General features: G+C 41.7%; 32 protein-coding genes, 1 rRNA gene and 1 pseudogene (1 of these 34 only partly in view). 8 read left to right on the forward strand and 26 right to left on the reverse strand.

The window, feature by feature from the left end:
- From C4S38_RS12180 to C4S38_RS12245, 14 genes are all read right to left on the reverse strand, one after another.
- Positions 1-370, reverse strand: the 5' portion of a protein-coding gene (locus C4S38_RS12180) for a cell division protein (protein ID WP_103983963.1). 131 nt of this gene lie to the left of the window's left edge; the window shows 370 of its 501 coding nt (coding positions 1-370); it begins with the start codon at positions 368-370; its stop codon lies beyond the left edge, outside the window.
- 58 nt (positions 371-428) lie between these two features.
- Positions 429-1,184, reverse strand: a complete 756-nt coding sequence (gene tpiA / locus C4S38_RS12185) for a triose-phosphate isomerase (protein WP_103983939.1) — start codon at positions 1,182-1,184, stop codon at positions 429-431.
- Positions 1,185-1,216: 32 nt separating this feature from the next.
- Complete coding sequence (locus C4S38_RS12190) at positions 1,217-2,509, reverse strand: BT_3928 family protein (RefSeq protein ID WP_103983940.1); 1,293 nt, start codon at positions 2,507-2,509, stop codon at positions 1,217-1,219.
- Positions 2,510-2,511: 2 nt separating this feature from the next.
- Complete coding sequence (locus tag C4S38_RS12195) at positions 2,512-3,057, reverse strand: DUF1599 domain-containing protein (protein WP_099464579.1); 546 nt, start codon at positions 3,055-3,057, stop codon at positions 2,512-2,514.
- Positions 3,058-3,149: 92 nt separating this feature from the next.
- A complete protein-coding gene (locus C4S38_RS12200; RefSeq protein ID WP_103983941.1) occupies positions 3,150-4,385 on the reverse strand; it encodes a peptidoglycan DD-metalloendopeptidase family protein in 1,236 nt (411 codons plus the stop codon).
- Between the two features lie 206 nt (positions 4,386-4,591).
- Entirely contained in the window at positions 4,592-6,688 is a 2,097-nt protein-coding gene (recG, locus tag C4S38_RS12205) for an ATP-dependent DNA helicase RecG (protein ID WP_103983942.1), read from the reverse strand.
- Positions 6,689-6,694: 6 nt separating this feature from the next.
- On the reverse strand, positions 6,695-7,402 hold the full coding sequence (locus C4S38_RS12210) for a 2-C-methyl-D-erythritol 4-phosphate cytidylyltransferase (RefSeq protein WP_103983943.1): 708 nt from the start codon (positions 7,400-7,402) through the stop codon (positions 6,695-6,697).
- On the reverse strand, positions 7,399-7,599 hold the full coding sequence (xseB, locus tag C4S38_RS12215; RefSeq protein ID WP_099464583.1) for an exodeoxyribonuclease VII small subunit: 201 nt from the start codon (positions 7,597-7,599) through the stop codon (positions 7,399-7,401). Before xseB ends, C4S38_RS12210 begins: the two co-directional genes overlap by 4 nt.
- A gap of 1 nt (position 7,600) precedes the next feature.
- Positions 7,601-8,941 carry an exodeoxyribonuclease VII large subunit gene (xseA, locus tag C4S38_RS12220; protein ID WP_103983944.1) on the reverse strand — a complete coding sequence of 447 codons (1,341 nt, stop codon included), beginning with the start codon at positions 8,939-8,941 and terminating at the stop codon, positions 7,601-7,603.
- Positions 8,922-10,295: a S8 family peptidase gene (locus tag C4S38_RS12225; protein ID WP_103983945.1), complete on the reverse strand. Its 1,374-nt coding sequence runs from the start codon at positions 10,293-10,295 to the stop codon at positions 8,922-8,924. Before C4S38_RS12225 ends, xseA begins: the two co-directional genes overlap by 20 nt.
- Positions 10,296-10,449: 154 nt before the next feature.
- The gene (locus C4S38_RS12230; RefSeq protein ID WP_099464586.1) at positions 10,450-10,917 is read right to left on the reverse strand and encodes an Lrp/AsnC family transcriptional regulator; all 468 of its coding nucleotides are present in this window, start codon (positions 10,915-10,917) and stop codon (positions 10,450-10,452) included.
- Positions 10,918-11,083: 166 nt separating this feature from the next.
- Positions 11,084-11,797, reverse strand: a complete 714-nt coding sequence (locus C4S38_RS12235) for an FKBP-type peptidyl-prolyl cis-trans isomerase (protein ID WP_103983964.1) — start codon at positions 11,795-11,797, stop codon at positions 11,084-11,086.
- Between the two features lie 17 nt (positions 11,798-11,814).
- Positions 11,815-12,402 carry an FKBP-type peptidyl-prolyl cis-trans isomerase gene (locus C4S38_RS12240; protein ID WP_099464587.1) on the reverse strand — a complete coding sequence of 196 codons (588 nt, stop codon included), beginning with the start codon at positions 12,400-12,402 and terminating at the stop codon, positions 11,815-11,817.
- A 528-nt stretch (positions 12,403-12,930) separates the two neighbouring features.
- Entirely contained in the window at positions 12,931-15,636 is a 2,706-nt protein-coding gene (locus C4S38_RS12245) for a S9 family peptidase (RefSeq protein WP_103983946.1), read from the reverse strand.
- A 259-nt stretch (positions 15,637-15,895) separates the two neighbouring features.
- Here C4S38_RS12245 and C4S38_RS12250 point away from each other — a divergent pair, with 259 nt between their 5' ends.
- Entirely contained in the window at positions 15,896-17,371 is a 1,476-nt protein-coding gene (locus tag C4S38_RS12250) for a glycoside hydrolase family 125 protein (RefSeq protein ID WP_103983947.1), read from the forward strand.
- Between the two features lie 49 nt (positions 17,372-17,420).
- On the opposite strand, the gene C4S38_RS12255 is transcribed toward C4S38_RS12250, so the two are convergent.
- On the reverse strand, positions 17,421-18,116 hold the full coding sequence (locus C4S38_RS12255; RefSeq protein ID WP_099464594.1) for an SIR2 family NAD-dependent protein deacylase: 696 nt from the start codon (positions 18,114-18,116) through the stop codon (positions 17,421-17,423).
- A 98-nt stretch (positions 18,117-18,214) separates the two neighbouring features.
- On the opposite strand from C4S38_RS12255, the gene C4S38_RS12260 reads away from it, so the two are divergent.
- The 3 genes from C4S38_RS12260 to C4S38_RS12270 all read left to right on the forward strand — a co-directional run bounded on the left by C4S38_RS12260 (position 18,215) and on the right by C4S38_RS12270 (position 24,148).
- A complete protein-coding gene (locus C4S38_RS12260; RefSeq protein WP_103983948.1) occupies positions 18,215-21,454 on the forward strand; it encodes a GH92 family glycosyl hydrolase in 3,240 nt (1,079 codons plus the stop codon).
- A gap of 80 nt (positions 21,455-21,534) precedes the next feature.
- The gene (gene nhaC, locus C4S38_RS12265; RefSeq protein ID WP_103983949.1) at positions 21,535-23,007 is read left to right on the forward strand and encodes a Na+/H+ antiporter NhaC; all 1,473 of its coding nucleotides are present in this window, start codon (positions 21,535-21,537) and stop codon (positions 23,005-23,007) included.
- Positions 22,976-24,148 carry a dicarboxylate/amino acid:cation symporter gene (locus tag C4S38_RS12270; protein WP_103983950.1) on the forward strand — a complete coding sequence of 391 codons (1,173 nt, stop codon included), beginning with the start codon at positions 22,976-22,978 and terminating at the stop codon, positions 24,146-24,148. The genes nhaC and C4S38_RS12270 overlap by 32 nt, the downstream gene beginning before the upstream one ends.
- Here the strand turns inward: C4S38_RS12270 and C4S38_RS12275 are convergent.
- The 9 genes and pseudogenes from C4S38_RS12275 to C4S38_RS12310 all read right to left on the reverse strand — a co-directional run bounded on the left by C4S38_RS12275 (position 24,142) and on the right by C4S38_RS12310 (position 39,932).
- Positions 24,142-24,681: a 3'-5' exonuclease gene (locus C4S38_RS12275; RefSeq protein WP_103983951.1), complete on the reverse strand. Its 540-nt coding sequence runs from the start codon at positions 24,679-24,681 to the stop codon at positions 24,142-24,144. The genes C4S38_RS12270 and C4S38_RS12275 overlap by 7 nt on opposite strands.
- Positions 24,682-24,880: 199 nt before the next feature.
- A complete protein-coding gene (locus C4S38_RS12280; protein WP_103983952.1) occupies positions 24,881-27,400 on the reverse strand; it encodes a glutaminase domain-containing protein in 2,520 nt (839 codons plus the stop codon).
- 111 nt (positions 27,401-27,511) lie between these two features.
- On the reverse strand, positions 27,512-27,706 hold the full coding sequence (locus C4S38_RS12285) for a hypothetical protein (RefSeq protein ID WP_103983953.1): 195 nt from the start codon (positions 27,704-27,706) through the stop codon (positions 27,512-27,514).
- 237 nt (positions 27,707-27,943) lie between these two features.
- A complete protein-coding gene (locus C4S38_RS12290; RefSeq protein ID WP_394340853.1) occupies positions 27,944-29,500 on the reverse strand; it encodes a zinc-dependent metalloprotease in 1,557 nt (518 codons plus the stop codon).
- 78 nt (positions 29,501-29,578) lie between these two features.
- Positions 29,579-30,405: pseudogene (locus C4S38_RS15955) on the reverse strand (DUF5117 domain-containing protein); the annotation flags it as partial.
- Between the two features lie 81 nt (positions 30,406-30,486).
- Positions 30,487-32,448, reverse strand: a complete 1,962-nt coding sequence (locus C4S38_RS12295) for an alpha/beta hydrolase family protein (RefSeq protein WP_103983965.1) — start codon at positions 32,446-32,448, stop codon at positions 30,487-30,489.
- Positions 32,449-32,468: 20 nt separating this feature from the next.
- Positions 32,469-33,962 (reverse strand): RagB/SusD family nutrient uptake outer membrane protein, encoded by a 1,494-nt coding sequence (locus C4S38_RS12300; RefSeq protein ID WP_160034729.1) that lies wholly within the window; start codon positions 33,960-33,962, stop codon positions 32,469-32,471.
- Between the two features lie 30 nt (positions 33,963-33,992).
- On the reverse strand, positions 33,993-37,127 hold the full coding sequence (locus C4S38_RS12305) for a SusC/RagA family TonB-linked outer membrane protein (protein ID WP_234999370.1): 3,135 nt from the start codon (positions 37,125-37,127) through the stop codon (positions 33,993-33,995).
- Positions 37,128-37,673: 546 nt separating this feature from the next.
- Positions 37,674-39,932: a GH92 family glycosyl hydrolase gene (locus tag C4S38_RS12310; RefSeq protein ID WP_200817973.1), complete on the reverse strand. Its 2,259-nt coding sequence runs from the start codon at positions 39,930-39,932 to the stop codon at positions 37,674-37,676.
- A gap of 132 nt (positions 39,933-40,064) precedes the next feature.
- On the opposite strand from C4S38_RS12310, the gene C4S38_RS12315 reads away from it, so the two are divergent.
- The 4 genes from C4S38_RS12315 to C4S38_RS12330 all read left to right on the forward strand — a co-directional run bounded on the left by C4S38_RS12315 (position 40,065) and on the right by C4S38_RS12330 (position 41,612).
- Entirely contained in the window at positions 40,065-40,259 is a 195-nt protein-coding gene (locus C4S38_RS12315; RefSeq protein ID WP_103983956.1) for a sigma factor, read from the forward strand.
- Between the two features lie 98 nt (positions 40,260-40,357).
- A complete protein-coding gene (locus C4S38_RS12320; protein WP_146059483.1) occupies positions 40,358-40,705 on the forward strand; it encodes a hypothetical protein in 348 nt (115 codons plus the stop codon).
- A 5-nt stretch (positions 40,706-40,710) separates the two neighbouring features.
- Complete coding sequence (locus tag C4S38_RS12325) at positions 40,711-40,989, forward strand: LysO family transporter (RefSeq protein WP_099464608.1); 279 nt, start codon at positions 40,711-40,713, stop codon at positions 40,987-40,989.
- Positions 40,986-41,612, forward strand: coding sequence for a lysine exporter LysO family protein (locus C4S38_RS12330; RefSeq protein WP_103983958.1), 627 nt, complete (start codon positions 40,986-40,988; stop codon positions 41,610-41,612). Before C4S38_RS12325 ends, C4S38_RS12330 begins: the two co-directional genes overlap by 4 nt.
- A 62-nt stretch (positions 41,613-41,674) precedes the next feature.
- Here the strand turns inward: C4S38_RS12330 and C4S38_RS12335 are convergent, their stop codons facing one another.
- Both C4S38_RS12335 and rrf read right to left on the reverse strand, forming a co-directional pair.
- On the reverse strand, positions 41,675-44,914 hold the full coding sequence (locus C4S38_RS12335; protein ID WP_103983959.1) for a S41 family peptidase: 3,240 nt from the start codon (positions 44,912-44,914) through the stop codon (positions 41,675-41,677).
- A 109-nt stretch (positions 44,915-45,023) separates the two neighbouring features.
- Positions 45,024-45,113, reverse strand: a 5S ribosomal RNA gene (rrf, locus tag C4S38_RS12340); the annotation flags it as partial.

The raw sequence follows: 45,113 nt of genomic DNA on the forward strand, positions 1-45,113 counted from the left end.
TCCAGAAAGGAGCATTATAAGTAACATAAGTAGGTACATCCGGAAACATTTCCTTAATTTCTTTCTCTTTACGGAATGCTTCATCTTTAGACTTTCTCTGGTTGTTACCGGAAAATACTTGTGTACGGAAACCTTGTATCTTCAGATAAGTTTCATTGTCTGTCTTCTCCACATTTGCTCCATGCATACGTGCACCAATCATGTTACGGATAGCGGAGGACTGATTTACTATTACCTGCCCTTTCCCATATCCGGATAATTGCAAATCATCGAATATAGTTGTAACAGGCCCGTCTAATGTCTGAGCAGAGATGCTTACTACACAAAACAGAAAAAATAAAAACGATATAATACAAGGAAATTTCTTCATCTGGACAAATGATATAGGGGCAACCTTCACCAGGCTGCCCTTATTTTATTTTGCTTAATTAAAATGCTTCGATAATAGGCATGAATTTATCAACAGCCAAAGAAGCGCCACCAATCAAACCGCCATCTACATTCGGTTTAGAGAACAATTCTTTTGCATTGCCTGCATTGCAACTACCACCATAAAGGATAGTGCAGTTGTCTGCAACTTCTTTACCATATTTAGCAGCCAACGTTGCACGGATATGAGCATGAATTTCTTCTGCCTGGTCAGACGTTGCAGTCTTACCTGTGCCAATAGCCCAAACCGGTTCGTAAGCCAAAACAATCTTGCCGAAGTCTTCAGCAGACAGATCAAACAAAGAACCTTTAATCTGAGCGTCTACCACTTCAAAATGTTTACCAGCTTCTCTTTCTTCCAATACTTCACCGATACAAAAAATAGGAGTCAAGCCATTAGCCAAAGCCAGATTTACTTTTGTCTTCAGGATTTCCGGAGTTTCGTGATAATAAGCACGTCTTTCAGAGTGGCCTAAAATAACATATTTTGCACCTGTAGAAGCCACCATAGCAGCAGAAACTTCGCCGGTATAAGCACCCGCAGCTTGGTCTGCGCAGTTTTCAGCAGCAACACCAATCTTATTTGTATCAATAACAGCTGCAACACTTGCCAAGTGAGTAAACGGAGTTCCGATAATTACATCGCAATTCGGAGTTTTGCCCTTCAATGCTTCGTTCAAACCTTTAGCCAATGCCAAACCTTCAGGAAGAGTAGTATTCATCTTCCAGTTTCCTGCAACAATATTCTTTCTCATAATTCTTATTATTTAATATATAATACAATAACTTATTTCTTTTCTGCCTCGTTTTTACCAGTTTTTTTCTTTCGGCGATTTCTCCCGAAATCATACATCCAAACGAGCAACAAAGGTACGGTAAAAGTTAATAGGTTGGTTAATAACAGACCATCTTCTTTAGCCACAGGCTCTTTTCCCAGCAGATAACCATCTATTACTTTTTTCAGATCTTCTTCTTGCGGAATATCGTTATAATGCCATTTTGCCAATACTGTACCTCCCTTTAGAAGCACTAAACCAGGATTAGAACGGATAATTGTTTTCAGCAATACTTCATCTGCCATGAGGAAGGGATATTCAGCTCCAGTATTATCACTCCATTCAGCTATAGCTGCCGGTGCAGAACCTGTCACACAGTAAAACGGAATATTGTTTTCCAAAGCATAATCGTAAAGATTATTTATTTCATCAATCCGTTCATCGCTCGCATGTTCCAGTTTAGGAGCTACCAACAGCAGCACTCCATCCTGATTATCCAATATTAGGTCTGTAACATCTTCGTCTTTGTCATTATAAATATTGAACGCTGCAACCGGAGGTATATATCCTTGCTTTATCAATTCTGTTTTTGAATCGACAAAAGTCCAGGTACTGTCATCTGCAGGAACATCATTTAATGAAAATTCCTGTTTTACACCATCTTTCTCATAAATGAATGAATAGCGATATTCGTCCTCCGGCGCACCTTCCGGTATAGACATCAAAGCCGGAATATTCGCTCCTACCTTATATGGACGAAAGTCCAAGATCGGAAGATGATTATAGTTATAATAGGCAAAACATACATTAAAAGCATAAGCAAACAAAGCTATAAACCAATATACTTTGTATGTATAACATTGCAATAATTTCTGATTATAAATAAATACAATTATCGCAGCAGCCAGAAGAAGAATATTTTTATAAAATGTCTGCCAGTTAGTTATAACCAACGCATCACCAAAACATCCGCAATCGGAAACCGGATCATAAAGTGCCAAATACAACGTCAACGGCGTCATAAACAGCATAAATACAAGCGTAAGGAAAGATGCATATCTGCGATATACCCCCAACAAAACACATACTCCCAAAGTAAACTCTGCAGCAGACAGATTAAAGGAGATTAATACGGAAAAAGATTGTAACTTGTCAAGCCCGAAAGAAGCAAGATATTCACCAATCTTGATAGCTCCTCCCATCGGGTCTACTGCCTTTACTGTTCCGGAAAAAATAAATACAAGTCCTATCAGTAAACGACAGCTCTCTGCAATGATTTTCAGTACTGTCTCTTTTCCTTTCATTGTTATTCCTCGCCGAATTCCAATTTAATCAAGCCAAACAAAGCATAATTCACCATATCCATATAATTGGCATCTACACCTTCAGACACTAATGTCTTGCCATCATGACTCTCTATCTGCTTTGTTCTGTAAATCTTCATAAGAATCAAATCTGTATAGGAACTGATACGCATACTACGCCATGCTTCATCATAATCATGATTTTTGGCATACATTAATTCTTTGGTTGCTGTGATGTATTTATCATATAACGCCAATGCCTCATCATTAGTTATATCCGTCGTATCAGAAAACCCCAGCCCCAACTGGATTAATCCAATTACACCGTAATTGACGATAGCTATAAACTCAGGACGAATACCTTCGTCAATCATGCTCACCCCTTTGGTTTCAAGACTTCGAATACGGTTTGCTTTAATAAATATCTGATCGGTAACCGACTGAGGGCGCATAATACGCCATGACGGACCATAGTCTTTCAACTTTTTCTCAAATAATTCCCGACATAGGAATATAACTTTATCGAACTGTTCCTTCGTTTCTGGCATAACCTATATAAATTATACGACAAAGATAGGGATAAAAAAGGCACGGGAATCAACTCGTGCCTTTTTTCATTATAAACCTGTTTAAATTTCTATTATGAACAACGGATAGAACGTCCCAGTCTCAAAACAGTAGTTTTAGAAATGCCATTCAACTGGCATAATTTGGAAACCGTTGTTCCGTATTTAGTTGCAATTGCACCCAATGTATCTCCCGATTTAATACGATGATAAACCGGAGTCTGCCCCGGTTTACTATTTGAAGTATTATCCTGAAGTGAGGCTACAGCAGCTGTAGTTGCCTCGACCTTTGTCTTTGATGCCTTTTGCACAGACGAGGCTCCCTGTTTGGAGCGAGTCTTTGACACACTTCTCTGGCCGTTTGCACTACAACGAATTGACTGACCTAAACGAAGTATCGATGTGCTTTTCAACCCATTCAAACGGCAAAGTTCATTAACTGTTGTTCCGTATAAACGGGCTATTTTACCCAATGTATCACCCGATTTCACGCGGTGATAGACCAATTGATTATCGGATGAAGTATAAATATTACTCTTACGTCCGTTTATTTTCACATTATGAAATACATAAGTATCCTGGTGAGGAACTCCATTTTCGAAATCTATAATTTCTGAAGGATTTATTGCCTGTCCCAGGAAACGGGTTTCAAAGTGAAGATGAGAGCCTGTAGAACGTCCGGTATTACCTCCTAAAGCAATCGGATCTCCCGCACGTACTATATTGTTTATTTTAACTAATATCTTAGAAAGATGACCATAAATTGTCTCCAAACCATTCGGATGACGAATTACCACGTAATTGCCATATCCACGGCGTTCAAAATTACAAATACGGATTTTACCATCAAAAGCTGCGCGAATCGTATCTCCAATCTGCACCTTCAAATCAATTCCTTTATGCATACGCCGACGACGCGGGCCATATTTAGAGGTGATACGAGTCATCGAATCAATCGGCATTGTAAAAGAAGCACAATTTATCGCACATGAATCAGGAAATTCCACTTTGCCTTCACGAAAAGGGTTTACCCAACGGGTATCCCAGTTAGAGCCATATAATTCGTCTGCAGGAAATAACAATTCTTCCTCTTCTAATTCGGCTTGCTCTTCTAATTCGGCCAATGCTTTAAGAGTAATATCTTTTTTAAAGCCGACACGGTCTGCCATTAGTTCGGAAACACGTTCATCCATTAATTTAGTATGTGAAGTTATCTTCGGGGATGTTCCTTTTTTATCTCTATTCTGGGCACTCCCTGCCGACACAAATACAACGGAACAACATATTATAAGTAATGCTTTTATACTCATTTTATTAATTTATTCTTCTTAGATCATGAAAAACAAAGACTTTCAGCCCATCAGCCCAAAAGTCAGTTTGCCAAAGTTCGTGAAATTAAGTAAACCCTCAAAAAGAATTATAGAAAAATTTCCACAATGAGAATAAACAAAAATAAATCAAACACAAAAACCATTTGATATACAAGTGATTATATCACAATATGTTTTACAACATATTAACTTATCATTCCCCAGTTCACCTTTCTGGAAAATAACGTTTTTAACCGTTCGTTCAATATCCTATGAGTATCGGACAGCAACTCCGGGTCTTCGTTCAAAATATCTTGTGCCACTTCACGTGCAAACTGAAGAATTTGACCATCGGCAGCCAAATCGGCAATTTTAAGATAAATGCCTTCTCCGCTCTGGCGGGTTCCTTCCAAATCACCATGTCCGCGAAGTCGCAAATCGGCTTCGGCTATTTCAAATCCATTATTACTATTTACCATAATCTCCAGACGTTTGCGGGTCTCATTACTCAACTTATAAGAAGAGACTAAAATACAATACGACTGGTCTGCTCCACGTCCTACCCGTCCACGCAACTGATGCAGTTGGGACAGGCCAAAGCGTTCAGCGCTTTCTATTACCATAACCGAAGCATTCGGTACATTTACTCCTACTTCAATAACTGTTGTTGCCATCAGGATATGGGCTTCGCCGGATATAAATTTCTGCATTTCACGTTCTTTATCCGCAGCCTTCATACGTCCGTGCACCATACAAACTTTATACTCGGGAAACATCTCCTTAAACAGTTTAAAACCGTCTTCCAGATTTTTATAATCCAGCTTTTCATTTCCTTCGATTAACGGATATACTACATAAACCTGGCGTCCCAAATTGATTTCTTTCCGTAAGAAGTCATACAATTGAGCCTTCTTATTATCGTAACGGTGAACTGTCTGTATCGGTTTTCGTCCCGGAGGCAGTTCATCTATTACCGACACATCCAAATCGCCATACAACGTCATGGCCAACGTACGCGGAATAGGCGTAGCTGTCATAACCAAGACATGCGGCACTATTGCATTCTTTGTCCATAAACGTGAACGCTGTTCCACTCCGAAACGATGTTGTTCATCTATAATAGCCAGTCCTAAAGAAGAAAAAACAACAGTTTCTTCTATCAACGCATGAGTACCAACAACTATCTGGATTTCACCATTAGCAATGGCAGGCAATATCTTATTTCTTTCTCTTTTCGGAGTAGAACCGGTTAGCAAAGCAACCTTAATATCCATATCTTTCAGAAACCCCATCACCGTTGCATAATGCTGTGTCGCAAGAATTTCGGTAGGAGCCATCATACATGCCTGGCAATGATTGTCTACAGCCAGCAACATAGCAAGCAAACCAACCAATGTTTTTCCACTACCCACATCACCTTGGAGCAAACGATTCATCTGCCGTCCGCTCCCCATATCCGAACGGATTTCACGCACCACACGTTTCTGAGCCCCTGTCAACTCAAAAGGGAGATACTCTTTGTAAAAGGTATTGAAGAAGTGCCCTACCGTAGGAAAAATAATTCCTTTAAGTTTAAGTTTTCTCACGTTTGCCGTACGAAGGATATTCAATTGAATAAAAAACAGTTCGTCGAACTTCAAACGTAACTGTGCATTTTTGAGTTTCTCCGCCGATTCGGGAAAGTGAATATTACGCATTGCTTCGGTAAGTGAAACCATACGGATACGCTGTAACACATCGGGCGAAAGCGTTTCCGGAACTTCCCAATTCAGCCAGCTTAATAAAGTATACTGCAAGTTTTGTATCGACCGAGAATTCAGAAAAGATTTCTTCATCTTTTCCGTTGTATTATAAAAAGGCGTCAAACCGCCTGAAACCTGATCTGCCTGATCTACCGGGTCAATATCGGGATGCGGGATGCTATAAATATGCCCAAATTCGGCAGGCCTGCCAAACACGATATAATCCAATCCCGGCTTGATTTTATCGGTCACATAATTCAACCCTTTAAACCAGACAAGATCAATCGTACCTGTACCATCCGTAAACTTACCCACCAAACGTTTACTTCGTCCCTCTCCAAAAGTATCAAAATAAAGGATGCGCCCTTTTAGTTGAATGTAAGGCATATTCCCATTGATCTCGGCTATTTTGTAAAAGCGGCTGCGGTCTATGTATTTGTAAGGAAAATAAAACAACAAGTCTTCATAAGAAGAAATATCAGCTTCCTTCTGCAAAATTTCCGCCTTTTTAGGTCCTACACCCTGCAGATACGTTATAGACCGTTTATCAAGATCAAGCATTTCACTTTATAAATTACACCTGTCTGCAAAAATAGCATTTGCAACCAACAGATCAAAAGGTGTCGTTATCTTTATATTCTCACGGTTACCTTCCACTGTATGCACAACTTCCCCTATCGCTTCAACAACCGAAGCATCATCTGTAAACAAAGGTGAATACGGCTGTTTATAAGCCTTCAATAATAAACAGGAAGAAAATACCTGAGGCGTTTGTACGGTAATATATCGACTACGGTCTACCGGATGGCTGCCTTCGCCATCCAATTCACGTAAAGATTCAATCATCGGCATTACCGGGATAGCATTACCGCATTGTTGCGCTTTTTCAAAGCAAGCCGTTATCACTTCTTTGGAAACAAACGGACGTACTCCATCGTGCACACCAACGAAAACATTTTCGTTCCTCCCGAAAGAAACTCCAAACCGTTCCGAAAGAAATTCCAAACCGTTCCGAACGGAATGAAAACGAGTCTCTCCTCCGTTAACAACCTCATGGGGCACACCACATCCTATTTCTTTACACAACATCTTCCAATAAGACTGATGTTCTTCCGGTAAAACCAATATAAGGCGGGCAGCCTCATCCCATCGGTGAAAAGTCTCCAACGTATGCATCAATACAGGTTTTCCGTTCATTGGTATGAATTGTTTGGGTAAATCGCCTCCCATACGAAGCCCTTTACCTCCGGCAACTATCAATACAGACTTCTTCATACATCCAATTCTTCCAGTATTTTTTTCACTTCCCCGTCTGCTTTATATAATTTTTCCTTACAAAGTTTGATCAGGCGGGTTGCCTCTTTCACCTTCTCCGAAAGAATGTCAACATCCAAATCGCCATTTTCAATATCAGCTACAATCTCACGAAGTTTCTCTACTGCTTCGTTATATGTTTCTTTCTTCTCTGCCATATCATTTTATTTTATTTACCGTACTATATACACTACCATCGGCAAACCGGGTTATCAATTCATCACCAGGTTGCAAGTCTGCAGCGTGCTTTATAATTTTTCCGTTCTTCAAAGATAAGCTATATCCACGTTTCAAAATATATTCCGGCGAAGCCATTTTTATAAATTGTTCTGTAAGCTGTATAAAACGTTCGCCTTCTTTCAATTTAAAAACCGCCAAGTTTCCCAATCGTAGCCGGGCAGCATTCAGCAAAGAATTGCGTAGCTTTAAAAGAGAAGATGCTGCAGTTGGCAATTTGCTTCCTAATGCCTGCAATGTAGCCCGGTTTCGTTCGATCTTATTTACCACTATTGCCGGCAACCGGTTTCCTACCAATTGGAGATAGTTCTTTCGTTTTTGAAGAACATCAACAGCCGATGCACAAATATCTTGCTGCAAAGCATTTAATTCGTCTGCAGCTGCGTCCATTCGTCCAATAAGAAACTCAGCCACAGCCGTAGGTGTTTTCATTCGGGTATGAGCTACCATATCAACAATCGTATCATCCCGCTCATGGCCAATTCCTGTAATAACAGGCAACGGGAACTGGGCACAATTAGCAGCCAGCAAATAAGAATCGAAACTATTCAAATCCGATGTTGCACCACCACCCCGGATGATAACCACGACATCAAAACTATCTGCATAATGATAAATCTTATCCAATGCTGAAATGACGGAAGCCTCCGTTTTTTCACCTTGCATCAAAGCCGGAAAAAGTTTTACATAAAAAGGATAGCCTGCTTTGTTCAAAGATAACTGATTCAGAAAATCTTCATATCCGGCGGCCGTAGCAGAGGTAACCACCGCAATTCGTTGTGGCAATGCAGGAAAAGGAAGTTCTTTATTTAATGTCAATACTCCTTCTTCCTGTAACTGACGAATTATCTCCATCCGCTTACGCACCATATCACCCAAAGTGTAAGCGGGATCAATATCTATAACAGTCAGGCTAAAACCATACAATTCATGAAACTCAACAATAACTTTTACCAGTACCTTTATTCCGGAAGCAAACAACTGCCCGGTTTCCATTTCAAAATAAGGTTTCACCATACGGAACGTTTTCGCCCATATCGTTCCTCTGGCACGAGCTACAATTTGTCCTGTTATTGTATTTTTTTCGATAAATTCCAAATAACAATGTCCGGAAGACATATTTGTACGCACATCACTCATTTCGGCACGTACCCAATAAGTATCGGAAAAAGATTCATAGACCGTTTTCTTTACCCGGGTTGTTAATTCCAAGAGTGAAAACGCTTCTTTTTCAATCTCTATGCTATTCTGTTCTTGCGACATATTTACTCTTGTTTTTATACGCTTTGAACACATCCGGAATACCATATCCCAACTCCGCATCCGGCTGGTTGTATTGGCTGGATGATCGTTGCAATAACTCTATCATTTCCTTATTGCTCAATTCCGGGAATGCCTGCCATAAACAAACTCCCAAACCGGCAAGGATAGGAGTTGAAAAAGATGTCCCGTTTGCGTAATGTATATTACCCGAAGAATCTATTACACAACAACCACTACCCAAAGCAACAACATCGGGTTTTACCCTGTAATCCGCCGTAAGCCCAACGGAACTAAACACACTCTTTTTCTTCTTCTCTGTTATTGCTCCTACGGTTACGACATCAGAAGCATCCGAAGGGAAAGTTATTTTCTCCCAATAACCATTTCCTTCGTTGCCGGCGCTGCAAAACACCAAAATTCCTTTTTCAGAAGCCTTATGCGCAGCACGGCTGATAAGTGCAGTCTTTCCATCCAAAGCCGACTGACTGTAAATCAACTCACCCGCATCATACGTAAAATACCCTAAAGAAGAAGTAATGACATCAACCCCAACGCTATCGGCAAACTCAACAGAAGCAGCCCAATAATCTTCTTCTATCGGATATTCAGACCGGCTATCTTCACTTTTTATCAGCCAATAAGATGCTTCGGGAGCTGTCCCCACCATTAAACCCGGGACATTTGAAGCCAAACAAGACAATACCTTAGTCCCATGGTCGTCATCATCAAAAACACTTTCTCCGGGAAAAACAAAATTCTGTGTACCCAGTAGCTTCAATGAGCTAAATATACTTATACGGTCTACATTCATGAATCCGGCATCAATCACGGCAATTTGCATACCTTCACCCTTATACCCGGCATTATGTAATTTTACACCGTTCAACATTTTAATCTGATCTTCTGCATAACCATAAAACGTTTCTAAAGGTTCGTCGGAGGGTACAAATAAAGACGTATCATCACGGGCTACGACCTTTGTTTCCCAATCTCCTTTCCAGACCCATTTCACAGAATCCACAAAAGAAAGCCGTTTTAACTGTTCGGAGGCCAGGCTATCAGCACATGCCACAACTACTGTCGAGAACCATTTGCTCTGTACGATTGGTTTTCCTCCACAATCAGCCAATGAATCCAAATAGGCACGGGCAATAGGCAAATCAGAAACTGAGATTTGTTTTCCTTGTTTTGCCCGGCGTTCTATTGCACGTTCGGAGAGATAGGCATCCGGTTTATCAACCGTATAACCGGAATTCCCTTTATCTTTCAGATAGACACGAAAACAGTAACTTTCACCGGCGCAAAGCCATAAAGACAGGCAACTAAACAATAATACTGCTATATATTTACTCATATGATATTTATCTACACAATACACACGGGTTACAAAGGTACGAATAATGCATAAAATATACTATAACACACAAACATACTAAAACAAACAACCCTTCATAGTTCTTGTCAGACAAGCCATGAAGGGTTTATTTATTTCAGTATATATCTATTATTTACTCGCTGATATTGCAGATCGGTATTTCCCGTTTTACACTCTGACGCAAGGATATTAATGTTTCAGTTGCCGTAACTCCCGGGATTTCCTGAATTTTAGAATTCAAAAGCTCCATCAAATGCTCGTTGTCACGCGCATACAATTTAATAAGCATTGTATACGGCCCCGTAGTAAAATGACATTCCACTACTTCCGGAATTTTCTCAAACTCCGGAACCACATCTTTATACATGGATCCGCGTTCCAGCTTAACACCAATATAAGTACAGGTATTATAACCCAAAATTTTCGGATTGATATGATATCCCGACCCAACGATCACATTCATATCAATCATGCGCTGTACCCGTTGATGAATGGCTGCACGTGAGACACCACATTCTTCGGCAACATCCTTAAAAGGAATCCTGGCATTTTTTGAAATAATGTTCAATATCTGCCGATCCAGTTTGTCAATCTTCTCCATTTTTCAATTTGCTTTATAATGCACTATAGTTTAATGTATCAAAAGTATATAATTAATTTGAATCAAATGTCATTCTGAAAGAAAAAAGTGCTAAATAAATAATAAAGGCGGGCAAATAATGCTTTTTAGCATATTTTGCCCGCCCGTTAACTAAACAAAGGAAATATTATTTCTTGTCGTCGTCTTTTACAATTTCCAGCAATTCCACTTCAAACTTCAATGTACTGTTCGGTTTGATATCCTGGCCTGCGCCGCGTTCGCCATAAGCTAATTCTGCAGGAATCCAGAAAATGTATTTAGAACCTACAGGCATCAACTTAAGACCTTCTGTCCAACCTTTGATAACATTACCTACACCAATTGTCAATGGTTCGCCGCGATCAAGTGAGCTGTCAAATTTAGTACCATCCAACAAAGTACCGGTATAATGAACTTTTACTTTATCATCATCAGTAGGTTTTGCACCTGTACCTTCTTTTTCCACTTTATATTGAAGACCGCTCGGAGTTGTAATAACACCGTCTTTTGTCTTATTTTCAGCAAGGAATTTATCACCTTCTTCTTTTGTTTTACTTGCTTCACGAGCTTGAGCTTCTACAAAATAAGTCTGCAAATAATTCTGTGCTTCTTGCATAGACATCTTTGTAGAATCACCTTTAATAGCCTGAACAAAACCTGCAATCAATGCATCGATGTTAGCTTCGCCACCAGGCAAAGTTTTCAGGTTTTCCTTATAGTTCAAACCGGTGCTTACACCGATTGCATAACTTGCACTGTCAGCGGCAGTTTTTAAATTTGCCGTAGGATGCGAATTGCAAGAAGAGACAGAGATACCTAATGCCACGATAGCTGTAGTAGCTAATACACCAAACTTTTTCATTTTCTTTTTGTATTTAATCATTTTACTATATCCAATAATTCAACATCAAACACGAGCGTACTGTTCGGTTCGATTGCTTCTCCGGCACCATGTTCGCCATAAGCCAAGTCGGAAGGGATAAACAATCTCCATTTAGAACCGACTTCCATTAACTGTAATGCCTCAACCCATCCCGGAATAACTTGCGATACACCAAACACTGCGGGTTCGCCTCTTTGCACTGAACTATCAAAAACAGTCCCATTTATCAAAGTTCCGTGATAATGACATTTTACTTTATCTGATGCTGTAGGCTTTGCACCGGTTCCTTTCTTCAGTACCTCATATTGCAGTCCGCTAGGCAATACATTTACGCCTGCTTTATGCTTATTGATATTCAAAAATTCTTCTCCTGCTTTTTTATTAATCTCCAACTTTTCCTGTTGAAGTTTTACAAAATAATCATTGATTATCTGTTTTGCCTCATCATAGCTTATAACAGGTTTGGTTTCAGACAATACGTCTTTCAATCCTTGCATGAAATCTTCAACCTGAAGATTATTGATTCCAGAGTTCTGGAAATTATTGCCGATACTTAAACCAAGGGCATAACTTACTTTATCCATTTTTTTCTTGTTCAACTAATTATGAGGTACAAAAGTAATGCTTTTAACCGGACAATCACCAAAAGGAAATACTTTTTTATTACTTTTGCATCAATTATGAATGAACGGCAAACCGAATTAACAAGATTTTCATGGCTCTTTGATCAATTTAAGGAGCCTTTTATTTTGTTTGCCAATTCATGCGCCCGTGATATGGCCGCTACAGAAGGAACAGTATTGATCCCGATCTTTTCTAAAAATCATCGGGATGATTTTACAAAATGATCCCGATGATATAAAAATATCACTATTCACTCCTCAAAGCAATCTTGTTTGGTACGGATAAAGCCTCACCCAAATCACCATATAACGTTTCGTAAGGAAAGAAATGAAGCATAAAAAGGATGTATCTCTAACAAGCTGAACATAAGCAGTTAAAATCCTGTCCAGGTTTCATACTATCAAACAAAGAAGGTTCATCCAACAACATATCATACATCTGTCGGATGAACCTGAAATCTTACACTCCAAAAGGGCAACCCCTAAAAGCTAATATCCTAATTCAAAAGGCTGCTCCGTTGCCTGTACACCTTCCGACATCCATTTAGGCATCGGGCTCTTCTTCAAATAATGATCGAAGAACTGGAACATGCGCTTCTGAAAGTCTACACGATCTGCCATTGGTTCCGGCCAATGAGGACTTCCCGGATAGTTAAGCAACCAAGCCGGTTTATGTAAACGTTTCAAAGCAATAAAATATTCTATTCCCTGATACCAGGGCACATGTCCATCTGCATCATTATGCATGATAAGGATTGGCGTTTGCACCTTATTCATATGGAAAAGGGGTGAATTTTCAAGATATCGCAATGGTGCACTCCAGGGAGTTCCACCAATACGGCTCTGCGTATGCTCATACTGGAATGAACGGTTCAAACCTGATCCCCAACGAATACCGCCATACGCGCTAAACATATTTACGACAGGTGCTCCAGACTCGATAGCTGCAAACAGATTGGTGCGTGTTGCCAGATAAGCCACCTGATAACCGCCCCAGCTATGGCCTTGTGCAGCAATCGCTTTTTCATCAATATAGCCTTTAGAAATCATCATGGTTACACCCGGCATAACACAATTATAACAACTCTGTCCGGGGTAGCCGTCTACATAACGTACATCCGGATTAAAAATAATATATTCATGACTGTTGTATAAATGATAATCCACAGTAGAGCGTCCGGGTTCAGGCATGTGGTAGCTATAATATGTGTCGGCGTTCCGTTCGTAGAAATTGACAATCATCGGATATTTCTTCTTCGGATCAAAATTGGCCGGCTTATACACCACGCCCTCCAACGGACGACCATCCAAAGAAATCCAGGAAACCATTTCTGTTGTTCCCCAAAGGAAGTCTTCCTGCTGCCAGTTACCATGAGTCAACTGAATGGATTGTTTAAAATTCAGATCAGAAAGACGAATATCCGGATATTGTTCAAACGTCTCAGATGTATAAATAACGGCATCCGTATTCTTGGCCTTTAAAGGAACACTCAGCATGAAGTTGCCTGCAAGCAATGTTTTAGGAGCTCCCGGAGAAGACAACTTTGCCTGATAATAACCATACCCTTTCGTTGTCCGGTTGAAGCCTATTAATAGCTGAGGTTCGTTCAGGTTAATAGCACGTGTTTCCTTATCCAGGCGTATCCAATTATAAGATATATCTTTCTTTCTTCCGTCCACTGTAAGGTTCACTGGCGCAGCCTCTCCTATCGGATCAAAACGCCAAAGATCATAACGGTCATATACCAGTAAATATTTGTCATCCGTTGTCCATCCCGCCGAGCCATAAGAACTGGGATAATCAGGAACGTCATTTTCTTCGTCCCAGGCAGGAAAAGTTTGCGGAGTAGAAAGACGATACTTCGTGCCGCTTGCCAAAGCAACAGTATACCAACTGCTATCCGTTTCAGCATACCAATAAGCATATTTGCCTGCCGGAGAAATATCCAAATCACCGTAATCGGCCGTTAGCAACGGTTTTCTCTCTCCATTATCCAACGACACGGTATAATAATCACTGCGAGTACGTCCTTCCCACATAGAAGAAAGAGAATAAGGACGCGAAGTAGAGAGCAAAGCAACAGATGAATTACCTTCATCACCTAACTTAATATCAGGTAATTCCTTATCGGCCAGTTGAAACAGAGAGCCATCACTTAAATTATAGACTGCACGATAACTTCGTTTCAGTTCCTTTTCCTTATTATAATTTTGTACAGTATACTGAACTGGTTCATTCCAGCTCCATACCTGTACTTCCGGACGATTGGCGGCCAGAATAGTCGTATCTTTTTGCTTCGGCTCAGGTGAAGTACCAAAGAAAAGACGGGCTGCATTCTTTGAGAACTGCAACTCTCCATTTTCATTCACTACCCAACCGGTTGGGAAAGCTTTATTGCCCCGTCCGGCCAGTAATTTAGCCGGCACATTATTCTCGGACAACCATAAATCGAGTGCTTTATATACCGAATCTTTATCAGCACAATAAAGAAAAGCTATACGGTTACCTTGTTCATCGAAAGTTGTCTGTTTAAACACACCTTTTCCCTCCTTGATCAAGACAGGTGTTCCCTTATCCGGATTCAATGTAAATAAACCAGGCTGCAACTCTTTATCTTCAATAGAAATGTAGAAGAGCATAGCACTTTTTTTCGCAAACTTATATTCTGTTACAGACGGAAATTGAAATGTTTTGCTTCCATCCAGGGAACGGATATACAATGTAGAATCTTTCCGGCCACGTTGATAAGCTATCCAATCGGCAGATTCCGCTAATTTGTAGTTTTTCAGAGAGTCAATCGTCTCCTGTTTCCCGGATAAATGATAAATAATCAATTTATCCATAGGCATATCATCTTCCTTCGTCTTTTTCAACTTTAAAGAGTCTGTTTCCTTCACCGTTGGTTTACTTACAGCAAGTAAGTAACGGGAAGAAGAAGAAAAAACAGCTTTATCAGCCGGGCAAAAAGAAGCTACCTCTTTTCCTTTTACATCATATAACTTAACGGTAGCATCCCCAACCCAAGGCTCCATTTGACAAGTTACCCATTTTCCATCATTGGAAATACTTTTAGAAGAAATACGGTTCCATTCAACCAGATTTTCGAAAGTCATGGCTTTGCCTGCCTCTTGTGCAACAGCAGGATAAGTAATACCCAAACAGGCAAGCCACAGCAGTTTTTTCAGATATTTCATATACGCGGCATTTATATTATTAATGTAAATGCAATATTACGCGTTTTTCTCTTATTTAGCTAATTCTTCCCCTAGCATTTGATTTGTTTCATTACTCTACAAAACTGAAGCAAGGGGTGGATAGTACAAAAAAATAGCTCTTATTCTGCCACTCCTTAGTTTTATGTTGTACTTTTACGCGGGCTAACCACCCTGCATGATCGAACTTTATTCGGTAATTGGAAACATTAAATAATTACTTATTAAACACATTACAAAAATGACAACTCGCAGAAACTTCCTTAGAAACGGTGGCCTTGCACTGGCCGGCCTAATGGTTGGAGAGAAATCGATTACCAGCATGGCCGAAGCAGCAGGCAAGTACGACAGCATGCCCGGCACAGCAGCCGCTTTGCAGTATGTTTGCCAGCGTCCGGCACCGGAGAAACGCCAATTCACCTCCGAAGCAGTAGAAAAAGCTATCAAGACGACAAAAGCCAAACTAAAAGACGAAAAACTGGCCTGGATGTTCGAAAACTGTTTCCCCAACACACTTGACACCACTTGCGAACACAAGATGATTAACGGCAAGCCGGACACCTTCGTCCTTACCGGAGACATCCACGCTATGTGGCTGCGCGATTCGTCGGCACAGGTATTCCCTCATATCCAGTTTGCCAACGAAGATCCGAAGGTGAAAACCATGCTTGCCGGTGTTATCAACCGCCAGACTTGGTGCATACTGAAAGACCCCTACGCCAACGGCTTCAACGAAGGCCCGACAGGCAGCGAATGGAAAAGCGACAACACCGAAATGAAGAAAGAACTTCACGAACGCAAATGGGAAATCGATTCGCTTTGCTATCCCATCCGTCTGGCTTATCATTACTGGAAGAAAACGGGCGATACCTCACCCTTCGACGCCGATTGGGAAAAGGCCATGCAATCCGTATACAAAACATTCATCGAACAACAACGCAAAGACAATCTGGGTCCGTACAAGTTCACACGCGTAACAGACCGTCAGGGAGACACCCTGCTTAATGACGGCTGGGGAAGCCCCGTTCGTCCGGTGGGACTGATCGTTTCTTCTTTCCGCCCTTCAGACGATGCCACTCTGTTTGGTTTCCTTATCCCGTCCAACCTGTTTGCCATCACTTCACTTCGCCAGTTAGCCGAGATGATGCGCACAATAAAAGGCAACAACGCATTTGCCGCCCAGTGCGAAGCCCTTGCCAAAGAAGTAGACGCAGCCGTAAAAGAATACGGTATCATCAACCATCCGAAGTTCGGTAAAATATACGCATTTGAAGTAGACGGCTTCTACAACCACGTATTTATGGACGACGCCAACGTGCCCAGCCTGTTAGCTCTACCTTATCTGGGCTGTGTAGACGCAAACGACCCCATCTACCAGAACACCCGCAAGTTCGTATTGAGCGAATACAACCCGTATTTCTTTAAAGGCACAGCCGGCGAAGGAATAGGCGGCCCGCACATCGGATTCGGTTACATCTGGCCGATGAGTATCATTATGCGTTGCAACACAACAAAAGACGCCGAAGAAATACGCAAGTGCGTTAAGATGCTTCGCGACACCGATGCCAATACAGGCTTTATGCACGAATCATTCTATAAAGACGATCCAAGCAAATTCACCCGCTCATGGTTTGCGTGGGTAAACACCCTGTTTGGCGAAATGATTTACCGCCTCGTAAACGAAGGCAAAGTAGATATCCTGAATAATCTGGGATAAAACGGTGGCACTCCATTATAGCGGGCTCACGGCCCGCTATTTCATAAACCTACCTGCCTGCCAACAGAATCTCTTTCAACTTCATTACCCCCTCCGAAGCTCCTGTCTGGATATGCTGTATGTCGTTACGATATGTATTCACATCTTTCGGATCGACCAGGAAGATAGGCTGACCTTTGCGCACGTAGTTCAATAAGCCTGCAGCCGGATATACGTTTAAAGATGTACCGATAACGACCACTATATCCGAAGCCTCAACCTCCCGGATAGCCGGTTCGATCATCGGGACAGCTTCACCAAACCAAACAACAAAAGGACGTAGCTGGCGGCCATTCTTATCTTTATCTCCCACATGCAAATCGGGATTGTCCGGCGAAATATCGTAAGTAGTGCCCATGTCGCCCACCGGACACGATTTCATCAGCTCGCCATGCAGATGAATTACAGAAGAGCTTCCGGCACGCTCGTGCAGGTTGTCTATATTCTGGGTGATGATGCACACATCAAAATCCTTTTCCAGTTCGGCCAAACCGATGTGTCCTGCATTCGGTTTGGTATTCAGTAGTTCCCTGCGCCGCTGGTTATAGAAATCGAGGACTAAGCCCGGATTTGCCGCAAATCCTTCGGGAGTTGCGACGTCTTCCACACGATATTTTTCCCATAGCCCGTCCGAATCGCGAAAGGTAGAGATTCCACTTTCGGCACTCATACCGGCGCCTGTCAATACAACTAACTTCTTTTTCATATCCTGATTATTTTGACTACCAACAAATATAGGCATAAGTTTTGGGCAGAACCAAAGAGATTTGTATTAACTTTATTCCCTCAACACACTATACGGTTATGAAAAAGAACATATTCTCCCTGTCACTGCTTGTCTTTATACTAGTTCAATTGCACGTACACAGTCAAAACGCATCTCTCGTGAATCCGTTTATCGGAACAGCCCGGAGCCACGCCCTTTCGCTGTGGGGAAACTACGGAGGAACTTACCCCGGAGCCGTTGCCCCCTGGGGACGCGTGCAACTTACGCCTGAGACCAGCATCCGTCCCTCGGAAAGAGGATATTATTATAGTGACGACAAAATACGTTCCTTCTCGTGCGTAACCCATCGGAGCGGTTACCCGAACGGTTCGGCCGGGAGGGTCCATCTCTTATTCATACCCGATCATATTTCGGAACTATCCCAGGAATACGACGGGCGTGCTTTCTGCCACACACAAGAACAAGCTGCGCCGGGATATTATAACGTGCACTTTCAAAGCGGAGACCAGGTAGAAACTACAGCCTTAGTCCGCACCGGATTATTCCGCTACCACTCGGACAAAGAACAGACAACGCTGGTTATCTGTAATGCAGGAAACTTATCTGTCGGTAATCAAAACACGATAAATGCGGATTTCTTTCATACCGTATTCCGGTTCAACCATCCCTGGAAAAAATGTACATTGCGTAACGACACAGCCTACCTGTATTTCGATAAAGCGCAGACAAAAGACGGGCTACAGATAAAACTCGGCACCTCCATCCGTAACTTTGAAGGCAGTCTCAAAAACATGGATGCCGAAATACCCGGCTGGGATTTTGAAGCCGTACGGCAGTCTGCCTACAACCTGTGGGATGAAGAACTAAGCTGCGTCCGGATCGAATCGGATGACAAGGATAACAAAGAAAAGTTTTACACAGCACTTTATCATTCCTTCCTGATGCCCTGGATCGTCTCGGATGTACAAACACAAACAGGCAACACATACGCCGAGTTCTCAGCCTGGGACACATTCCGCTCTCTGCATCCCCTTCTCTCCTTGTTGAAACCGGACCGCCAGAAAGACATGATACGGTCTGCCATGAACGAATACCGTGCCAAAGGCTTTCTTCCAAAAGGCCCCATGACCGGCATGCACATGATACCGGTTCTTGTAGATGCCTACGTAAAAGAGGCGGTAGACGAAAATGCGGAAGAATTATACCAGGCCATGCTATCCTGCTACGGCGAAAGAGATCTACAGAACTCTCTGAGCGAATACCTGCAGAAGGGCTATATCGGAGCTTCCAAAGAAAAATCGGTCAGTATCACAACAGAATTTGCCTACGACGACTGGGCTTTAGGCCACTTTGCCCGATTAACAGGACGGAAAGCAGATGCGGAAAAGCTGATACGCCGTTCGTTTAATTACCGGAATCTGTTTGACGGGCAAACATTGTTCATGTTGCCAAAGGATGAAAACGGTTTTGTCCGTAATTCCGGAGAACTGGGATATCAGGAAAGCAACCGGTGGACAGCCTCCTGTTTCGTCCCGCATAATATACAAGATTTAATCAACTTATCCGGCGGCACCAATGATTTTGTAAACCATTTACAGAAAGGGTATAGCGAAGGTAAAATCATACACGATAACGAACCCGTTTTCCATTATCCATACCTCTTCTGCTGGGCGGGCAGGCCGGATATTACGCACCGGATAGTAAACAGAATCCTTAATGAAGATTACTCCTCGCGTCCGGGCGGCATTCCGGGAAATGACGACTTAGGGTCTACCTCCAGCTGGTTCGTATTCAGCGCCCTCGGACTATTTCCTGCCTGTCCGGGGACTGGCGAATATATACTGACACCTCCGTTATTCGACCACATAGAAATCCGTCTGCACAATGGCAAGACCCTCACAATCGACACCGAAGACGAGCCACAACAAGCTGCAACCTCCTACCCTACCATACTATTCAATGGAAAAATGCACAATAGTATGTACATCGATCACCATGCTATTGCAAACGGAGGAAGGTTAGCATTTGACTACGGCAGCCCTATAACCGATTTTTCTTCTTACAAAAGGCCATTCTCCGAAACAAAGGAGAAGCCGGATTTTAAGATAACGGCCACTATTCCGGCTCAAAGTACAATGTCTCCCAACCAGTCCAATCATATTGTCTTCCACGTCACCAACAAAGGCGTTCAAGGTTCCTTCGCAGCCTGTTTGTATGATGACACAGCACAGATAGCCACCAGGCGGGTAATGGTACAACAAGGGCATACCCTGGCAGATACACTCTCATTCACACTCTATAAAGAAGGAAAACACAAGATTAACCTGGGAGACTACACCTATACCATAGTGGTAAAAGATTCGGCAGAGCGTACACAACCTTTTATCTGCACCCGGATCATTGGCTCTCCCTTGCTACCCGTAAACGAAAAGGTGAGCTGGCAAATAGTTTGCAAGAACATATCCGGCAAACCGCATAAAAGAAAAGTTCCTGTCTTAGTAAACGGAAAGGCAGTTGCCACCCTAAAAGTTTCCCTGGCACCGGGAGAGCAACAGACAATAAGCATGCCATATACCGCCTGCCGCGAAGGCTTTCTGGACGTAAATGTCTTAGGTTGCCATAAACGGGTAAAAGCCTATTCACAAAGTACGTCAGCCTGTTTGCTGCACCTCGATTACAACCACAAAGACGACCTGTTTGTATATGACCAGTCCGGCTTTGGCAACCATGGTGAATTGCACGGTAGCCTTCAGTGGGGCAAACAAGGCGGACAAGGGACCATACAAACCGGAGAACAAGCCTATGTCGTATTCCCACTCTCCGAGAGCCTGCAATCTGTCTACAATAATCAACTGACAATAGCCACCTGGATCTATCCGCAAGAGCCACCCAGGGGTGATGCCGATTTCTTTACAAAAGGAGATTACAGCCTGTTCAAGATGGAGGGTGCCCGCCGGCTGGCATTCTTCGCCGGAGGCTGGGGACGGGGCGAGTGCCAGGTCAATGTACCGGAAGATTGGTACACCCGTTGGCATCATATCGCAGGAGTATGTACCGGTTCCAGCATTAAACTATACATAGACGGGCAATTGATACAGGAGATACAGGTCGAGGGAGAGCTGGCGGAGACAGAATTACCCTGGAATCTGGGACGTAATGCCGAGATGCCTTACAGTCGCTTCTCCCACATGAAATTCGGTTCAAGCCGGATATACGGAGCTGCTCTGTCGGATGAAGAGGTAGCCGGCCTATACGAGGCAGGCTATAATGTGTTTGTGGGATCAAGAAACGCAGATAACGCAGACGGGTACAGATGAACGCAGATATATTTTTTAAGAGAGACATCTTTTCGCTATATTTGCAACCTATATCATAACAGCGTATAAGACAGAAATAAATGGAAAATCGTCCGCAAAGACTACCGGCACCCTTACTATCCATCGTCCCGATCATTGTACTGATTGTCCTCCTTTTCTTTACAATCCGTACATTCGGAAGTGATGCATTAAATGGCGGCAGCCAGATTGTATTACTCACAACAACGGCGATATGTTCCCTCCTGGCTATCGTAGTCTGCAAAACGAAATGGAAAGACATCGAACAAGCTATCTGCAATAACATATTAGGTGTGTCGGTTGCACTCATTATCCTGCTATTGATAGGGGCTTTATCGGGCAGCTGGATGATAAGCGGGGTTGTACCCACACTGATTTATTACGGAATGCAGATACTGCATCCCAGTTTCTTTCTGGCATCTTGTTGCATTATCTGTTCTATCGTATCGGTTATGACAGGCAGTTCGTGGACAACTATCGCAACCATTGGTATTGCACTGATGGGCATTGGGGAAGCACAAGGTTTTTCTACCGGATGGATTGCCGGGGCTATCATATCGGGAGCTTATTTCGGTGACAAGATCTCCCCCCTTTCCGACACGACAGTTCTGGCTTCATCCGTAACGCACACCCCGTTATTCACGCACATCCGTTATATGATGTTCACAACGGTACCCTCCATGCTGATTACCTTAACCATCTTTACAATTGCGGGATTTACACAGGATAACGCAGGCAACGAACAAATAGCCGCCTTCTCGGAATCACTAAAAAGCACCTTCAACATTTCACTCTGGCTGCTCATTGTACCTGTAATAACCGGTATTCTGATTGCCCGCAAAGTACCGTCGTTAATTACTTTATTCGTATCATCGGCATTGGCTGGTGTATTCGCTCTTTTTTTTCAGCCCCATCTGCTACAAGAGATTTCAGGGCTTCCGGCAGAAGGAGTACAAGCTTCTTTCAAAGGTTTATTCATGACATTTTACGGAAGCACCCAGATAGAGACACACAACGAGGCACTGAACAACCTGGTAGCTACCCGGGGAATGGCAGGTATGATGAACACGATCTGGCTTATTATCTGTGCCATGTGTTTCGGCGGTGCCATGACAGCCAGCGGAATGCTGGAAAGTATAACTTCCGTATTCCTGCGCTTTATGAAACGCAGGGTGGGCATGGTAGCTTCTACCGTGATGTCCGGTTTATTTCTGAATATATGTACGGCAGACCAATACATATCCATTATCCTGACAGGTAATATGTTTAAAGATATATACAAACGAAAAGGCTATGAAAGTCGTCTGCTTAGCCGCACGACAGAAGATTCGGTAACGGTCACTTCCGTACTGATTCCCTGGAACACATGCGGCATGACGCAAGCTACCATTCTGGGAGTAGCCACGCTTACCTACCTGCCTTACTGTTTTTTCAACCTGATCAGTCCGTTGATGAGTATAACCGTTGCCGCCATAGGTTTCAAAATAAAACAAGTACGCGACCATGAAGAAGATAAAAATCACACTGCTGACTAAAGTCATTATTGCCATAGCCGCCGGCGTATTGTTCGGACAATTCCTGCCGTCGGGTATAGCACGAATCTTTGTCACCTTTAATTCTCTGTTCGGGAACTTCCTTTCCTTCTCCATTCCGCTCATTATTGTGGGGCTGGTAACACCGGCTATCGGAGAACTGGGCAAAGGAGCCGGCAAACTTCTGGCAATAACAGCATTGATAGCTTACGGATCAACCATCTTTTCCGGTTTCTTCACCTATTTCAGCGGTTCGGCAATCTTCCCCCACATCCTGCCTGCCAATACGGAACTGACCGCTATGGAAAACCCTGAGAGCTTCATGCTCAAACCTTATTTCGCAGTAGCCATGCCTCCGTTAATGGACGTAATGACAGCCTTATTGCTTTCGTTTACCGTAGGGCTTGGAATCTCCAACATAAAAGGAACCACCCTACGGGATACGTTCGTTGACTTCAAAGAAGTTATCACGATGCTGATAGAGGCTGTCATTATCCCTTTGCTGCCTTTGCATATCTTCGGCATTTTCCTGAATATGACGGTAAGCGGACAGGTAATGAGCGTAATTGCAATGTTCCTGAAAGTAATTGTCGTAATCTTCGTACTGCATGTGCTTTTACTGCTGGTCCAATTTACAATAGCCGGCAGCGTCAGCCGTAAAAACCCGCTACGTTTATTAAAGAATATGCTGCCTGCATATGCTACAGCTTTGGGTACACAGTCTTCGGCGGCAACAATCCCTGTTACATTAGCCCAGGTTGTTAAAAACGGGGTACGCGAAAACATCGCCATATTTGTAGTTCCTTTATGTGCCACGATCCATCTGGCCGGCAGTACAATGAAGATAACGGCATGTGCCATGGCTATCATGATTATGGCAGGAGAGCCTGTTACTTTTGCCCAGTTCGGCGGCTTCATCATGATGTTAGGTATCACAATGGTAGCAGCACCGGGAGTTCCCGGCGGAGCCATCATGGCTGCACTGGGATTACTTCAAAGCATGTTAGGATTTAATGAGACATTGCAGGCATTAATGATAGCGCTATATATAGCAATGGATAGCTTTGGTACGGCATGCAACGTTACGGGCGACGGTTCCATAGCCGTCATCATAGATAAAATTGCAGGTAAACAAGCTCAATAGATAATCCGTACCAGCTCTTGCAAAGATTCCACCCCGCGCTCACGCATCATTGTATTGGCTATATGGGCACATGCATAAGCATCGGCCATAGCATGATGGTGATAGGTAAGATCATATCCGCAATGGGCGGCTACGGTTTGCAGTTGATGATTGCAAAGGTATGGATATAGTTTCCGCGATAAACGGCACGTGCAGTAAAAGTCATAGTGCGGATAAGCCAGACCATAAACCTGATGAACAGCTTTCAGGCAACCTTCGTCGAAAGGACTGTTATGCGCCACTAAAGGTATATCCTGAATCCTGGGAGCAATCCTGGCCCATACTTCTTCAAAGTCAGGAGCATCATTCGTATCCTCAGCAGTAATGCCATGAATAGCTGTTGTCCAAGGGGAATAATAATTAGGGACAGGACGTATCAAGGTATAAATACTATCTACAACCGTATCGCCTTCTACAATGGCAATACCTACACTGCACACACTGCTTCTCTTGCCGTTGGCAGTTTCAAAGTCTATAGCAGCAAAACGTTCCATCTCATTTTAGTTTGATGCAAAGGTATGAAATAATTCACAGTCTCCTTTCGCCTGCCTCACTCCGGACGATATTCGCTAATCTCCCCAGGTAGGGAGAAAGTATCACCCTAAGTAGGGAGAAGTTATCCCCCTAGGTAGGGAGCATCTTTCTCCCTACCTAGGGGTGAGCAGGGATAACGAACGCAACGAGGGCTATGCGTTACCGCTTGGCTTTGTCGTGTAGCAGGCGCATGAAGTAGCCTCCCACTACGGAGCGCGCCTGGAAGCCGCGCTGGGAGCCGTTGCTCGTAAAGTGCCAGTCGCTCAACGGAACGCGTGAAGTTGTTTCGTTAGCATACAACCATATCGGTTCCACAAGAGCGGTAAAGTCGGCCGGCGTATCGGTCAAGCAAGCACTCCACATAATCCAGTCGGACTTGGTATAATCTGCCCGGTTATCCAGCGGCAAGCCATACTTGTTCTGGTGAGTCTTATAGTAAGCCATCTCGGTAGCAGCCACTTCGGCCGGGAAGATATTGAAACCCAGCAAACGATCCCATATCATATTATATTTCTGGCTCCAGGTTCCGGGCTTGTCGAAAGTAAGGCGGTAGTGGTCGCCATCGGCAGCCATTGCAACCCATTTCGCAGCCATTTCACGGGCAGCTTCGGTATAGCGGGCAGCTACATCGTCTTTACCCTGCATGGCAGCCAATTTTCCGTAACTGGCAATACCCATGATCGCCTTGATCGAAAGATTGGTGTTGTGAGCAAAGTGCCCGGCAAAGTCGTCGGTACAAAGCTGATTAGCAGGATCGAGCCCCTCTTTCAGCAGATAGTCGGTCCATACAGTCAGCACATCCCAATGTTTGGCCGCATAATCGGCATTTCCTTCCATCTGGGCGATAGCTGCCATAAGGATAAGCATATTGCCGCTTTCTTCCACCGGCATGTCTCCACCATAGGTCTGGCCGTTAGCCAAGGGATAGGTACCCACATCATGGGCAGCGAACGGCTTCGTCCATTTTCCGCTTTCGCTGTAATAAAGGATAGGATTCATCATGCCCTTTAACAGTTCCGGGTTATAAAGCAGGAACATAGGGGCGGACGGATAGGTAATATCCACCGTACCGATCGAACCGTTACTGAAGTTTTCTTTAGAGAAAAACAAAAGATTACCCTCTTCGTCCTGCACCAGTTTATGAGCGGCAATGACCTGGCGGTATGCAAGGGCACAAAGCTCGGCATATTTCTGTCCGCCGGCAGCAGCGGCATCCTGCATCATCTTTCCATCGAATTCGTTGCAGCGCTTCATTACGTCTGCATAGTTCTTAGCACCATCAGCAAAGGCTTTGAAAATGTCCACCTGTCCGTCATGTTTCCAGTAGGCCATGCGGTTATCTCCGAAGTATTGGATAGAGTATATATCGTCATAACCTATCATGACATGCCCACTGGCTGTATTGGATGAGACTTTGCCCAAGTTATCGGCATACGCAAGCACTGTCATTTGTTTTTGCATATCGGGAGATACATCCTCTGTCCTGCCTGAAAGTTTGCCGTTTGCCATGAATGCACCTTTAGAGGCATAATACTCATCAATAGACATGGTTACACGTGGAGACTGTTCGGCTGCCAGATAGAGATAACCCCAGTCGATACGCACATCGTCGCCCGATTTGCCAAGAAGAGGCTGTTCTTCGGTTCCGGTCTTCAGGAAAGTCATGCCATCCTTTTCTATCCTCTCGAAAGAAACGGGCTGGTCCAGGCTGTTCGTTGCCAATTGCGGGGTAGCTTCCAGATATACCTGAACATCATGTTCCTGTCCATCCAAAGAACGAACCTGATACGTAATATAGTTAAATGGAGAAGTCATCAAGTCCAGGTCATCCATTAAGAATGGAGCTGTGAAGATAACATCCAGCTGCACACCTCCGCATTCAAAAGTATAGAATGTCTGGGTAGGCATTACACAAACAGAAGTTTGTTTTGCACGTTCATCAAACGTATTGTCACGTTTCTCTTTTTTCACAATACCCAGATCCACATACGAACCACCACCGTTGTTATGGCAATGGGCAGCAATCACATTGCCGGTAGGCTTCAGGGCCTTCACTACTTCGGCTGGGATCTCTTTCAGCAGATTATAGTCCAGGTCATTGCCGGTAACGGCAACCAAAGTACCATTTACATAGACCTCAATATTGTCGTCGTGAGAGTATTGCAGATATAATGATTCTCCGCTTACATCTCCGGGAAGATCAAATGTGCGGCGTACCCAAATGTCGTCTGTAGTCCAGGGGGTAGACAGGTCAGGATTCCCTTCGGAACCGAATCCGGCTTTACCTGTTTTCCAACCTTTGGCCTCATAAGCCACAGCCATCCAATCACCGGCGGGCTGTTTTTCAGTATAAAGACCTTCCCATACACCACCGGCAGCAGTCGGTATAACAGGGCTTACCGGGAAATCTTCCATTCCCATAAAACGATAAGATTTACCATCTACACGAATGCCTCCTAAAAGAGGGAAATTTTTACCTGTCCAGTGGCGGGTATTCTCCTCATTCAGGTTGTCGGAGAAAGACCATACGCTTGTGTATGGATCAATTGTAACCAAAGGTACAGCCGGAGCGCGGAGAGCATTCTCTGCGGCTGGCGTATAAGTTTCGGTTACTTCAGGCGCAGTACACGCACTGAGTAGAATAGCGCTAACGGCTAAAGAATAGATTTTACTTTTCATTAAAAACACGTATTAAGTTAGATTTGAGAACGCACAAAGATAATATAAATTACCGGATGCGGCTAGCATTTGCAATAGAGCCTACATCCGGTAAAACTATGAAATAGCAACTTATTTACTAAAATCTCTTGGTGCCGGAACAGGTGCCAACGGTTTACGGTTTTGCAACTGCAACATTATTTCCTCAATAGCCCGATCAAGTTGCTGATCTTCACCGTTCCATTCCTTTACAGGATCATTATCGATCAGGATATCAGGATCGACACCTTCGGCATTTTGCAAATAAAGTTCGGTCTTACCCGTCACATCGGAAATATATCCTACGCCGGGTTATCGGTAATATTCACTACCGTTTTTTGCTGCGGATCGTAAACCCAGATATCATCCGCCATATCCCCCTTTCAAATTATAAAGAGTATATCCTTTATTTATCAGCTGATAAGCAGTCGCAGGAATATTTTAAATCGTCCCGATCTTTAAAAAAAATCATCGGGATGATTTTTTAATTTCATCCCGATGATTTAAAATATACTATTAAGAAATTTATTTGTTCGGATTCAAAGCTTGGTCAATACGTGTCTTCAGATTTTTAAGATGACGGCTGGTAGCCGGATCATTAGCCATTCCACTTGACTTACCGATCTGAATGGAAACCTTTTCCAGACAATCACGCATCAACATCGGAACATCGGTATTTACATATTCTTTATTGTTCATATTTGCCATTAAACCGTTTACAAACGTATTCTGTATATAGCGGCGATAAGCGTTGATCGGCTGACGGTTATTCAGTTCTTTAAAAAGAACCGTACGCAAATCCGTAATATATTCGTCAGGGGTATAACTATCCGGAAAGCTGTTATTAAAGTCGGCCATACGAATAAATGTTGCCGGATCCAATAATGGGCAGGCAGAAGGGTTAAATACATAGTCAATCAAACTGTTCAATTCCTGTTCGGGAGATTGATAGATACGTAGCATATACGGTTCGTCAATAATCCAACCCGGTTTCGTAAAGAATTGTTTGTCGAAGAATGCCAACGCCTCTTTCTGTGTCTCTTTAGCTACCGGCTGATATACTTTTCCTGCTTCTTCTACACTCTTATAGTTACGGTTAACACCTCCGATATTTGTTGCCACATGCCCTAGATAACGTTTATATTGGCTGATCAGTTCCTTATGCATCCGATGAAGATTTGTATTCAGGTCTCCTTCTTCGTATGTCCATTCGGGAAGAGCTTTTACTATACGTTGCAGGTTTTTAATTCCATATTCGCTCGCTTTCACAGAATTATCGCCCAAATCCTCACGTTGGCTACGCGGATCAATACGAATTTCTTCACTACCAAACCACAAGCGCGGATTATCGGCAAGTGTTTTAACAGTCAGTTTATTCAATATCAAACGCTCCTCTTCATCATCCTTAGCTTCAAAGACAGGCATATATCCCCACTTAATAGCCCATTTATCATAAATATTAATACGTGGATATAATCCTGCTGGCCCTATATTATCCTCTGGTTGAGCCACGTAATTAAAACGGGCATAGTCCATAATAGATGCCGTATGTCCATTTGCTTCCACCCAGGCTTTGTCACGCAGTTTCTCTACCGGCGTAAGACTGCTTGCTCCCATATTATGGCGTAAACCTAATGTATGGCCTACTTCATGTGAAGAAACAAAACGAATCAGATCACCCATTAATTCTTCATCAAATTGCATTTTATTAGCACGCTTGTCACTACATCCGGCCTGTATCATATACCAGTCGTGTACCAGCTTCATGACATTATGATACCAGCCGATATGGCTTTCTATAATTTCTCCACTACGCGGATCATGCACCTGAGGACCATATGCATTCGGTATAGGTGATGCCAAATAACGGATTACTGAAAAACGGGCGTCTTCCATACTCATTGTGGTATCATTTTCCGGCCATTCTTTGCCAAAGATAGCATTCTTAAATCCCGCTTCTTCGAAAGCTTTTTGCCAGTCATTTACACCATCGATCAAATACTTACGCCATTGTTTCGGTGTAGCCGGATCAATATAAAAGACAATAGGTTTCTGAGGCTCCACCAATTCGCCCCGTTTCATCTTTTCCACATCTTCCGGTTTCGGCTCCAAACGCCAACGGCAAATAAACTTCTTTTCTTTTACGGCCTGTTGATCATCTGCAAAATAAGAATAGTTGTCTGTGAAATACCCGACACGAAGATCAAACAGACGCTTCTGCATTGGTTTTTCAGGAAGAAGTACAAAAGAAGTATTCAATTGCATAGTAACTGCTCCTGTCATCTTAGCTGCCGGATAAACGACTTCCCTGCGACCTGTTTTTCCATCGGCAGGAGCAGAAGAAGCAAAGGTCTTTACCATCCGCACTTCCGTATTGATAGGATATGATTTTATATTCTGTATGTAGACTTATCGCCTTGTATGGAACCCAGGTTATATTCTTTTTTCGTACGGGCAGGTAATGATACAGCCTGATTGTCTCCAGCAAAGAAATCGGTTACCTTGATAACGGAACTTCCATTATTCAGGGCTTCAATTGAAAAAATACCGATAATCGGATTTTCAGAACTGACAGCCACAGCTTTACTAATATCGCTGTTTTCTTCGGCGGTAGCATCTAATACCAAAGAACGAAGTAACAATTTATTATTCGGTGCTTTTTCCCAATAAACTGTTTGTTCATTTGCCATCTCACCGCCATACAAACCTCCATCTACCGGAGTAGTTGTATAACGCGTAACAGCCAATATTACACGGGATAAAATGCTGTCAGGTATTTCAAAATACCAATCCGCCCCTACCTTATGAGTAGTAAAAAGGCCTTGCATAGTTTTTGCATCCGCTGTAATCACTGAACTATACGGCTTAATACCGTTTTTACTTGTCTGTTCTACAGGCTTTACGCCTTTGTCTTTTTTGTCTTTCGACTGTACCGGTAAAGCTACGGAAAAAGCCAACAAACCGGATAGCAATAGTATTTTATTCATGGCTATTTAATTTGCAGTAAATGTAACAAAAAGGCTGGCTGATGAACCAGCCAGCCTTCGCATATTTTTAAAATAGACCGATTATTTATTCTCTATTTCATCTAGAAAACGGAAACATTCGTAATAGAACTTACGATTATTGTCTACTCCCTTTATTCCGTGCCCTAAACCTTCAAATTCGACATAACGGTGAGGCAATCCCAGCTGGATCAGTTTACGATCCATCAGACGTGAACCTTCTATATCCACACGATTATCGTGGTTACCATGCAACAGAAGTAGAGGGCCGGTCAATTTCTCTGCGTGATAAAGAGACGAGCGATCAATCAACTTTGCTTTATCGGCAACCGGATCTCCTGCTTCAAGGAAGGTCCAGTCCGGAATATTAGAGTGTGTATGTTGATAAATAATATCACAGAATCCGGCAGTTTCGATACCGAAACCGAATTTAAAGTGTGCTTTATTTCCGTTTACTTCACCGGGGAATGTAACCAGACGCATTGTTGCATAACCTCCATGGCTCATTCCAAATACACCTACACGCTCGGCAGGAACATTCAGTTTATCAGAAATATATTTTGCACAATAAATGATATCAATAATTTCATTTCCTCCCAGGTCCTTATCGTTCATAGCAGCAAAATCACGGCCAAAACCTGCACTTCCCCGTGGAGAAGGACTTAAAACAGTAATACCTGCTGCATTATAAACTTGATATTCCGTATTATAACGATTCTCTCCGCCATAGAAAGATTCAATCATTATTATTTCTTTGCCTGCAGGCAGCGGATTCTTCGGTTTATACAAATAAGCATGCAACATACGTTGTTTACCTGTAGCAGCATCAACGTCAAATGTAGGGATTGACAAACGCTCTACGTCAGAATGTACTAATTTAGCTTTCAAATCTTCCGGCAAATCAAAAGAAACAGCAAGTTTCATATTCTTTTTACCTACCTCGGCTTTTACAATCTGGAAGACCACCGATGCCGAATTAGCCAGCATACTTACTTCATTACCTTTTACAGCACCAATAGACAAAGACAAATCGGAGGATTGTTTATAAAGCATTTTGCCGGTCTTAATATCCATCAGCATCAATGAAGATTCGATCGGATTACTTTGCAAAACAAACAAATACTTCTCATTCTTTATAGTTACAAAACGCGCATCTTCAATATCCGTTGTAAAATTAGTAACCTTTGACGAACTCATATTTTTACGGTCAAAACGATAAAGATTTTTATATCCGTCCTGATCAGAAAAATAAAAACATTCATCCGGCGAAATCCACTCCTGCATTACCGATGTACCGGCATAACTAGCCATTTTGGTAGGATCTGTCAACACTGTCATCTGTTTTGTATCAGTGTCAACATAAATCACGTTAGCGTACTGACGATCTGCATCTTTCAAAGCAAGAATCATAAGTCCTTTGCCATCAGGTTGCCAACTTACATCTCCCCATGTATAACGGAAATCCGGCTTATCCTGGCAAACCAATTCATCCTTTCCAGTCTTCAAATCCAGAATGCGAAGTTCATCCAAACGCTTTTCGTTTTGAGCTAGACGGGCTACATAAGCAATTTTTGTTTTCTGCGGATTGAAGTCCCATGCATAAATATAAGGAACATCTGTCAGCTTTTCAGGATTCGGTGAAAGGAGGTTGCTACGATAGATATTAATAATCTCCTCATTATTCTCATCACCAATCCAATACACACAGCCATCCTTATCATTATACTGGGGGCCCCAGCAATTACGCTTAGAAAAGTCCAGATCCACAACATCTGTTGCTTTAGACAAATCCTGTCCTTTCGCAAGATCAAGCCATTGCAGCTTGTTTGCATTCGAAGTCTTGAAGAAGAACAATTTTGTTCCATCCTCACTCAATGAAAACTGTGAATACGGAAAGTCTTCAAAGAAAGGAGCAATATTCACATCACGATCTTGAAACTTCAGTGTCAAGTTGGATGATGATTGCTGTGCTGTGGTGGCCGTCACGGCCACCACCAGCATTAATGTTGCAAATAGTTTATTCATAAAAAGCAAGAGATCTATGGTTAATTTCTCCAATATTCATTCTGATCTGCATCAGTAAGTTGTTTATTATAGAACAATTCAGTGTTTGGTATAGGCAACATGAAACGAGGGCTATTAGCCGGAAGTTCCTTTACACCAGCCCATTGATCAGGACCTACACGTTTCAACGGTTTCTGCAAACGTTTCATATCATTCAATGCAAAACCTTCTCCGTATAATTCCTTACGTCTTTCATACCAGATATTATCAACTGTAGCATCGGTAGTTTTTGCACCGCGGGCAACCTGCAATGTATTCAAAACATCTTTAGCTACAGAAGCATTTCCCATCTGAAGTTCTGCTTCTGCCTTAATCAGATAGCCTTCTGCAATACGGCAGAAAGGATATTCGGCATCACCAATACGTGTACGATGTCCAAACTTGCTTACAAAATAACCGTCATCCTCATATACATAACCTGGAAACAATTTACGGCAATCCGTATCATCAAACATATTCCGGAAAGAAGCAGCTGCACGAACTGTACTATATCCTTTCAACATATCAGCTGAAGCTTTCTTCTCAACATCTTCCGGAGCAATCTTAGCACCATATTCATATCCTTCAAAGTAAGAACAATACCAATAGAAAGACGGGATAGAGGCATACAGGTTACAAGTATTAGGTGTGAAGTTGAAGAACCATAACCATTCTTTGTTATGATCCTTAAATCCAGCCTTATAATCTGCCTGAGACATCAAATTGGAACCATCATAGCTTCCGGTAGCCAATGTTGCATACTTTTCTGCATTTTTATAATCTGCCATATTCAAATAAGTGCGGGCAAGCAACATAGCTGCTCCTTTCTTATTCATAAACTGGGCATCAGAGCCTGTACTATGTTCATACAAGTAAGTCAAATCGGATACAATCTGATCATAAGCTTCACGTACAGAAGAGCGTCCAACATTTTCACTTTCATCGCTGGAACCCGGTTTCAGGCGCAATAAGATACCTTTAGAATCCGGTTGATCGGTATATGCACGGGCAAACAACTGGGTAAGCAACAAAAAGTTATACCCTCTTAATCCATATGCTTGCGCAATCATGTCTTCTTTTTCACCACCCTCAGGCAACATAGTCTCTTTGCTTGCAATGATTGTATTTGCCTGGTCAATTGATTTATAAGCATATCTCCATATATATGCACAATAGCCAGTCCACCATGGATCGTCAACAGGAGTTTGTGCATACTGATAAGAGAAAATCAACCAGTTATAAGTAGGAAAACCATATGCACCACTGGTCATTGTAAGGTCTTCACCCATAAGATCCGAAGTCATCATTGCCAACGTATGATAACGATATTCCCCTAAATGAGAGTAAGCTCCCATCAAGGCTGTTTTAGCTGCTGCCACATCCGTATAAATCTGGTCGTCGGATACGGAAGTAGAAGGAACCTGGTCGAGCACATCGCTTGAACAGGAAAAAAAGAACGGTAATGCTAGACTTAGCAATAAATATTTTGTTTTCATATTCATCTCTATTTATAAAAGTTCATTTGATTAGAAGTTCAGGTTGAATCCCATTGTAAATGTACGGGGCACAGGGATCGTAGTCAAGTCATTATAACCACCAACACCAAAGATGTCAATATCGTCATATCCTTTCCAGTCATCTTTAAACCATGTAAACAGGTTATCTGCACTTACAAATACTTTAGCACCCTTCACCACGTTGGAGAAAGCACCCAGACGTGAAGGCAAATTGTATGTCAACGTAATATTCTTCAATTTAATATTCGTTGCATCATACAAATAACGGGTAGATACACCGTTAGAAGTATTTGTATTATTATTTGAATACTTCGGAACATTTGTATTTGTATTCGTAGGAGTCCATGCATTCAATTCGTCCTTATGCATCTGTGCACCAGCCTGATTACCATCATGCATAACCTGAGAATACAAACCGTCATATACCAAACCACCCCAGCTATAAGCAAACAGGATAGACAGGTCAAAACCTTTATAAGAAAGACTTGTACTTAAACCACCATAGAGGTCTGGAGTAGCACGTCCTTGTTTTTCATAAGTTGCCTGGCTGTAAACATTTGTAGTCGTACGATTTCCGTTAGCATCGACCTTAATCCATAAAGGGTCGCCATTCTTAGGATCTACGCCCGCCCATGTAGGCATATAGAATTCATATTGACTACTCCCCTTTGACCAAATCTTTTTAGTAGAAGAAATTATCTGGTCGTCACCTACTATATCCTTAATTTCGTCACGGATTGCAGATAAGTTAAAGTCTACATTCCATTTTACAGGAGTATCACGAAGAATATAGGCGCCAAAAGTAAACTCAACACCATAGTTGGCAACTTTGGCCATATTCATCATAATAGATTCAAAACCATTAGAAGCGGCAAGCGGATAGTTGTACAATAAGTCTTTTGAGTTTTTATGGAAATATTCCAAAGATCCATAAAAACGATTCAGGAAGCGGTAGTCTACGCCAATATTAAACATTGCCTGTTTTTCCCAACGCAAATATGGATTAGCAAGCTGTGTATGACCTGTACCGGAAGCTGTACCATAAATATAGTCAGCGCCAGTGTCCCAGAGGCCTAATGACTGGTAACGATCAAGTCCCTGATTATTACCGGAAGTACCGTAGCTCAAGCGAAGTTTCAACTGATCTATCCAAGTCAGGTTCTTCATAAAGTTTTCCTGTTCCATACGCCAGGAAGCACCTGCGCTCCAAAAAGTACCCCATTTATTATCTTTCCCGAATACGGAAGAACCGTCACTACGTAAACTTACTGAGAAATTATAACGATCATTATATGTATATTCCACACGACCCAAATAAGAGATCAAAGCCTCTTTCGTCGTCTTAGATTGTGGAGCCAATGCAGATGCACCTGAACCAAGTTCGTGCATTCCGTTCAGCGGGAATGAAGTAGCACCAGCTTCTGTTCTTTCATATTCACTCTGCCAATACTCAAAACCAAGCATAGCACTCAAGTTATGTTTATCTGCAATACGAGTGTTATAATTCAACGTATTAGTAGACGTGTACATCAAATCCGTTGTATTATAACGGTCTGAACGTCCACCATAAGCAGGTCCGTTACCGTGATCTTTATTCCAATATTTTAATTCCGAATAGTGGATATAATCCGGAGAAAATACAGTCTTGAAATTTAAGCCTTTATACAATTGGAAATCCAGAAAAGCAGATGCAAGAAAGCGATAATTCTTACTTTGATTGATATCCATCTTCGGAATAGCAATAGGGTTAAAATCCAAAGAAGTAGGGTTCTTAAAATTAAACTGTTTGTTACCGTTTGAATCAAGAATCGGATTGCCATTGCTGTCTGTCAAATAAACAGGAACGCCATTGGGGAACAATAAAGCATTGTACAATGGACTAGCTCCGGCTCCACCACCTACTTCCATATTCTGGATAGCATGAGAAAAAGTTACGTTCATACCAGCTTTTAACCAAGGTGTTATTTCTGTAGTTACATTACCTTTTCCTGAATAACGTTTGTACATTGCAGACGGAGTTACACCATCCTGATCATGGTAACCTGTTGAAAAGAAATAGCTGGTCTTTTCGTTACCGCCTGTTACATTAATATTATAGTCCTGGGTAAATGCAGTTTTAAATATCTCGTCCTGCCAATCTGTATCAACAATAATGCGTGCTCCATTAACTAAATTACCATTAGCATCATAAGGTTGATCCATATTATATGGGTTAAAAGTAATTGCGCCCTGTGTTAATGTATTTGCTGCAGCTGCAGCTTCTGCAGGAGTAGCTCCGGCAGCCAGTTTTTGTTCGTAATATGAACGGAACTTTGTATCATAGAATTGAGACGAACTCATCATATCATAAGCCTTCGGAACAGAGGAAAAACCGAATTGGGCATTGAAAGACACTGTTGCCTTACCCGATTTACCATTTTTGGTAGTAATTAAAACAACACCATTAGCTGCACGTGATCCATATAGTGAAGCAGCTGCCGCATCCTTTAAAACTGTTATAGTTTCAATATCCTGAGGATTCAGAGTTGCAAGAATACTGGATGTATTGTCGTTGTCATCCGCCAACTTACTATACTTTGTATTTGCAGAGATGGGCACACCATCAACAACATACAAAGGTTCGTTTGAAGCATTCAAAGAACCGGATCCGCGAATACGGAAAGAAGATGTAGATCCCGGTTGTCCTGATGAAGACATAACCTGCAAACCTGCAACCTGTCCTTGCAACGATTTATCAAATGAAGCGCTGGGAGTTTGAATTTTACTATTATCCACACTAGCAGCAGAACCTGTAAACACGGACTTTTTAGCTGTGCCATAAGCAACCACCACTACTTCATCCAATGCTTCGGAACTACTTTTTAAAACAACTCTCATATTAGGTTGTGCAGGAACTTCCTGTGTTTCCATACCTACATAAGATATAACCAATATTTTGGAATCAGAAGGTATCGACAATTCAAATTTACCATCAAAATCAGTAATTGTACCTTGCGATGTTCCTTTTACCAAAACAGATGCGCCAATAATAGGCATCCCATCATCACCAGAAATAACAACGCCTTTTACAGAACTTGTCTGTGCTATTGATATGCTTATCCCCAAGCATAAAAACAGCATTAACCACGTTAGCTTACTTTTCATAATCATATCTATTAACTGTTAGTAGTATTCGCAACACTCAATTTTTTAATAGCTTTAACCATTCTCTAAAAAATAAGTTCTAATCGAACTTAAATAACATTATATGGTTTTCACTCGTTTTCCCGTTGCAAAGGAATGAAAAAAAGACATAACCAAGAAACATTTTAATACTTTTATTTGACAAAAATCTTTGATTTATAAATTTCATAAGCATAAAAGCTTCTTTTTTTAAAAAAAAGACCAAGAAAAGACAAGGTACGACTTAGTTCGATTAGAACTAAGTCGTACCTTGTTCCATTACAAATGCCAAAATATTTTTTTTAAACACAAAGACAAATCTTATTAATTTTCACATTTATTCATGCGATATTCTATTTCTGTCCGACAAAAGTTACCCTACAATGCCTTAGCACAAATTTATAACCATATCCATTAGTATAAGATTTATATATCAAACCATTTTCCAATAACGCAAGAGAGGCGGCAGGCTGGTAAACATTATTACCAGCCTGCCGCCTCTCTTGCGTTATAATAGATATTATCTAACTAATGTGTAGCACTCATTGTAAATTCCAATTTACCGCCTTTTACAATATCTTTATGCGAGATGAAAGGACTATCAAAAACTTTTCCATTCAGCTTTACCTCCTTTACATACTTGTTAGCCGGACTATTATCTTTTACTACTATCTCAAACTCGCCACCTTTCACATGAATTATTGCATGATCCACCATTGGACGTCCCAAAGTATATTCAGGAATACCAGGACATACCTGATAAAAGCCAAGAGCGCTCATAATATACCAGGCCGACATTTGTCCGCAATCTTCATTTCCGATAATACCTCCAGGTTCATTTGTATAGAATTCCCGCATAATATAATCTAAATATTCCTGTCCCTTCCATGGAGAATCGGTCCAATTATATAAATAAGCCATATGATGGCTCGGCTCATTTCCATGCGCATATTGTCCGATCAGGCCTGTAATATCAGCCGAAGCTTCTTCTCCTTCTATTTCAGATGAAGTCGTGAACAAAGTATCCAAACGCATTTCAAGTTCTTTCTTACCACCGATAGCATTAATAAAGTTATCCATATCATGTGGAGCAAAGAAACTCCATTGGAATGCGTTACCTTCCGTATAATCGCTTTTCATGTGAGAAGAATAACGAGGGTTAAACGGTGTACGGAATGAACCGTCACCCATTACTCCACGCATTAGCTTTGTTTCCGGATCCAAATACTTTTTATAATACTCAGCCTTCTTGGCATATTCATTGGCAATTTCCATATTGCCGGCCTTCCTGGCAATTTGCGAAACACACCAATCGTAATAAGCCATTTCTAATGCCCAGGAAACAGATTCCGGAACAGAATCGGCAGGAACAAATCCATATTTCTCTTTATAATACGGATGCATGGTGATCAGGTCAAGCTCCCGGGTACCTTTAAACTTTTCAGCCAGATCCGGACGATAAACAGAAGAACGTGTTGCTGCTTCCGACCATAAGCTCATATCCCCTTCAGCAAGGTCTTTCGATATAAGATCGGCAAGCACGGACATAGCCGGATAGCCAACCATACATCCTGTATAACTTGAAGCCAATGGCCATTTAGGCAAAATACCGCCTTCTTTGTATCCCTGAATCAAAACATTTCCCCAATTGGATGCTAATTCCGGTTTTATTATAGTCATCAATGGATGCAATGCACGGAAAGTATCCCATAAAGAAAAAACTGAGTAATTAACATAACCCGGTTTTGCTGTATGTATTTGTTTATCCATGCCCAAATAACGGCCATCTACATCTTGATACACATAAGGAGATATCATTGTATGATAAAGTGCCGTATAGAAATTAACCAATACTTTGGGATCTGCACTTTCAATCTGAATCAGATTAAGAGCTTTATTCCATATCCGGGCAGATTCTTCACGCGTCTTCTCAAAATCCCATCCGGGTAATTCGGCACTCATATTCTTTGCTGCCCCTTTTGTATCTACGGTAGAGATTCCCACCTTTACATACAGCGGTTGATTATTCTCGGGAAACTTATAATGAAACTTCAAGTCTTTATCCGTATTTACAGATATAAAGAGTGAATCGCTACGTAATTTCCCATCCATATACTGATAAACGGTTTCTATCGGTTCGGAGAATGTAATGCGATAGGAAACAGAATGAAAATGCGCCCATCCTTGTGTTTTCACAGTACCCTCCACTGTAGAATCATTGACAAACAGATATTGGTTACCAATCACTTTATGCCCCCAGTTAGGTTGAAGTATATGCCCCAGGTCTAACATTACCCTACGTTCTTTCGGATTATCATACGTATATTTATGAAAACCCACCCGATCCGTAGTTGTGAGCTCCACATTGATTCCAAAATTATCCAGCCGAACTGCGTAATAGCCCGGAGTTGCTTTTTCGGTATCTTTCTTAAAAGTGGCTACCGGTTTAATAGAATCTTCTCCCGAATAAGGAAGTAAAGCAACATCGCCAAGATCTCCGATACCCGTACCTGAGAGATGCGTATGACTGAATCCATAAATACGATCATCGTCATAATGATAACCGCTACTGGCTTCCCATCCTAAAAGATGAGTATCCGGACTAAGTTGCACCAGTGCATTCGGACGTGTTGCACCGGGAAATGTATGCCCATGAAATCCGGTTCCGATAAAAGGATCGGCATACTGTAAATAATCGTTTTGAGAATATGTTGTAGTTGCCTGCTTACACCCGGTTAGCATTAAAGCAAATACAGCAGTTGAAAATAATAAGGTTGTTCTTTTCACTGTTTGATATTATTTAATTGAATCTTTATTAAACTTCTGAATATTTAAGCATTAATCACTCTACAAATATAGTGAAAAAGGACAATACTACCTTGTTGCTCCATTTTCTTCCGAAAAAATAATCTGTACCGCATGGCTTTCCGTATTACGGGAAATAAGGAGCAAGCAGAGCAGATCGTACAAGACGCTATGCTAAAAGTATGGAGCCAAAGGTCGACATGGATGATTATCGATGATCTTCCGGCATATTGCCTTATGGTGACACGAAATATTGCACTAAAAAGTACTATGGCTATTCTGTCAAAATGTTCTTTCCTATCTGATTGATATTAATTATCTTTGGTGCACTAATTTAATTCGGATAAATAATTATGAAAACGAATGTAATAAGAATCATATACACTTTGACGTGTATATTCATGTGTATGGCTATTTCAGCTCAAGAAGACGCAAAGAAATTAGCAGGTAATTGGTCTTTTTCTGCACCACAGGCACCTAACGGGTATCAGGATGGCGATTGTCATTTTAAAGAAAAAAGCGGAAAATTGACGGCTATAGCAAAAGTCCGGGGGTCAGAACTTGCTATCAATGAAATAATAAAAGACAGCAATGCTGAAACGTATAAATGTAATTTTTATCTGGATGGAGCTTATATCGAGCTCATCTTTAAAATGACAAAAGACGATCAACTGGAAGGAACTGTCAATACCCAAGGAATGAATATTCCTGTTCGTTTCAATAAAAAAGTTTCAAAGGTTCAAATTAAGGAATAAGCAGGATGTTTACAGTAATCGGAATTATGTTCGGAGGAATTGCCGTTGGTTTTTTATTACGGAAGATTGAATTTCTACAAAAAATAGGAAAACCCATCTCTTACACTATTTTACTTTTATTATTTCTTTTAGGAGTATCTGTGGGAGCTAACGATGCAATCGTCAGCAACCTGAGTACGCTTGGAGGACAAGCATTATTAATTGCATTAGCTACAACGACGGGAAGTGTATTAGCAGCCTGGCTCGTTTATCGTTTCTTTTTTAAAGAAAGGAGCAATGCATGAAGGGCAGTTTAATTGTTGTAGGTTTTTTTGCTCTTGGCTGCCTGATAGGATGGGGTAAGCTTGTGCCCGATAGCCTTATCAGTGGCAACCTTACGATGTACGTCCTTTATTTTCTGATGTTCCAGGTGGGGATCAGCATTGGGTGTGATAAGAAACTAAAAGATATTCTATGCAGCATACGTCCTAAGCTTTTACTTGTTCCATTAGCTACTATTATAGGGACTTTAATTTTTTCGGCACTTGTCAGCTTATTACTCACGCAGTGGAGCGTATTCGACTGCCTGGCCATAGGCAGCGGCTTTGCTTATTACTCTCTTTCATCTATTTTAATCACGCAATTGAAAGAACCTACCCTCGGAGTTCAACTGGCAACCGAATTAGGAACAATTGCTCTAATGGCAAATATCATACGGGAAATCTTTGCCTTACTAGGAGCTCCCCTGTTTGTAAAATACTTTGGCCGACTAGCACCGATATGTGCAGGAGGAGCAACAACAATGGATACAACTTTGCCCATTATCACCCGTTATTCTGGCAAAGACCTAGTATTTGTATCTATTTTCCACGGAATATTGGTAGACTTCACCGTCCCTTTTTTCGTTTCGTTTTTCTGTTCCTTATAACTAGACAACAGATATAAAAGAGAAAGAACCGCAGAATAATTCTGCGGTTCTTTCTTCTTTTATTACTTTCCTATTGTTTTCAACATTTCCTGTACGGCAACTTTTAGTTGCATATCTTCACCTTTCATTTGCGATTCAGGTGTATTATAAACTTCAATGTCCGGTTGTAATTCATGGTTTTCCATATAATTGCCTTGTAAATCCTGTACTCCTACCTGGGGAATACCGAATACAATAGAAGGATCTATCTGTTGTTCCCACCAAACAGCCGTCATCGTTCCCGGCACTGGTGTACCAATTAGTTTGCCAATGCCCAGATGTTTATATACCCATGGGAATCCATGTGCATTGGAATAGTTATCTTCGCAAACCAAAACACAAGAAGGTTTCAGCCATTTGTTGTATGGATCACTTCCTATATATTGGCCACGTGGCATAAAACGTTGATATTCTTTTCCGCTCAACAAGGTTGCCAAATCATCATGCAACCAGCCTCCGCCATTATGACGTGTATCCACAATCAAAGCTTCTTTATTACGGCAACGGCCTAACACTTCCGAATATACCTCACGAAAGCTTTCGCTATTCATACCCTTTACATGTACATAGCCAATCTTGCCTCCTGAAAGTTCGTCAACCATCTTCCGGCGTTGTTCAACCCAACGCTTATACAACAAATCAGACAAATTACCATAAGAAACAGGCTTAATTTGTTCATCGAAACGAACTTTTGTCGAAGGGTTATATACCGACAGAAGAATCTTCTTTCCTTCTTTACCTTTTAAAAGCGGATAATAATCTTCTCCGGCTTTAATTGCAACCCCATCTATTTTCTCAATAATACAACCGGTAGTGATTTTACTATCGGCAAGTGTAAGAGGGCCTTTTGCAATTATTTCTTCTATTTTCAGACCATCACCGGAATAGTTGTTATCAAAGAAAGCTCCTAGGCTAGCTGTAGCCGGAGCAATAGGTGCAGGACGATAACGCGCTCCGGTATGAGAACCGTTCAATTCACCTAACATCTCGGATAACATTTCTTGAAAATCGAAATTGTTATTAACATGAGGCAAAAACTTTTCATAAGCAATCTCATATCCTTTCCAGTCAATTCCGTGTATCTTCGGATCATAGAATTTATCAGAAACCTGACGCCAGATATGATGGAAAATATATTCGCGTTCCTTAGCCGGACGATAAGCAAACTCGGCTTTAAAAGCTATAGGTTCCACTTTACTGTCTTTAATATCTACCTTTTTTAATTGGCCTTTAGAAACGAGGAACAGATTCTCGCCTTTCTTATCCGTAAACATACTGCCGGCTCCAACATCTTTAATCAGCAATTTAGTCGTATTCTCTTTGAAATCGCGCATCCACAGATCATAACCTTTCTCAAAAGCAGCACAGTAATATAGCTTGTCACCTTTTGGAGTAAGTACAGCATCCCCTAGGTTTGAAGAATTTATAGTCAGACGAATAACACGGTCTTTACGATTTTCCAGGTCAAACGTCAAAGGTTCTACCGGTTTTGCTTTTTCATCTTCTTTTTTCTTATCTTCTTTTTTATCTTTAGCATCTTTGGAACTATCCTTACTATCACTCTTTTCATCTTCCAAAAGGGCTAGTTCTTCTTTTGATTGACGGAACTTATCATATGCTTCTCCATCAAAAAACATAATATATACGTCATCTTCCGAACCCCAACTACCATGACTGCGATAACCAGCACGGTCGCTTTGCCATATCATTGCTTTTCCATCAAGTACCCATTTGGCATTGGCATCATTATAACCGCTCTCAGTAAGATTTGTAACCTCCCCGCTACCATCAGCTTTTACTAATGCAATATCTGAATTGTTCCATCCTCCCACACTTATATATTTAACAATGAACCAGCGGCTGTCTGGCGACCATTGGTATTGCTGGTCACCATCTGCATACGAATAATTGAACTTTCCATCCAATACTGTACGCACTTGTTTAGTATTCAAATTAATTACACGCAACGTTGTGCGATCCTCAAGAAAAGAGACCTCTTTTCCATCAGGTGAGTACATAGGTTGAAACGATGTCTCATTAGTCACAACCAAAGGTTCTTCTTTGATTTCAGGAGCATAAGTAAAATATTTATCATCTTTACGAACCAGGCTGGTTTGATAAATTCCCCATGTATTTTCACGTTCGGCAGAATATACCAACGAACGGCCATCCGGGCTGAAATCCAAATCACGTTCTTGTTGCGGAGTATTTGTTACCTGGCGCGTGGTTTCATAATCAACAGAAGTTACATATACGTCGCCATGCACAATAAAAGCAACTTCCTTTCCATTAGGCGAAACAGCAATATCTGTAGCCCCTTCCGACAACAAACGGCTTATCAAATCGCTCTCCACCTTATCCGAAATAATTTGCACATTTACTTTCTGTGGCTGCGCCCCTTCTTTGACCGTATAGATTTCTCCATCATAACCGTAACACAAAGTGCCATTGTTATCGACAGAAAGGAACCGAACCGGATGAGTCGTATGATTTGTAAGTTGCTTTTCATTCTTACCGGAAATATCTGCTTTATAAATATTAAAACTTCCGTTTTTCTCACTTAAATAATAAAATATATTTCCATCTGCCGACCAGACCGGGTTACGGTCTTCACCATGAAATGAAGTTATTTTCTTATAAGCACGATTGCCGTCTAATGTACAAAGCCAGATATCACGCGTAATAGAAGATGTATGATGCTTACGCCACGGGTCTTCATATCCTTTCATATCCTGGTAAAGTAATTTATCCCCCTTCTTATTAATAGAGATACTTTGCATCGTCATCGTAGAATATAATTCAGGACGCCCTCCTTCCGTAGAAACCTTATATACTTGTGGAAACAAAGAAGATGGAAATTGTCCGTCTTTTGCATCCTGCAGGATGGAAGCAAGGTAAAGCACATGGCTGTTGTCTGTAAAAGTTTCAGGATACTCATTGGCAGAGTGAGAAGTAAGCTGTTTAGGTTCTCCTCCTTCTTTATCCATTATATAGATATCAAAACTCCCGTTACGATTGCTGGCAAAGGCTATTTTAGAGCCATCCGGCGACCATACGGGCTGCATATCATGTGCAGGATTTGTTGTAAGTTGTGTAGCTTTTCCTCCTGTCGACAAAACTGTATAAATATCTCCTTTATAAGTAAATGCAATTGTTTTACCATCAGGTGATATAGAACAATAGCGCATCCACAGCGGACTATCTCCAGCTTGAATCGTAGCCGAAATGAGTAAGGCTAACATAGAAATAAAGAGTTTCTTCATGTTCGTTATTTTTAGTTTTTGCAAATATAAAAGTTTAAATATTATAACTGTCACCTTCACAAACTAAAAAAGGAGTCCACTCAGATGAATGGACTCCTTCTCTCCTTTAAAACGGCGGCTACCTACTCTTCCACTGTTACGCAGTACCATCGGCGCGACGAGGCTTAACTTCTCTGTTCGGTATGGGAAGAGGTGGATC

The sequence above is a fragment of the Parabacteroides chinchillae genome, from assembly GCF_900108035.1.
In the GTDB taxonomy this organism is placed as follows: Bacteria; Bacteroidota; Bacteroidia; order Bacteroidales; family Tannerellaceae; genus Parabacteroides; species Parabacteroides chinchillae.

Bases quoted from the DNA above. Each gene is read 5' to 3' on its own strand.
- C4S38_RS12230 (WP_099464586.1), bottom strand. From the start codon at position 10,917: ATGGAGAAGATTGACAAACTGGATCGGCAGATATTGAACATTATTTCA.
- C4S38_RS12300 (WP_160034729.1), bottom strand. From the start codon at position 33,962: ATGAAAACAAAATATTTATTGCTAAGTCTAGCATTACCGTTCTTTTTT.
- C4S38_RS12260 (WP_103983948.1), top strand. From the start codon at position 18,215: ATGAAAAAGAACATATTCTCCCTGTCACTGCTTGTCTTTATACTAGTT.
- C4S38_RS12190 (WP_103983940.1), bottom strand. From the start codon at position 2,509: ATGAAAGGAAAAGAGACAGTACTGAAAATCATTGCAGAGAGCTGTCGT.
- C4S38_RS12225 (WP_103983945.1), bottom strand. From the start codon at position 10,295: ATGAGTAAATATATAGCAGTATTATTGTTTAGTTGCCTGTCTTTATGG.
- nhaC (WP_103983949.1), top strand. From the start codon at position 21,535: ATGGAAAATCGTCCGCAAAGACTACCGGCACCCTTACTATCCATCGTC.
- C4S38_RS12255 (WP_099464594.1), bottom strand. From the start codon at position 18,116: ATGAAAAAGAAGTTAGTTGTATTGACAGGCGCCGGTATGAGTGCCGAA.
- C4S38_RS12325 (WP_099464608.1), top strand. From the start codon at position 40,711: ATGTTTACAGTAATCGGAATTATGTTCGGAGGAATTGCCGTTGGTTTT.
- xseA (WP_103983944.1), bottom strand. From the start codon at position 8,941: ATGTCGCAAGAACAGAATAGCATAGAGATTGAAAAAGAAGCGTTTTCA.
- tpiA (WP_103983939.1), bottom strand. From the start codon at position 1,184: ATGAGAAAGAATATTGTTGCAGGAAACTGGAAGATGAATACTACTCTT.
- xseB (WP_099464583.1), bottom strand. From the start codon at position 7,599: ATGGCAGAGAAGAAAGAAACATATAACGAAGCAGTAGAGAAACTTCGT.
- C4S38_RS12295 (WP_103983965.1), bottom strand. From the start codon at position 32,448: ATGAATAAACTATTTGCAACATTAATGCTGGTGGTGGCCGTGACGGCC.
- C4S38_RS12195 (WP_099464579.1), bottom strand. From the start codon at position 3,057: ATGCCAGAAACGAAGGAACAGTTCGATAAAGTTATATTCCTATGTCGG.
- C4S38_RS12290 (WP_394340853.1), bottom strand. From the start codon at position 29,500: ATGAAACGGGGCGAATTGGTGGAGCCTCAGAAACCTATTGTCTTTTAT.
- C4S38_RS12235 (WP_103983964.1), bottom strand. From the start codon at position 11,797: ATGAAAAAGTTTGGTGTATTAGCTACTACAGCTATCGTGGCATTAGGT.
- C4S38_RS12275 (WP_103983951.1), bottom strand. From the start codon at position 24,681: ATGGAACGTTTTGCTGCTATAGACTTTGAAACTGCCAACGGCAAGAGA.
- C4S38_RS12320 (WP_146059483.1), top strand. From the start codon at position 40,358: ATGGCTATTTCAGCTCAAGAAGACGCAAAGAAATTAGCAGGTAATTGG.
- C4S38_RS12305 (WP_234999370.1), bottom strand. From the start codon at position 37,127: ATGAAAAGTAAGCTAACGTGGTTAATGCTGTTTTTATGCTTGGGGATA.
- C4S38_RS12210 (WP_103983943.1), bottom strand. From the start codon at position 7,402: ATGAAGAAGTCTGTATTGATAGTTGCCGGAGGTAAAGGGCTTCGTATG.
- C4S38_RS12200 (WP_103983941.1), bottom strand. From the start codon at position 4,385: ATGAGTATAAAAGCATTACTTATAATATGTTGTTCCGTTGTATTTGTG.
- C4S38_RS12335 (WP_103983959.1), bottom strand. From the start codon at position 44,914: ATGAAGAAACTCTTTATTTCTATGTTAGCCTTACTCATTTCGGCTACG.
- C4S38_RS12240 (WP_099464587.1), bottom strand. From the start codon at position 12,402: ATGGATAAAGTAAGTTATGCCCTTGGTTTAAGTATCGGCAATAATTTC.
- C4S38_RS12250 (WP_103983947.1), top strand. From the start codon at position 15,896: ATGACAACTCGCAGAAACTTCCTTAGAAACGGTGGCCTTGCACTGGCC.
- C4S38_RS12315 (WP_103983956.1), top strand. From the start codon at position 40,065: ATGGCTTTCCGTATTACGGGAAATAAGGAGCAAGCAGAGCAGATCGTA.
- C4S38_RS12270 (WP_103983950.1), top strand. From the start codon at position 22,976: ATGAAGAAGATAAAAATCACACTGCTGACTAAAGTCATTATTGCCATA.
- C4S38_RS12330 (WP_103983958.1), top strand. From the start codon at position 40,986: ATGAAGGGCAGTTTAATTGTTGTAGGTTTTTTTGCTCTTGGCTGCCTG.
- C4S38_RS12280 (WP_103983952.1), bottom strand. From the start codon at position 27,400: ATGAAAAGTAAAATCTATTCTTTAGCCGTTAGCGCTATTCTACTCAGT.
- recG (WP_103983942.1), bottom strand. From the start codon at position 6,688: ATGCTTGATCTTGATAAACGGTCTATAACGTATCTGCAGGGTGTAGGA.
- C4S38_RS12245 (WP_103983946.1), bottom strand. From the start codon at position 15,636: ATGAAATATCTGAAAAAACTGCTGTGGCTTGCCTGTTTGGGTATTACT.